Here is a 57671-nt window from a genome sequence, read left to right as displayed (position 1 = left end):
CCGCCAGCGTGGCATCAGGCTCCCGATACCACATCAACCACTGCTGCAGCAGCACCTCCAGGGACGTGGCATCGACAATCCACTCGTCAATGCTCAAGTGCACCCGGCTGTGTTGTCGATCCAGCAGCGACACGGCGACTTCAAAGAGCCTGTCGTCGCCGGCCAGATACACCTTGTGCGACATCGATCCGCGCAGCGCCGCCAGGGAACGTTCGCGATCCTGGGGATCGCAGCGGCGCAGGTCACGGATGTTGAAGCCATAAGGCTTGGCTTCGCCGACCTGTTGCCGGCCGTCATCCAGCACCCGGAGCCGCAGCGCATCGTGCTGCAGCAACAGTCGATTCCACGCCTGATTGAGCCGGTAGACATCCAGTTCCGGCCAGTCGAATTCCAGGTAGATATGGCAACCGACCCGTTCAGCCTCAGCCAGCAGTGTGCGTCCCGAGAGGAACGATTGCTGGATGTCGTTGAGTGCAAAAGGTTGATGGGCAGCGTCGGGGGCCGGCTGCAATACCGGTCCGGCTTGAGCCTCCGCATGAGGTGCGCGGGCCGCCAGAGTGGCTTCGACCTCGGCGAGACTCAAGTACGGGCTCAGTTGTGCCAGGCAGAGCGACACCTGCAGTTGCTGTTCCAGCCTGGCCTTGAGGCCCACCGCGCCCAGGGAGTTGAGGCCCAGGCTGGCCAGGCTCCGTGACTCGCAACCTGCCAGGCTCTGCGGATCACACCCCAGCACTTGGGCAAGGACCTGGCGCAAGCTGTTCGCTGGCGGCGCGGTGCCGGGGGCAGCCGGCTGATGGGGGGCAATCCGTCGCGGCGCCAACCAATGGCGCTGTCGGGCAAAGGGGTAGCCCGGAAGGCCAATGCGCCGGGGCTGCCCCTGGCGCGCCAGACTGTGCCAATCCAGCGTCCCCCCCTGTCGCCAGTATTCGGCCAATGCCGGCCAGTCTGGTTGCGCCAGTGCCTGGGCCAGCGCGCCGTCAACAGCGCTCGCCGGCTCGTCAACCTGCACCAGGTCGTCGCGCAAACCTTGGGCCAGCTCAGAGAGCTGCTGTTGCAGAGCAGCGACGCTGTCCACCAGGCAGGTCCAGCGGCAAGCCATTGCTGTGCGCCCCACTTGCAAGGTGTAGGCGATGTCGGCCAGACACACCGCTGCCAGCTGGTCGATAGCCTGACTCAAGCGCCCCGCCTGCTCCCGCAGCCGTTGTGCATCTTGTGCCGACAACAGGATCAGTTGCAGCCCGGTCGCCGCAGGCGTCTGTCGGGGCTGGGCGATAAACTCTTCCACCACCAGATGGGCGCTGACGCCGCCAAAGCCATAGCTGTTGATGCTGGCCCGGCGTGGCAATGCCTGCCCCTGCCCATCCTTGAGGGCCGGCCATGGCCGATTCTCGGGAGCAAGGGACAGTTGCTGCGGGTCGAGCCTGATGGCCGGGCCCAGTTGCTGCAACCCCGGGATTCCCGGCAGATAGCGCTGTTGCACGGCATCGATCACCTTGAACAAGGCCGCCATGCCAGAGGCCAGCTCGCAATGCCCGATCAGCGGTTTCAAGGTACTGATGTTCCAGGGCGTGCCGGCTTGCCTGCCAGCACTTAGTTGACGGCGTGCCGCCTGGATCGCGTCGACCTCGATGGCATCACCCATCGCCGAGCCGGTGCCATGGGCCTCCACATAGCTGACGCTGTCGGGCGTCACCCCGGCGCTGCGGTAAGCGGCAACCATTGCCGCTTGCAGGCCGTCGTGATTGGGGGCGGTCAGCGAAAGTCCGCGCCCACCATGGCCGACTCCGCTGCCCTTGATCTTCAGATGAATCCGGTCACCGTCACGCAAGGCATCGGCCAGTGGCTTGAGCAACAACACGCCCACGCCTTCGGACCGCACATAACCATCGGCCCCGGCCTGGAATGAGCGGGTTTGCGCCTGTTCGCTGAGAAATCCCATCTGCCGGTAGCCGGCCGTTTCATCAGGCGACAGCAACAGGTTGACCGCGCCCACCAGCGCCTGTCGGCACTCGCCGGCCCGGATCGCCTGCATGGCCCGATGCAGCGCCACCAGCACCGACGAGCAGGCCGTGTTGCAGTATTCGCTGGGCCCGCGCAGGTCGAGAAACCAGGAAATCCGGTTGGCATACATGCACGGCGAAGACGACGTCAGCAGAAACGGGCTGGTGCGGGGCAGCTCGACGACCTCGCGGTACTCGCTCGGCGCTGCTGCGACAAATACCCCCGTGGGGTGGCGGGCAAAGTCAGGCGCCGCGATGGCGGCATCCTCCAGCGCCAGCCAGGCATGCTGCAACAGCAAGCGCTGCTGCGGGTCCATCAGCGCCGCTTCTGCCGCCGAGACGGCGAAAAAACCATGATCGAAACACTCGATCCCATCGATGTAGCCCGCCACCGGCCCGGCCATGGCGCGCTCGCCGGGCACCGGGCGGATCTGCCCGAGGCTATTGCGAATCGCCCCCCAGAACCCCTGCAACTCTCCACCGGGGAATACCCCGCTGATGCCGATCACCGCAAAGTCAGGGTCCAGGCCGGCGGGCGTTGGCGGCGCGGTTTCGTCTGGGGCTGCCTGAGTGTCGATGGGCGACGGCCCCTGGGGTGCGCGGCGTTCTTGCAGCGCGGCGATGATTGTTTCCACGTTGTTGTGGCGAAAGAAGAAGCTGGGCTCCAGGGGCAGTCCCAAGGTCATGCCCAACTGTTCACTGAGTCCTAGCAGGTCGGCTGAGTCCAGCCCCAGTTCCATCAGGCTGTGGCGCGGCGACACCCGGCTGTCCCGGGCGTGCCCCAGGCAATGATTGATGCTCTGGCGCACGGCGTCGTCGATGGCGATGGTTGGCTGAGCGGCCATGGCGGTGAGCGCTGCAGCCTTCTGGGGCTGACGGCGAGCCAGGTCGTAGCGCACCAGAACCCCATGCCCGCCATTGTCGGCATCGGCGGGACGATACCCGGCCACCAGGCGCTCGATACCGGCGCCGTGCAACTCGTGGAAACGCAGCACCGGGTCCAGCAGCTCGCCGCGCGCGTCACGGCTGTGGATGTAGTCCGCCAGGGCCAGATGGCGGTACTTGGGATAGTCCTTGCAGCGAGTCACGCCGACCACGGTGTCGACGCCATGGCGCAGGGTGCAATATTGCAGCATGAACTCCAGCAATTGATCGCCATAACCGCTGTACTGATGCGCCGGCAGAATGTTCAGGCTCTGGATCTGGACGGTGCTGCCCTTGCCGTGAAACAGCTGGTCGACGCTGGCGAAATCCACCCTGAACAAGCCGTCGCTATGGGCGATGCGCTGGGAATAGATCACCCCCACCAACTCGCCCCTGAACTCCAATGCCAGTTGCCCGGCGGGGTCCTGGCTCAAGCGGCGCCGGAGGATGGCTTCATCGACCCGGCCGCCTTCGGGCCAGCAGGCGTGTTCGAGGGTCAGCAGCGCGGGCATGTCGGCGAGCGTCACGTGGCGCACCTGATAATCACGCGCCCTGTAGCAGCCACTGCTGGCCACGCAATCGACGCCCTCCTGTAGCTGCGTGTGCAGCATTCCCGGATCGGCAAACAACCCGGCCCCTGCCAGGGCCATCAGGTACTGCGCCGCCTCAACCGGGTAATAACAGGCAAAGTGATCCGCCACAGGCCCGTCCGGGCGCCAGTGACGTTCGCTGAGCACCAGCGGTTGATCGCCGATCAACGCGGCCAGTGCTTTGGCCGAATGCTGCAGGCTGCCCAGCACCGTGGCGCCCGGCACCGCCGAACCGTCGAAACCCAGGTAGAAGCGCTGCGCAGGCAATGGCAGCTGTGGCGTCGAGAACGCTTCCAGTGGTTGCAGATTCTGCTGGCCGATAGCCAGCCACATCACCCGATCAGTGGCCGCGACACCCGCGTCGCGCAGACGCTGGCGCAGGGACTGCGGGTCGCCCGCCAGCCCGTCCTCCAGCACCAGCCAGCGCAGCGGCTGGCTGTCCAGCACCTGGCCCCGGGCGCTGTGTTGTCGCAACCATTGCCACAGCTCACTCAAGCAAACCCCGGGATGGCGGCCGAAGCCGACTATCCAGTCCGGCTGCGAGGACAAAGGCTGCGCATTGAAGATCTCGCCCAGCAGCCGCTCAAGCGCCGGCCGATCCCCCGGCCAGAGCTGCAGCTCCCCTGCCCCCTTGAGCCATTGCAACACCTCCGCCCATGGTTGGCCCTGACTGAACAGCAAGTCTTCGAGGATGGCCGGCAGGCTGGCGTAGTAAGCCAGGAAAGGCTCGCTCAGCCGTTCTGCCAGGCAGGCTCGATGCTGCGGGTTCAGCACCAGGTGTCGCTCCTGGCGGCGAATCCACTGTTGGCGGCGCAGAAAGTCACTCAACAGGCGAATACCATCGGGGTCGACCGGCTCATGGTCGATGCGCCGCAGATCAACCCGTCCGCTGTCGAGGTCAAGCGCCCCGTGCAGTTGCAAGCGGCGTAACAGCACCAGCGACAGCAACTGGTTCAGCCCATGAATAAACCCGGGACAGTGCAGATTCCAGTCCAGCGCCGACAGCGCCAGCCAACGCCGCAGGCACGGCAGGTCATCCCCATGTGGCAATCGCTGCGGCGCCAACCAGGAAAACAGTTCGATCACCTGCGCGGGCAGCGCGCCGATAGCCGAGGCACGGCCATTGAAGAAATACTGCTCGGCACTGGGCTGGCTCAACCAGCCAAACGCTTTCAGGCCATCAAAGGTCACCCGCAGCGGCCCGGGATTGACCGCAGCCGCGGCGACAAAAGGCGCAAAGTCGAACGGCTGGTTGATGGCCTGGCGCGAGATCAACTGCCGGCTTTCCAGGCTCAGCACACTGGCGATGACAAACAACTGATCGGTGAAACTGGCGTTCATAGTCCTTTCCATGACAAGGCGTCCATTGGCGAGTGCGGTCACGAAAAGGCGGCGGTGTTTTGCACGCTCTTGACCAGCTTGGTCAACACCTCGCCCGGCCCGAGCTCCTCGCATTCGAAGGTCCCTTGGCGCATCAGGTACTGCACGGTGTCGAGCCAGCGCACCGAGCCGCAGATTTGCCGGGTCAGGTTGGCCACCAGGTCCTGGTCCCGATACGGCGCGGCGTTGATGTTGGCGATCACCGGGGTGTGCAGCGGCGAATAGTCGAACGTCGCGAGGTAGTCGCCAAAGGCGCCCATGGCGCTATGCATGTAGCGGGAGTGGAACGGCGCGCTGACCGGCAGCACCACAAAGGTAATATCCAGCGCCTGGAAGATTTCCCGCGCATGGCTGAGTGCCTCGACGGGCCCGGCCAGTACCACCTGGGACGCCGAGTTGTAGTTGGCGACGTCCAGAGCGCCGAGGCCGTGCTGCACCAGCAGCGAATTGACCTCCTCAGGGCTGCGGCCAATCACCGCCGCCATGCCGCCGCCGCTGGCAAGTGCCATCAGTTCGCCGCGTTTTTTCACCAGCTTCAACCCGGTTTCGAAAGAGAAAGCCCCCGCGGCAAACAGCGCGCAGTATTCCCCCAGGCTGTGACCGGCGAGAAAGTCGGCTTTGCGCGGGTCGGCCTGCTGTTTGGCCAGGAACGCCAGGGCACTGACGGTGTAGAGCGCCGGTTGCGTGAAGCGGGTGTTGGACAATTGTTGCTCGGGGTCTTCCAGGCACAGGGTTTTCAGCGAATAGCCCAGAATGCGGTCCGCTTGCGCCACCTGTTCGGGGAACTGCTCGAACAGCTCGGCGCCCATGCCCAGCCGCTGGGAGCCCTGCCCAGGAAACACATAGACCCGCTTCGGCCCGGACGCCAATGGCGCCGAGGGACGCTGTACCAGGCGGCTCGGCTGCTGCACCTCAAAGGCCGCATGCGCGGCTGCCTGTAGCGGCGCCGCAACCGGACTCGGCTCGGGGGCCACCACTGGCGGCACTGGCACGGCTATCGCCTCGGCCTTGGCAGGCAGCGGCTGCAAGGCCCGGCCCAGGGTCAGCACCTCGTCGAATTTTTCCAGGTCGCGCCCGAACGGGCTCAGCACCGCGTGGATCGTCGGCAAGGCGCGGTCACGAATATTCTGCTTGATCAGGTTGGCCAGTGTGCCGCTGGGGCCGAGGTCAAGGTAGATCATCGATTGGCCACGCTCGGCGGCCTCAGCCTCGATCCGTTGCAGTGTCTGGGAAAAGCGGATCGGCTGGCGGATGCTCTGCCAGTAGTGGTCGCGATCCAACACCTGCAAGGTCTGGGTGTTCAGGCAGGAAATCACCGGGATCTGTGCCGGCTGCAGACGAATCTGGCTGAACAGCGCCTCGACTGGCGGCTTGAGCACATCGATATGACGCGAATGAAAGGCCTGATTCACCGGCAGACGCTGGAACACGATGTCCTGCGCATTGAGCTGGCGCTCGGCTTCGGCGACGCGGCTGGACGGGCCGGCCACGACGATCAGCGACGGCGCATTGTAAGCCGCGATGTCACAGTGTTCGTGCAGCACCGGCATTTGTTGGTACAGCGCCTGCGGGGCCAGGATCGCCAGCATCGCGCCCTCTCCGCTCGGCGCCTGGTGTTGATGAAACAGTTGCCCCTGGCGCACCACCAGGCGAATCGCCTCAGGCAGCGTCATCACCCCGGCCAGCGCCGCGGCGGCCAGTTCGCCAAGGCTGGCGCCCAGCAGGTAATCGGGGGTGATCCCGTGTTCGATCAGGGTCTTGCCCAGGGCGTACTCGATCATGAAGATCGCCGGGTGACTCAGGCGAATGTCATTGAACACCTGCGAGCGCGGGTTGTTGTCGTGGTAAATCCCGGCGATCACCGACTGGCCCAGTTCGGCGCGAATCAGCGTATCGAGCTCGTTCATCCAGCGTTGGAACACGGCATTGTTCTGATAGAGCTCGCGGCCCATCTGATAGAACTGGCAACCCTGGCCAGGAAACATGAACACCACGCAAGACGTCTGTCCCTGAAAAAGATACGGCATAAATTTCGTCCTGAAATGGATGGCTGAGGTGACGGCTCGCAGTATAGGAGCCGATCTGAAACGGCCTGCGACATCAACAAAAAAATCTTCCGGGGCCTGGCCTTGCGCCCGCTATGCTCCTCGAGCGACCCCATTTGGGTTTTCTTACACGGAGGTAGACATGACGACACCAGCACCCGAAACCGTATCGCCGATCAGTCAGTGGTACGACATGATGACCCGGATGTTCCCCGACCAACGCCTGACCTTTCTCAACTACGGCTACCTGGCCCAAGACAGCGACTTCGACTGGATCAACGACGCAGACCTTGAGCAAAAATGTTCGGTAAACCTGATTCGCACCCTGTTGGGCGATAGCGACCTGCGCGGCAAGAAAGTCCTTGAAATCGGTTCGGGCCGGGGCGGCAATTGCTCCTACCTTGCCCGCTACACCGGCGCGGCGTCGGTAACCGGCCTGGACTTCTGCCCGGCCCATATCGAGCTGTGCAACCGGGTGCACGCTTTGCCCGGGCTGAGCTTCGTCGGCGGCGACGCGATGGCCCTGCCGTTTGCCGATAACGAATTCGACGTCGTGATCAACATCGAGTCGTCCCATTGCTACCCCGACCTCAACACCTTTGGTGCAGAGGTGCAGCGGGTGTTGAAGCAGGACGGGCGCTTTTTTTATGCCGACACCATGAAAGGCAACAACACCAGCGCCCTGTCCGAGCCTGACAGCATAGGCGTCGACTTCTTCAGCAACGTGCTGGCCCAGCACCAAGCCATGATTGAGCACGCCCGTTTCAAGGTGGAAGAACACCGTGACATTTCCGACGGCGTGATCAGGGCCTTCGAAAGCCAGGACGGCCACCTCAAGCACCTGCTCAGAAGCCTGGTAGAGGAGAAAAAGCAGCAGCGTGAGCCGCTGCCGCCCGAGGTCTGGCATGCGTTCGATACCCTGTTCCACTTCTTCGACGACAGCGGCATCAAGGCTTATAAAAACGGCCATCTGGCGTACAAGTTCTGGCGTTTGCAAAAGGCCGCCTGAACCATTGCGCCAGCCCGTGGAGAAGCCGTCCGGAAGACTAGCCAACGGCATTCTCCACACTCCTTTGGCCATACAGGGTCGCGCAAAATTGCGCGATCACCCTGAACACCTCCGGTTGGGTCAATAACGTCATGTGGTTGGCCGAAGCCACCTCGATCATCTCGAAGTTTGGCAATTGCCGCTGCCACTCCTGCCAGTAGTCGGCATGGTTGAAGGCGGCAAACTCCTGACTGTCGGTGGAGAAAAACGGCTCCAGGTCCCCCATCCACAAACCGCTGGCGTTGCGAAAGTAATAACAGGCCACCTCTGCCGCCCTGGGCAGGGGCTGAATCCGATAATGCTCGACCTGATACGCCTGCTGGATCTGCGTCACTTGCGCCATCAACTGCTGCAAGCGCTGGTCACTGGTCTTCAGGCCGCGCTGTCGGGCCAGGTCGGTCAACTGCTGCAGATAGTCCGCTGGCGACAGTGCCAGATCGATCTCGTCGCGGTGGATCAACACCTCGGCGAAGCGCTCCGGCGTCTGCCCGAGGGTCATCTGCAAGGACATGTTGACGGTCTGCAACAGGCGGGTCTTGTCGGCCAGGCGTGCGCTACGTTCACCGGTCACGTCCGGTGAGTCGAGCATCACCAGGCTGATGACGGTCTCCCCCAGTTCCTGCAACTGTCGGGTCACTTCATAGGCCAGCATGCCGCCCAGGGAATAGCCGCCCAGGTCATAGGGCCCCTGTGGCTGCACCGACTGGATGACCTGGACGTAGTAGGCCGCCATGGCCTGAATCCCCTGCAACGGTGCCCGATCGGTCATCCAGCCTCTGGCCTGCAGCCCGAAAAATGGCCGCTGAATATGCTGGGCCAGGCCCTGATAGATCTCACTGCCCCCCAGGGCGCCATGGAACCAGAACACCGGCCGCCCCTGTTGCACCGGGTTGAGCCGTTGCAACTCCGGGAAGCGCGTCGTCGAGCCGCTGAGCAAACCGAGGATATGCGCGGGCAGTACCGACTCCGCCACGCTGGCCGGCGTGGCGTCCCGGCTCAGCCGTTGCAGGACATCCCCCAGGGTCTGGCACTGCTGGATGTCAGCCAGGGCCAACCCGGGATCAATCTGCGCCTGCACCTGCATGGCCCACTGCAACATCACGATGGAATCAGCGCCGTAAGCGCTCAGGGGTTTGCTCGGCGACAAGTCCTGGGGCTGCATTCCCAGCAAGTCGGCCAGCAGCTGCCGCCCCTGCTCGGCAGCCGTCGGCGGTTTTTGGCCAACCACATGGCGCGTGCTGGCGGCCGCCGTGAGCGGCTCGTGCAGCGCCTTGACCGCCGAGGGCTGTTCCAGCCAGTAACGCTGCTTGTCGAAGGCATAGGTGGGCAGCGGGATCAGCGCCGCGCCGGTGTTGCGCCCCAGTGCGTGCCAGGGGATCTCGCCGCCCTGGGTCCAGAGCAGCGCCAGTTGCTGCAGGTCAGCGGCGGCAATCAGGCCTGCACTGAGGGCCGCGGCACCTGGGCCGGACAGCAGGCTGGCCAGGGCCGCCGGCACCTCGTCGACATTACCCAGGGCCAGCGGCAAATCCGCGCTGTCCAGGCTGGCCAGGGCCTGGCCCTGCTGCAGACGCTGCAGGATCTCGGCCAACAGCCCGCGCAATTGCGCCGTGCTGCTCACCCGCAACGCCAGCCGCAGCGGCATCGCTTCACGACCGTTCTGCAGGGTATGGGCCAGGTCCTGGAGTCGAACCTGCGGATGCCGATCCAGGTGCCGCGCCAACCGCTCCAGCCCCTGCTGCAAGGCAGCGCTGCTGTGGGCCGACAGCGGCACGATCTGCATCAGGCCCGGCTCTGACGCTGCCAGGTCCGGAGTCGGTGCGCTCGGGTACTCCTCGATGATCAGGTGGGCGTTGGAGCCCCCGGCACCAAAGGCACTGAGGCATGCCCGACGCGGCACCGGCTGCTCCACGCCGTCGATTTCCAGCACCGGCTGCGGCCACTCGGCCAGTGTGCGTTGCAGCACGAACGGCGAGTGAGCAAAGTCCAGCTTCGGATTCAGCTCACCCAGTAGCAGCGACGGCGCTAACTGCCGGTGTTGCAACTGCAGCACCAGCTTGCTCAACGCCGACATGCCCGAAGCTGCCTCGGCATGCCCGATGTTGGATTTCACCGAGCCGATGGCGCAGGACTGAGGGGCGACTCCCGCTGCGCTGAACACACGGCTCAAGGCACTCAGCTCGATGGCATCGCCCATCGCCGAACCATTGGCCGCCGACTCGACGTAGCTCAGGGTGCGCGGGTCGATCCCGGCGCGCTTGAAGTTGCTGTCGATCAGCGCCGCCTGCAGTTTTGCACTCGGCACCGAGAAGCCATGGGTGTGGCCGCCATGGTTGACCGCGGTGGACTTGATCACCGCCAGAATCGGATCGCCGTCGCGTTCGGCGTCGGCCAGGGTCTTGAGCAATACCGCGCCGACGCCTTCAGCCGGCAGATAACCATCGCCATCGGCAAAGCTGCGGCTGCCGGCATGGCTGCCCAACACCTGACCGACGCTCAGGCCGATGTACTTTTTCGGGTGCAGGGTCAGGTTGACGCCGCCGGCAATCGCCAGCCGACAGTCGCCATTGCGCAGCGCCTCACCCGCGGCATGAATCGCCGAAATCGACGACGAGCACATGGTGTCGATCGCCAGGCTCGGCCCCTGAAAATCGAAGAAATACGACACCCGGTTGGCAATGGCACTGTAGGACGTCACTGACACCAGCGATTCCCGGACCAGATCCGACTCGAACGCCTGGTATTGCTGGTACATCACCCCGACAAACACACCCACTTGCTGCTGATAGCGTTGCTGGATCTGTTGCCGGGTGAGCCCGGCACTTTCCAGCAGGTTCCAGCAGGTTTCCAGGAACAGCCGGTCATTGGGGTTGATGATGTGGGCCTCCCGGGGCGAGAGGTTGAAAAACAACGGATCGAAGTCCTCGACCCCGTCAAGAAAGCCCCCCCATTTGCAGTAGGTCTTGTCGAAGCGGTCACGGGCCGGGTCAAAGTACGCCTGGTGATCCCAGCGTGCGCTCGGCACTTCGCTGATCAGGTCTTCCCCACCCGCCAGCTTGTGCCAGAACGTTTCCAGGTCTGCGGCGCCGGGGTAGCGACCACTGATGCCGATGATCGCCAGATCGCGACTGTTACCGGCCACGGCGGGCGTCTCGCATTGTTGCCGGTTACGCGCACGCTGGCGGACCGGGGCCTCGGCAATCAGGCTGGTTTCTTCGCGGGGTGCGCTGGCCTTGGCCCCTTCGGGCCTCAGCCACTGGTCCAGCCTCTGGGCATGCTGGCCGATGAAGTAGGCGCTCAGCTCGCGCACCGTCTGGTACTCGTACAACAAGGTGTTGGGCAGCGAGCCAAACAGGCGCTCCAGTTGCCGGGTCAGCTCGGTGAGCATGATCGAGTCGGCCCCGTAGCGCTCGAACGACGCATCGCTGTCGATCTTCTCCAGCGGCCGCTTGAGGGTGGTCGACAGCAGTTGCTTGAAGTAGCGGATCGCCAGCGCCTGCAGATCGCCCTCCGCGCTCGCTGCCAAAGGTGTCGATGGCGCCAGGGCTGTCGCTGCAGGCATCTCCTGCGGCGCGGGTGGCTCCTCGAACCTGTCTTGCTGCCACTGCCCGGCGATAAACCGCTTGATCTTCGCAATGTCGCCTTCCAGCACCATCCAGCGTTCGGCGCCGCTGGCCTGGGCCAGCGCCTGCTGCAGAAACCCCAGGCCGCCGCTGTCACTCAAGGGCTCAATCCCGGTCAGCTCGATCATCTGCTGCTCGCGTTGCCCATCGATCTGCAGACCACCGTTGCGCCACAGCGGCCAGTTGATCGCCAGCGTGCGGCCCTGACGGCGGCCGGCCCGCACCTGGGCCCCACGCCAGCCGGCCCACTCGTCCAGGTACGCATTGGCCAGGGCGTAGTCGCCCTGGCCCGGATTGCCGATCACCGCACTCACCGACGAATACAGCACAAAGCAGTCCAGGGGCAGGTGGGCGCTGGCCCGATCCAGGTTCAGCACCCCCGCCACCTTGGGCGCCAGGACGGCCGCCAGATCGCTCGCGCTCTTGTGCTGCAGCAGGCTGTCGCGGGTGATTCCGGCGCAGTGGAAAATCCCGTTGAGGGTGCCCCATTCTTGCTCGCACTGGGCAATCAAGGCCTCGACCGCGCCGCGGTCGGCGATGTCCAGCGCGTGCAGTTGCACTTGGGCCCCCAAGGCCCTGATCGCGGCGACCCGCTGACTGGCCTCGGGTGAGAGTTGCCCGGCCGAACGGCTGGCCAGGATCAACCTGACGCCCTGCCCTTGTCGGGCCAGCTGTTCGGCCAGCAACAAGCCCAGGCCGCCGCTGCCACCGCTCAGCAGGTAAACCCCGCCTTCGCGCCACGGTAGCGCGGTGCCCTGGGCCAGCTGGGTTTCCTGCCAGGACGCCACCTGACGCTGACCGTCGCGGTACCGAACCCGCTCGTCGTCCTGCAAGGCATTGTCCACCAGCCACTGCGGCTGCAGGCTGCCCTGCAGCTCGATGCACTGCGCGGCGTCGATCAGGCCTTCGTTTTTTGCCGTCTTCAACAGGGCCAGCAACGAGGCGAAGACCGGGCCGGCGTGCTCGAGGTCGGCCAGCACCAGTTGCACCAGGCTGTTTGCCGGGCTTTTCTGCACCAGCTCGATCACAAACCCGGCCAAGGCCGGCAGCGCAATGGCCGGGTCCTGCGTCACCACCGGCAAAGGCACAATGTGGATCTGCCGGCGGTTCCCCACCAGGGCCTGACAGCGCTGGGTCAACAGGTCCAGGTCCTGGGATTGAGCGCCGGCCAGCACAATCAGTTGCCGGGCAAGGCTGCGCTGGGGTGGGTCGATCAGGGCTTTGTCGCGCCAGACCGGGGTCATCGCCAGCATGGACGGGGGCGCCGCCGCTAGTTTTCGCGACGAGAAACCTTGCAGGCGCAGCGCGATGCGGCCCTGCTCGTCGCAGATGTCCAGGTCCAGCTTGTTGATGCGTCCCGGCTGATGATCGGCGCTGTAGCGCACCCAGGCCTGGCAGGGCTGCTTGAGCAGATCCAGCTCGCCCAACACCACCCGGTCCAGGGCGAAGGGCACCAAAGGCTGGTGCTCCCGCTGCGCCTGGAGCGGCTCCAGCAACGCCAGCCCCAGCGCCGCCTGCAAGGCAGAATCAAGCAGGCCCGGCGGCAGTTCGCAGCCCGGGGCTTGCTCGCCACGCAGCAAGCTGGCCAGCACCTGGCCGTTGCCCGCCTGCAGGGTGTTGATCCGGCGAAAGGACTCGCCATAGGCCAGTCCCATCTCGCCGAAAACCTGATAGCACTGCTCTGGGGTCAGTCGCTGCTGGTTGGTCACGCCAGCGATGGTGCCCAGGTCCAGCGGCACCAGGCGTTCGGCGCTGCCAACCAGGGCGACGCCGGTGCAATAGCTCGGGCCATCGGCCGCGCTGCCACGAATCTCGAAGCGGATCTGGCCCTCGCCCTGCTCCACCAGCTCGATATCGATGTCCAGGTCGCCGCCGTCGTGGACCATGGGTTGGCGCCAGGCGACATGCTTCAGGGCCACCACAGCGTCGGCATCGACCATTGAGCGCTCCACGGCCGCCCTGGCCATTTCCAGGTAAGCCACGCCGGGCAGGACCTTGCGGCCGTTGACCCGGTGCCCGCTGAAAAACCATTCATTGCCGTCAAACCGGCTGCTGAAACGCTGTCCTGCCAGGTCCGAAGTGTTGCGCTGCACCAGAGGATGCAACGAGGCGGCGCCCATGAGTGAGGCGGCAGGAGCTTCGCTGATCCAGTAGCGCTCGCGGCTGAAGGGATAGGTCGGCAGCGAGATTCGCCGTGGCCGTGGTTGTTCATAGAGCTGCCGCCAGTCCAGGGTCGCGCCCTGCTGCCACAGGCTGAGCAAGGTGCCCAGATCCCGCTGTTGCAGGGCCCGATGCAATGCCTCCGGCGCGATCTTGCCGGCAGGCGGGCCACCCTCCCCGGCGCCGCTGTCGCGCAGCTGGCTCAAGAGGCTGTCGCGGCTGTGCGCGACGAACCCGCACCGGTACTCCATCGCCTCTCGGCCCAGTTGCAGGCTGACGGCCAGCTCCGCCAACTGCAATTGCGGCTGGCGCTGCACAAAGTCGATCAACTGTTCGATCCGCGACTGCAGCGCTTCAGGGGTCTTGGCCGACAGCACAAAGACCGACGCCGCCCCCTGCGCCTCGCTCCCCGGAATCACCGGCTCAACCGCTTCGAGCACCACATGGGCATTGGCTCCGCCAAACCCGAAGGAGCTGACCCCGGCCCGGCGTGGCAGCGCTTGCCCCTGGCGGTCGGACACTTGCGGCCATTCCCGCCCGGCCTGCAACACCGCGAACGGACTGCCGGCCAGGTCGATGTAGGGATTGAGCTGTTCGCTGTGCAGGCTCTTGGGCAGATAGCCCTGCTTGAGGACCAGCAAGGTCTTGATCACTCCGGCAATCCCGGCGGCGGATTCAAGGTGGCCGATGTTGGTTTTCACCGAGCCCAGGTAACAGCGCTGTTCAGGGTTGGCCCCCAGCTCGGCAAAGGCCTGTTTGAGCCCGCTGATTTCGATCGGGTCCCCCAGGCGTGTGCCGGTGCCGTGAACCTCGATGTAACCGATGCTGTTGATATCGATGCCGCGGCAGGCCTGTTTGATCAGGTCGGCCTGGGCTCTGGGGTTGGGGGCCGTCAGCGAGTTGGCATGGCCGCCGTGGTTTTCCGCCGAGCCGATAATCGCCGCGACAATGTTGTCGCCGTCGGCCAGGGCCTGCTGATAGTCCTTGAGGATCAGCACACCGACGCCTTCGCCGCGAACATAGCCGTCGGCATCGGCGGCAAAGGCCTTGCAGCGCCCCGTGGGGCTGAGCATGCCGGCCTTGAGCGCGCCGATGAACACCATGGGCTCGAAGCACAGATTGACCCCGCCGGCGACCGCCACCGTGCAATCGCCATTGAGGATCGACTGCGCCGCCCTGTGTACCGCCACCAGCGAACTGGAGCAGGCGGTATCGATGGGGCCGCTGGGGCCGTGAAAATCGAACACAAAAGAGATGCGGTTGGCGATGATCGAGTGGGCATTGCCCGTGGCGTCGTGGGCCCCGGCCTCGGAACGGGCCAACAGGCCGTTGTAGTCGGCGGACGAGATTCCGATGAATACCCCGGTGTTGCTGCCGCGCAGCTCGTGCGGACAGATGGCGGCGTCCTCGAACGCCGCCCAGGTCTGCTCCAGCACCAGCCGATGCTGCGGGTCCATGGCCTCGGCCTCACGGGCGGAAATCTTGAAGAAGTCGGCGTCGAAGGCGCTGGGGTCGTTGATGAAGCCGCCCGGGCAGGTGAATGTTTCGCGCAGTTGCACACGCTCGGCAATGCCCGGCAGATGCCAGTACGGCAACTCGCTGATGGACGAACGCTCCTCCAGCAGCAACTGCCAGAACTGCTCGGCGGTGTCGGCGCCGGGAAAACGCCCGGAGAAGCCGACAATCGCCACCCTGGGAAGCTGCAAGGGCGCTGCTAAGGCGCCTTGAGGCCCCGCGCCGATCTGCCGCCGCGGCCTGGGTGCCTGGGTGTGCGGCGGTTGCTGAGTGGGCCGCTGATTAGGCAGGCGGATGTCCTGTGTATCGTTCAACGTAGTGTTATCCATTGTTCTGAATGCCCTTACCGTCCTGGTTTACCCGGCGGCCTGGCCAGCCGGGTCAATTCTTCAGATCAATGCAATGGTTCCTGGACCGCTTGCAGTTTTGCCGCCAGCTCGCCCAACTGCTGCTTTTCATAGAACAGGTCCGGCATCAGCCGGGTGCCGAAGTGTTTGTTCAGGCTGTCCGTCAGCTGCATCACCATGATCGAATCCAGCCCCAGGTCATGGACCTGCGCCGACTCGCCGATCTCCTGCGGCGCAAACCCCAGCTTGTGCTGCAACTGGTGCTGGATAAACGCCAGAATCCGCGTGCCGAAGGCGGCTTCAGCCTGGCCATCCTGCGCCGGGGGCATAGTGGCCACGGGCTGCGGCCTGGGGGCAACCGGCACGCCGGCGTCGTCGGCAAGCGCCCCCGCCAACCAGGGGTGATCCCGATGGACATGCGCCCGCTCCTGCTCGCCAAGGTGCAGGCTGACCCGCTCGGCCTTGAGGCAGATCCGCGCCTGCTGATCGAGCACCAGCACGCTGAACCCCAGGGCGTCGCCGCTGAGGTCGATCTGCGTCAGCACCACCGAAAACGGCCCGGCGGGCGGCTCGTAGCAACACAGCTGCTCGATGTTGCGCACGATGACCCGAGCCTGTGGCAGTCCCAGTTCTTCGAGCAGCAGATAAAGCGCTTTGTCGAGGGTGGTCGCCAGGTAGGGCGACAGCTGCAGGTTGTCGGCATGGTGATTGTGCCGATTGAGCGGTGGCCGGCCCTCCAGCAGCAAGCCGCTGCGGCTGATGGCCCCCCTGCCCTGGTGATCGAGGTAAGGCGCAAAGTCGTAACCGGCCTGGGCCAGTCGCCGGCTGATATCGGCGTCGCTCAAGCTGCCGTCAGCCTGCGTCTGGTTCAGCAACTCACTGGCAGCGTCCAGCAGCGACTGGGCCAGCGCCGGTTCGTTGCCGGTCAGCGGGTTGATCAGGGCAAACCCCAGGTTGAGTGACGGTTGCCCCGGACGTTGCACATCGAACTCGAGCTCCAACTGCCCTTCATCGATTTCCAGCAAGCGATACGCGAGCCCGCTGACGCTTGCCCAGTCGGCGATGAAGTGCTCGAACGCACAGGACACCGACAGGGTGCAGCCGGCAAACCGTGACACCAGCGCCGGCATCGCCAGGGCCACATCGGCAAAGTTGAAGGCGCTGATGCGTTGCCCACCGGGTGCCTGGTACAGGTAATCGAGCAATTGCGCCGGGATGAAGTCGGTGCGAAACAGCGCGCCGGGCTGGGTTGTCGAGCAGTTCTCGGCCACCAGGGGGTGCAGTTTTCCGGTGAACATCAGCGGATTGATGATGGCCGACTCGTAGTCCGGTTCGGTGTACCAGCAGCGGTTTTTTTCGAACGCGTAGGCCGGCAGGCTGATGCGCTGAGGCTGGCGCTGATACAGGCTGGCCCAATCGACCTGATTGTCTCCCCCCAGCCACTGCTTCAAGCGTGAAGTCAAAGGCCCGTCGCCCTCGGGTAGCTGCGCCGCATCGGTTTCCTGGAAGCGGTAGAAGGTGTCGCCGCCGTACTGCCCGTCGATGCAGGCGGTCAGCGCCTCCAGCAGCGCCTGGCGGCTGTCGCAGCGGATCACCAGGCGGTTGCGCAGGTTGTTCTTGCCAACCTGCAGCGTGTAGGCGATCTGTGCCAGCGGGGCCTCGCTGCTGGCCAGCCAGTCACGCAAACGGCTGAGGTTCTCCACCAGTAGCGACAGCTTGTGCACCGAGAACACAAACGCCAGGTGCTCCTCGGCGATCTGCCCGGCGGCGTCTGCCGGCTGCGGATATTCCTCGACGATCAGGTGAGCGTTCATGCCCCCGGCGGCAATCGAGGTCAATCCGGCCCGCCGTGGAAAGCGCTGCAGTTCACCCTGGATCATCCGCTCCGGGCGATGCCATTGGGTCAACTGCTGCGGCACCATGAAGGGCGTATCGGCAAAGTCGATGTCCTGGTTGAGCAAACCGGAATGGATCGATGGCGCAATATGCCCATGCTTGAGTTGCAGCAGGGTCTTGGTCAGCCCGGCCACGCCCGAGGCGGCCAACAGGTGGCCGATGTTCGACTTGATCGAACCCAGGTAACAGAACTGCTTCTCGTCGGTGTCGACGGCAAAGGCATTCTTGAGCCCCAGCACCTCGATCGGGTCCCCCAGGCGAGTGCCGGAACCGTGGCCCTCGACATAGGAAATCGACGCCGGGTGCACCTTGGCCTGCTCCATTGCCTGACGAATCGCCAGGGTCTGCAGGTCCGGGTTGGGCACATTGAAGCCGTTGCGTTCACCGGCGTTGGTGATCGCCGAGCCCTTGATCACCCCGTAGATCTGATCGCGGTCGGCGATCGCCCGGTCCAGGCGCTTGAGCAGCACCGCTCCCACCCCTTCGCCAATCACCGTGCCGTCGGCGCCCACCCCATAACTGTTGACCGATTGCGAGGTGATCGAGGTGAAGTTGCCCTGTGAGGTGTTGACCACCGTGTAGGGGTGGTACATCAGGTTCAGGCCACCGGCCAGCACCATCATGGTCTCGTCGTGGCGCAGCATCTGGAAGGCGCTATGAATGCAGGTCGAGGACGACGAGCACATGGTGTCGATAAACAGGCTGGGGCCGGTCAGGCCGTAGAAATACGACACCGTCATCGGGATGGTGGCCATGCCCGAGCCGGACGCGATCGAACCGCCGGACAGATTGTGTTCGAAACCGTAGTAGTGGTAGTCGTTGCTCATGGCACCGAGCAACACGCCGACATTGCCGCCATAGCGGCTTTGCAGGGTTTCCCGCGAATAACCGGCGTCTTCGAAGGTGTGCACCGCCGTCTGCAGGAACAGCCGCACTTCCGGCGACATGTGATCGGCATACACCTTGGGCATCTTGAAGTAGCTGTAGTCGAACTTGTCCACGTCCTTGATAAAGGAACCGTTGAGGCAGGTACTCTTGCCCAGCACATCACGGTTCTTGTAGTAGAGCTTGCGGTGATCCCAGCGCTCGGCGGGGAACTCGCTCATGCAATCGACGCCGTTGGCCAGGTTCTGCCACAGCTGGTCGATGCTGTCCGCACCGGGGTAATAGCCGCCCAGGCCGATCACCGCGACGTACTGCGCCAGGTCACTGTCCTCCACCGGCTCTGGGGCGGGCGAGGTGGCCGTGCTGCTGGCAACGGCGAAACGCTTGCCAGCCGGTGGCTGCGCTGAAGGCGCCGCAGGGCCGGCGGCCGGCAGTGGCTGCTCCTCTTCTGCCCGCAGCGCGGCAAAGCGCTGGCGATACTTGACCGCGAAGTGCTCCACCATGCCGGCAATGTTGACGTGTTCGAACAACAGGGTCTTGGGCAGTGAGCCCAGGTGTTTTTCCAGTTCATTGGTCACCCCCACGGCCATGATCGAATCAAAGCCGTAGACCTCGAACTTTTCCGCCGGATGGATTTTCGCCTCATCGATCTGAGTCACCTTGGCGATGATCCGGGTGACAAAAGCCGCGATGTAGGTGCGCAGCTCGCTGTCGCTCAACTGCGACGCGCCGCTGGCCGGCTGCGGTGCAGGCTCGTGCGCAGCCTGCGCCGGGACAGCGGGCGTCAGGCCAATGCCCGCCAGCCGCGACAACTGGCCATACACCACCCAGGCCTGAGGGTGGACCGACTGGGTCAACAGCTGGCGCAAACTGTCGAGGCCCTCGGCCTGTGGCATCGGCACGATACCCAACTGTTCGCGCAGCTGTTGTTCGATCACCGGCGCAAGGCCCATGCCGCCGTCGCGCCACAGCGGCCAGTTGATGCTCAGCGAGCGTCCTTTGCGCTTGCCATCGGCGGCCAGGTTCTGCCGGTAATGCATGTAGGCGTCCATCCAGGCATTGGCGCTGGCATAGTCCGCCTGCCCCAGGTTGCCCATTGCCGCCTGGGACGAACAGCAGAGCATAAAGTCCAGCGGTCGCTCGCCGATGGCCTGATCCAGGTTCTCGATACCGGCGACTTTCGCCGCCAGCACCTGGGCAAAGTCGCTGGCGGACTTGTGCATGATCAGGCTGTCGCGGATGACCCCAGCGCTGTGGATCAGCCCGTGCAACTGGCCCTGTTCAGCGTAAATGCCATCCATCCACTGGCTGACCGCCGCGGCGTCGCTGACGTCCAGCGACCGGTACACAACCCGGGCACCGAGAGCCTGCAGTTGCTCGAACATCCCTTGAGCCGCCGCACTGGGTTGGGAACGCCCCGCCAGGTACAGCACCGGGTTGCGGCAACTGCTGGCGATCTGCCTAGCGAACACCAGGCCCAGGCCGCCGGCCCCTCCGGTGATGGCATAGACCCCGCCATCGCGAAATGCCCCGGGCTCATCGGAGTGCGCCGGCTGCACGGCCAGTTCGCGCCATTGATGGGCGTAGAGGCTGCCGCTGGCGAAGACCCGCACCCGTTGCTCGCAATGAAAGCGACTCTGCCGGGCGATGACCTGGCTCATGGCCGCGTCGCCCATGTCAGGGTCCACCGCCACCAGCCGGGCCTTGAGTTCGCAGTTTTCAATCATTGCCGTACTCAGCAACGCGTCCAGGGCCGTCAGGCGCAGGTCGTCCTGGCCCTGGCCGACATAAAGTTGCAGGTAATCCCCAGTCCCGGCGCGGCGTTGCTGCAAGCACTCAAGCAGGGCCAGTGCCGCAGTCTGGTAGTGCGCCGCGCCGCTCGCCCCCGGTGCACCGGGCAATACGCTGACTTGCGAGCCGAACTGACGCCGCACATCCGCGACGACCGCGTCCGGCAGCCCCAACAGCAGCAGTTGGGGCCGGGCATCGCTGGGCAGCGCTTGACCTGGATTGTCGAGGGGTTGCCAGTACGGGGTGCGGATCAAACGGCCGAGTGCTTCGCCGCTCGCCCGCGGCGCCAATGTGGACACCGCCGGGGCTTCAACGCCGGTGCGCCGCGAGCTGAAGCCCTCCAGGTGCAGCAGGCATGCGCCGGCATGGTTGCAAATCTGCAGATCCACCTTGTCCACCGCCGCGCCATCCGGCAGGGCGCGGCGGCTGGCGATCACCGTCAACGGCGCCAGGCGCAGGGATTGTTCGAGCGAGCCGTACAGACGCAGGCTTTCCAGGGCAAATGGCAGTGCCGCAGCGGCCGCCTGTTGCCCGGCACCCAGGGTCGCGGCGATATGCAGCGCACTGTCGAGTATCCCCGGGGGCAAGGGCACGCCATCCATCTGCGGATCAAGGGCTGCGCCGGACAACTGGCCGAGCACCCGGTTCTGGCCAATGAGGATCTGCCCGGCCGCCCGGAAGCTGCTGCCGTAATGCACGCCCATGGACTCGAAGTCGCGATACAGCGCGTCATGGCTACGCTCGCCGAGGTTGCACTCAGCGGCCAGTTGCGACAGATCCAGCGCCGCCGGCATGGGGGGTGCAACATCGGCCAGCAGCGCGTCGCCCTGGGCATGCAACTGCTGCACCGTGCCGTCGAGGCTGTAGATCCTGAATGACAGGCTGTCCCCCGAGCTGAGCGTCAACTCACAGAACAGCTCGACTTCGCCAGCGCCTGCGCCCTGGGCAAAGGCCAGCGGCCGCAACCACACCAGGTTGCGCAGCGTGACCTGCTGCATGGGCCGCTCGCTGGCCCGGACAATCGCTTCGCGAGCCATTTCCAGGTACGCGGCGCCGGGGAAAATCAGCTGATCGCCCATTCGGTGATCCGCCAGAAAGCGCTCCCGACCGCTGAAACGGCTGACAAAACACTGGCGCGCCAGGGTTGAGACATTGCGCTGCAGCAGTGGGTGCAGGTGCTCTTTGGCCTGCCCGGCAGCGGCGGCCGAACGCGGGCGCGCCTGGGGCCAGTAGCGCTCGCGGGCAAACGGATAACCGGGCAGCGAAACCCGAGTGGGCGGCGCCGCAAACAGGCGCCGGCCGTCAATCTCATAACCTTGGCGGTAGCAGTCCGCCAGCCCCGACAACAGTTCGCGCAGCTCGGCGTCATGGCAGGTCAGGCTGTCGTCCAGCAACTGCTCGATATAACGCACCACGGTTTTGCGCGGGGCAAAGTCGCGTTCCACTTCACCGGCAAACAGGTTGGGCCGTTTCTCGCCGGCCAGGTAGCACTGCAGGCCGTAGCGGGTTTCTTCCAGATCCGCGGCCACCAGTGCCAGGCGATAGCGAAAGTGATGCCGCCCTTCGAGCAAGGTATGGCTGATCGCAGGCATCTGCGCATCCTGGTAACCGCCCTGCTCCAGCGCAACATTCAGTTGTGCGGCTTTTTCCTCCAGGGCCTCGGCGGTCTTGGCCGACAGCACCAGCACGTAGCAGGGACGCCGCAGTGCCGCGTCGTCGGCGCGCTGACTGTAGCTTTGCACAACCACGTGGGCGTTAGTGCCGCTCATGCCGAAGGCACTGACCGCGCCAAGGCGTTCGCGGTCGCGTCCGGCCTGGGGCCAGGGTTTGTTGGCCTTGTTGACGTAGAACGGGCTCTGTTGCCACTGGATGTAGTGGTTTTCCTGCTCGCAATGCAGGCTGGCCGGAATGGTTTCGTGGCGCAGCGCCTGCAACAGGCTGATGACGCTGACCAGCCCCGATGCGGCGAAGGTATGGCCCAGGTTGGTCTTGGTCGAGGTCAGGGCGCAATGGCCGGGGCTGTTGCCGCCAAAGGCATCGTTGAGGGCGTTGATCTCCACCGGATCGCCCAACTGGGTGCCGGTGCCGTGGGTGACGATGTAGTCCACCGCCTGGGTATCGATCCCGGCGCGGCGATAAACCTCTTCCAGCAAGCGTTGCTGGGACACCCCGCTGGGGGCGGTAATGCCGTTGGTCTTGCCGTCGTAATTGAGGCCGCTGGCGCGCAATGTGCCGTAGATCCGGTCGCCATCGGCCTCGGCGCGGGCCAGGGGCTTGAGCAGCACGCAGCACACCGCTTCCCCTGGCACCATGCCGTTGGCCCGATGATCGAAGGCAAAGCACTTGCCATCCGGCGAGAGCATCCCGGCCTGGGTCATGCCGATAAAGGCATCTGCGGAAAAGATCAGGTTGACGCCGGCCGCGATGGCCATCTCGCATTCCTGGTTGCGCAGGCTGGAGGCCGCCTGATGCAAGGCCACCAAAGCCGACGAGCAGGCGGTGTTGATGGCCATGGTGGGCCCGGTGAGGTTGAGAAAGTACGCCAGCCTGGAGGCCAGAATGCCGTTATGGCTGGAGGTCAGGCTCTCTTCGCCCGCCAGGCGCTGGAAGTCGCCCTCCTCGACCCCGACGAACATGCCGACGCGCTGGGTTGCCAGCTGACGCGGGCCGATGCCGGCGTCCTCCAGGACATTCCAGGACTCCTGCAACAGCAGGCGCTGCCTGGGGTCGAGGTGGGTGGCCTCGCGGGGTGAAATCTCGAAAAACAGCGGATCGAACTCGTCGATCCCCGGTACGCTGCCCATCCAGATGCAGCGGGTCTTGGTCGGGTTTTCCCGGGGGTCGCCATAATGCTCGCGCCAGTCATAACGCTCGGGCGGAATCTCGCTGACCATGTCGCGGCCCTCGGCCAGCAACTGCCACAACTCATCGGTTGTGCGGGCACCGGGAAAGCGGCCGCTGATGCCAATGATGGCCATGGCCTCGGTGGCCGGGGCCGAGGCGCTGGCAGAGCTCGTCAGTGGCGCCGGTTGTGCTTCGGGTTGTGTTTCTGGCTGTGCTTCTGGCTCGGCTTGCGGGCCGCGGGTCACGGGGTGCAGGTAGCAGGCTTCAACCGCCTGGCGGTGCTGCGCCAGCAAGTGCGCGGCGAGTTTGGCCAGGGTCGAATGGCTGAAAAACACTTCCGGGGTCAACGTCAGGCCGAAGTGACGGTTCAACAGCCCGGCATATTCGGCCAGGCTGATGGAGTCGAAACCGAAGTCGGCGAGGTTGCACTCCTCCCCCAGGCTCTGCCGTTCGGCCTGCAGCGGCCGGCTTGCCAGTTCCCGCAGGTCCCAGGCCAGGGATTGTTCCAGGCTCAAGCCCTTGAGTTCGGGGCGACTGTGGGCTGGGGCGCGTGGCAGAACGGCTGCCGGGTGGCCAGCCGCGGCTTTGGCCGTCGGTTGATTGATCCCCTCCAGCAGCTGTTGCAAGCGCGCCGGTTGGCCTGCCAGCACCAGGACCTGCGGGATATCGCTGCCGACAATCTGGCGCAGCAATGCCAGGCCCTCGGCGCTTTCCAGCATGCGCTGGCCGCTGGACTTGAGGTAGAACTCGGTGGACTCGCGCTCGCCCAGCGCCATGCCGCCCTCGCGCCACAGCGGCCAGTTGATCGCCACCACCCGCCGGGCACGCCCACGCTGTACGTAACGGGCATAGGCCTGCTGGAAACGGTTGGCCATTGCGTAGCTGCATGCACCCATATCCCCCAGCAACGCCGAGCTGGAGGAGAAATGACAGATCAACGCCAGGGGTTGCTCCGCCAGCACCTGGTCCAGCACCTGAGTGGCCCCGATCTTGGCATTGAGTACTGCGGCGAATGCCTCTGGCGAACTGGCCAGAACACTGCCACTGGCCTGCAGACCGGCCGCATGAATCAGGCCATCGATCGGCCCGCTCTGCGCCAGTACCGGGGCCAATGCCGCCGTCAGCGCCGGGCGATCCGCGCAATCGGCCTGGACATGGAAAACCCGGCAGTGCTCATGGCTCAGTGCGTCGATCCGTGCCCGGGTGGTGGCCGACAGTGGCGAGCGACCGTTAAGCAACAACTGCAATTGACCGTCAGTGCGCAGTCGTGCGCGGTTCGACAGCTCGCCCGCCAGCAACAAGCCCAGTTCGCCGAGGCCGCCGGTGATCAGCAGGGTATTGAGTTGGTCCAGGGCCAGCGGCTCGGCGGCAGCTTCCACGGGGGCCGCTATCAGGATCGGGCGCTGGGACCGCGTGTCGCGGTACAGCCGGCTGCCCGTCGGCTGGCCGCTCAGTTGCCGCCACAGGCGCTGCAACCAGCGACGCTCGTCGGCACCCGCGCCGGGCACGTCGATGGCCTCGTCGATGGCCACCTCGACGGCGCACGCCATCAGGCTGCCCAGGGAGCGTTCAATGCCGATCCAGGACTCCAGGTGACAACGCTCAAGGCCATTGCTGGCCCGGCCTGCCAGCAACAGCCGCGCCACCGGCGCCGCGGTCACAGCCATGGCCTTGAGCAAGGCGACAATCGGGCTGCTGTCGCTGATCCAGCGGCGATCATCCATGCCCCACAGATACAGGACCCGGGTCGCAACGGCGCTGCCCAGCACCTGCTGCAGCCCTTGCTGCAGCAGGTGCGGGTGATGCACCGCCACCCGGTAATGGCCCTCCTGATCACGTTCATTGAGCGGGCCGGGCGCGACGAACAGCAGCTCGGTGTCCGGGCTCAGGGCCTGGACCTCATCGGCCAATTGCCGACGCAGCCCTGGCTCGGCCAACAGGCAGATCAGCCGCTTGATCCCGGCGCCGCCGCTGGGCTCCTCGACGTCCTGCCACTGTTCGCTACAGGTGAGCAGCGAGGGCTCAGGCGTCGCAGTTGCGCCGCCGGGTGTCGGCGCTTCCAGCCAGTAGCGGTCTTTGGCAAAGGCATAGCCCGGCAGGCCGATGCGCGCGGGACGGTGTCCGCTGCCATAGAGCTGCGCCCAGTCGATGCCGTTCTCAGTGTCTGCCCCCGCGAGCCACAGCGCCGCCAGTTGCCCCAAGTCAGCCGCAGCCAGGGCCTGTTCGCAGGTCATCAGCGGCCCGGCTGGCGGGTCGGCGCGCTGGCCATCGATCCAGGCTTGCAGTTGCTGTTGCAGTTGCTCATGGCTATCCACGCTGAAAATCGCCCGGGCCGCCATGGCTTCGCGCCCGGTTTGCAGGGTGTAGGCCAGCGCGGCGAGGTCAGGGCTGTGTTGCTTGAGGTAGTCGAGCAGGCGCGCCACCTGCTGCTGCAGACGCTGTTCATTGCGCGCGGACAAGGGCACCAGCACCGTCTGCCCCTGGTGCGTGGCGAACGTGCGTTGCTCGCGATACTCCTCCAGCACCGCATGGGCGTTGGTCCCGGAAAAACCGAATGAACTGACGCCCGCGCGCCGCGGCGTGGCTTGTTCCGGCCAGTCGCAGCCCTGTGTGTCGATCAGCAGCGGCGAGTCTTCGAGCTTGATATGGGGGTTGTGCTGCTGGAAATGCCCCAGTGCCGGCAGCTTCTTGTGTTTCATCTGCAGCAGCACCTTGAGCACCCCGGCAATGCCGGCAGCGCCCTCGGTATGGCCGATGTTGGCCTTCACTGAACCGATATGGCAGAACCCCCGGTCGTTGGTGTAGCGGGCAAAGGCGCGCTTGAGCGCGTTGATCTCGATCGGGTCGCCGAGCCGGGTGCCGGTGCCGTGGGCCTCGATGTAACTCAGGGTGCGCGGATCGATCGCGGCGTTCTGCCAGGCCTGGACGATGACGTTTTCCTCCCCGGCCACGCTCGGCGCGGTGAGCGAGGGGGTGTAGCCGCCATGCAGCGCCGCCGAGCCCTTGATCACGCCATGGATCGGATCGCCATCGGCCAGTGCCTGTGCCAGTGGCTTGAGCAACAGCGTGGCGACGCACTCACCGGGCACATAGCCATCGGCGCGCGCGTCGAAGGTGTGGCAGCGGCCGGTTGGCGACAGCGCCCGGATCGCTGAAAAGTAACGATAGTGCCAGGACGACAGCAGCAAGTTGCTGCCGCCGACCAAGGCCATCCCGCACTCACCGTTGCGCAATGCCATGCAGGCGGCATGCAACGCCACCAGCGACGAGGAGCAGGCGGTGTTGAACATCAGGCTCGGCCCCTTGAAGTCGAACCAGAACGAGATCCGGTTGGCGGCGATGGTGCCGCTGCCGGTGGCGATGTACGGGTCCATCGGCAGACCCAGTTCGCTGATCTTGTCGATGTATTCGTTGAAGCAAGAGCCGATGAACACCCCGGTGTTGCTGCCGCGCAGCCCCGCAATCACCCCGGCATGCTCGGCGCAGGTGTAGGCGCTCTGCAGCAGCAGCCGCACTTGCGGGTCCATCCACTGGGCTTCGCGGCGCGACAGGTTGAAAAAGCCGGCGTCGAACTTGTCGACGTCGGCGATGAAGCTGCCCCAGCGCGAATAGGTCCGGTCCTGGGCCTCGGGATCGGCGTCGAACCAGGGCTCGATGTCCCAGTGATCCGCCGGCACCGGCTTGATCAGCTCCAGGTCCTGCCAGAGGTTGCGCCAGAACTGATCCAGATCCCCGGCTTCGGCGAACTGCCCGTGCAGGCCGATGATGGCGATATCGCTCTGGGGCAGCTTGCCCGCCTGGGGTGTGGCCTGGGTTTGGCTGATCACCTCGGGCCCCGTCACAGGCTGGGCTGGCCAGTCGACCTGCACTGGCACCGCCGCCCCGCTCTGCTCCCCCAGCAGCCTGATGAACGCCGCGGGGTGTTGCTGCCAGAGAAACGTCGCCAGCTCGGCGAGGCTCGGGTACTCAAAGAACACCGTGGCTTCCAGTTCGATCTGCGCCGCACTGGCGATGCACTGCGCCAACTGCACCAGTTGCACGGATTCGAGGCCCAGGTCCATCAGGTTACGCAGGCGTTGCTGCTTGCTCACCTGGCTCGCGCCAATGCCGTGCAACTGAGCCAGCAGATAGTCTTCCATCGCGGCGGCGCTGCCGGTCCGGTGCGGCGCTTCAGGGGCAACCAGGCCGGCACTGCGCAGGCGCTTGAGCGAGCAGCCCTTGAACTGGGCAATCAATGCGCCGTCGTCGCTGTACAAGTCAGCGTCGAACAACAGCAGTTCGCCGGAGTTCTTCAGCAAACGGGCATGAATCCAACCGCTGGCCGGGGCCTGGCGCCGATGAAACGTCAGGGACTTGATCCCCAGGGGAATGTAATGACTGGCCAGTTGCTCCGCGGCCAACAGGGGAATGAGGGTCATGAAGGCGCTGTTGATCAGCAATGGATGCAAGGCGTAGTGGCGTTCATCCTTGAGCAGCACCCGCGACACCGCCTCACGGCCGTTGGCTTGCAGGTAGAGCGCTTGCAGGGTGCGATAGCTCTGGCCAATGTGCAGTTGCTCGCTGATCCGGTAGATCGACTCCAGTTCCACCGCGGTCATGCCGGCGCGCAGCTCGGCTGGCGGCACTGACGGGGAGCTCATTGGCAGGGATGAAGCCGCGACCGCCAACAATTCGCCACTGGCCACCACCTGCCAGGGCTCCAGCGGCGTGCGCCGGCACACGGCCTCGAACCCGGGCTGCCCGGCACGGATCGCCACTTCAAGCTGTTCGCCTGCGGCCAGGGCCATGGGCGCGGCAAACGTCAGCCTCTGCAACTGCAGCGCCTGACCCTCGCTGAGCTGGCCCAGCCCGTGCTCCAGCGCCAGGCTGGCGTAGGTCAGCCCCAGGAGTATCTGCTGGTGATTGAACTGGTGATCGCGCAGGCACGGTTCATCGTAGTGATACACGGCGGCGGCGCTGAGCTCGGCATTGGCCGGTGGCGCTTCGATACGTCGTGGCGCCGGCTCTTGCAGCGCCTGGGCCCTTAGCCTTTCGAACTCCAGCGCCGCTTGTTCGACGCTGATTTCCTGTCGTTGGATCTTGCCATGCAGAACCCTGATTTTACTGTCCACTGCTCTCTCCAATCCTTGGTTCTGATAGTGCTCGCAATACGAAATCGACTCTGCGCCTTGCCGCCTCAGGCGCCGCTGAAGTCGAGGAAGGCTTTGTTCGAAGGCCGCAGGAACGGCAGGTAGGCCGGCGGCGGCATCTTGCCCACCAGGCGCGGCACGTTGCCCTTGGGGCCCAGCTCCCGGGCCAGCATGGCGATAAACAGGGTGATCTCCAGCGCCGCCACATGGCGCCCGAGGCAGGCATGAGGGCCGCCGCCGAACTGGCAGGTTTCCACCTGATTCAGCGCACGGTCCAGGCCCAGCCAGCGCTCCGGTCGCCAGCTGTCGGGGTCCGGGTAGCGTTCGGGATTGCGGGAAACGTGCAGCAGGCTGACCCCGGCCATGACCCCGGCGGGAATCCTCTGCCCGAGCAACTCGAACTCGGTGTGCACCTTGCGCATTTCAAAGGGCGCCGGTGGGTACAGGCGCATGGTTTCACGGAATATCCCTTCAGCCAGCGGCACTTGCCTGACCAGTTCCTCGTGGGTCACCGGCAGGCTTTCCAGCCCGGCGACCTGCTCGCACAGCTGCTGCCAGACATCTGGATGCTGCGACAGCATCAGCGCCGACCAGGCCATCACCGCCGCGGTGGTTTCCGAGCCGGCAAACCCCAGCCCGAGAATGTTGTGCACCAGTTCGACTTCGGACAGGCCGTTGCCCTGCTCATCGCGGCCCAGGATCATCGCCCCCACCAGGCTGTCGTGGTCATTGTTGGCCCGTGTGGTGGCGACAATCTGCGCCACTCGCTGCTCCAGCCAGCCCCGCGCCTTGCGACAGCGCCACGCCGGAAAACCGGGCAGATTGATCTTCAACGGAATCATGCCGAGGAAAAACTCCTCGTACTGGTGACGCCACAACTCCAGCTCGTGGGTTGCAATCCCCAGAATCCGGAATACCACTTCCAGGGCGATGTCCTTGGTCTGGGGAAAAATCGCCAGCTGGTTTTCCCGGCTCCAGTGCTTGAGCCGCTGATCGATGGTTTCCACGATGAACTGGCCCACCTTGGCGCGGGTCAGGCCCTTGGGGGTGAAGGCATCGGTGCTGGCCTTGCGTGCATTGCGGTGGCGCGGGCCATCAAAGGCGTTCATCGCCTCGCCGGTAATCACCGGCATCTGTTCACGCAGGAATGAATTGTCGGTGTACTTGTTCTGCAGGATCGCCAGCCCCGCCTCGTCGACGATTTGCAGCACCGGTAACTGGCTGCCGAAATAGGTCCAGAACATCGGCCCGCACGCGGCCTCGGCCTGACGCAACTCGCCGAGGGCGTCCTTGCCAATCTTGTGCACGTGCCCGAGCAAGGGGATCTTGCCGGGCATCACCGGGAATCCGTCCTTGATCTTGATGTTGGCCGCCAGTGGCCGGGCAGCCTTGAGCCGCGGCTGGGCAGCGTCGGCCGTGCTCTGCGCGGGTACGGTGGTGTCTTCAATCTGGCTCATAACCTTCCCTGTTCATTGGTGGTGCCGGTGAGCAACTGGGCAAACTGCGCGGCGTCCAGCTCACCGCCGCTGATGCGTCGGTACAGATCACTGGAGAACAACGCGCAGGGCGCCGTGGCCGACTGGGGCGGCGCCGGTGGATGCTCAAACTCATAACCGGGCAGTTGCATTCGATTGCCGCCCTGGGGAAACAGCGCCGAAGTATCCAGTTCGGCGCCGCGACACCAGGCCTCGCCCTTTTGCGCCAGTGATCCGCTGGCGATTTGCGGCTCAGCCTCTTCAATGCCATCCAGCGGTGACAGCCAGCAGCCATTATCCGGCGTGCCGGCCAACAACAATGTCAGGCGTGCCCGCAATTGCTGGCAGTCATCCACCACCAAGGCGGCGCGATGGGCCAGACGCTGTTCGCGCAGGGCTAAACTGTAGGCCAGATCTGACAGATCGATAGGCCGATTCCCATCGATTAATCCCTGAAGTTTGTTCAGATAGGCCAAGAGGCTGCCCCGGCTGGCTGCGGCGACGATCAGCAGTTGCTCGCCGGGCATGGGGCTCAGTGCTGGTCGCGCTGGCTGATACTCCTCCAGCACCAGGCTGGCGTAGGTGCCGCCTGCGCCAAAGGAGTTGATCAGGCAGCGGCGCGGCTGGCCGCTGTCATCCGTGGTCCAGGACGACGCCTGCTGTTGCAGGTAAAAGGCGCTGCCGTCCAGACGGATATGCGGGTTCAGCGGCTCGGCATTGATCGAGGGCGCCAACATTTGATGCTGCAGTTGCAGCAGCACCTTGGTCAGCTGGGAGATCCCCGAGGCGGCCTCAAGGTGACCGATGTTCGACTTCAGCGTGCCCAGCGCACAGCTGCCCGGCGCCAGTTCGGCAAAGACTTTTTTCAACGCCGCCACTTCAATCGGGTCGCCGAGTTCCGAACCATTGGCCGCCGCTTCCACGTAGTTGATCTGCGCCGGCTGCAAGCCTGCGCGCTGGATGGTCTGGGCGATCAAGCGGGCTTGCTGGCGGGTATTGGGGGCCGAGTACTGCAGCTTGCCGCCACCATGATTGAGGCCAGTGCTCTTGATCACCCCATGGATTCGGTCGCCATCGGCCACGGCCGCTGCCAATGGTTTGAGCAGCACGGCGCCGGCGCCCTCCCCCGGCAGCATGCCGTCGCTCTGGCCAAAGCCGCGACTCGATTGCCCACTGCCCAGCAGCTTGGCCAGCTTGAGAGTCTGGTAGCGGGACGGGTCGAGGATCAGGTTGACGCCACCGGCCATGGCCATCGCGCATTCGCCCTGCAACAGACTCTGGCAAGCCAGATGAATCGCCGACATGGAACTGGCGCATGCGCTGTTGACCGCCAGGCTCGGGCCCTTGAGATCGAACGCGTGGGAAATCCGGTTGGGCAGCTGCCAGTCGGTGACATTGGCCTTGATCGCCGCCTGTGCAGCTGGGTCCTCGCGCAGCGAGGACGGGTTGTACATCGAGCCGATGAACACCCCGATGGCCTGCGTGTCGTCCTGCTGGAACCGGGCCAGGGCATCGCTGTTGTAACCGGCGCTCTCGAAGGTCAGCCAGGCCACTTCGAGCATCTGCCGCAGCGGCGGCGAGCAGTGCTGCGCCTCGGCGTCGGAAATCGCGAACAGCTGGTGATCAAAGGCCTCGACCTGGTCCAGGAAGCCGCCGTAGTAGCGTTGGTCGCCGTTCAAGGCCGCTGACCAACGCTGGCCGCCGGCCTCGCTGATACAGTCGCGACCGTTGCGCAGGTTGTCCCAGAACGCGTCCAGATCACCCGCCATCGGATAGCGCCCATTGACCCCGATAATCGCGATGTCGCGGCTCACAGCCCGAGGCTCGACCCTGCCTGAGGTATGCGGCGCGGGCCGCAGCTGGGTGTGACCACGGGCCGGCAGCGGCGCCTCGGCCGGTGCTAGCGGTGCCGGGCGTTCGGCCAGTTGCGGGGCAAAATGACGGGTCAGCGCTGGCCGGTGTTCGGCCACCAGGTAGCGGGTCAGCTGATTGATGGTGTTGTGTTCGAACAAGAGGGTGCGCGACAGCTCGCCGGCGCTTTTTTCCAGCGCCTGGATCAGGCTGATCTGCAGGATGGAATCGATGCCATAGCGATCAAACGCGGTGTCGCGCTGCAAACGCTCGGGCGCCATGTTCACCAGCTTGGCCAGCACCTCGGTGATCAGTTGCCGGCAGTGTCCGGCCAGTACCTCTTCTTCCATCTCGGCCTCGGGGCCGGGGTTTGGCGCCTGGGGCGCGACCGGCAACGGCGCGACGTCGACCCGGGCCGGCAGGCAGACCACGCCATCGCTGGCGGCAACGATGATCTGCTGGCCCAGGGAATGGCTGGCCGAGGCCGGAAAGGCAAGGTCCTCAAAACCTTGGCCCAGCAGCAGTTGCCGCCAACGCTCGGGGTACACACCAGGGCAGCCGGGAATGCGCAGCGCCGTGTCGTTGTGCAGCCACCAGCCTTCGAGCAGGCCGAACGTCAGGTGGGTGAACAGCGAACGGTCGCTGATTTCATTCAGCACCAGCAGCCCGCCCTGGCGCAGCGCGGTCTTGGCGTTTTGCAGGGTGCGCCGCAGGTCGGGGGTGGCGTGCAGCACATTGGTGGCGATCACCAGGTCATAGTGCTGCAGGCGGATGCCTTGCTCGGCGCAGGGTTTGCCCACATCGAAAATCGCCGTGCGCAGGTAAGGCGCCCGGGGCGCGAAATGCGTTTGGGCATGGTTCAGGAACGCCTGGGACAGGTCGGTGTAGCAGTATTCGGCAATGCCCTGTTGCCACGGGCCCAGGCTGTTTATCAGCCCCGCAGTGGTGCCGCCGGTGCCGGCGCCGATTTCCAGAATCCGCAGCGGCTGGCCGTTAGCGGCCTGACGGCGGGCGACGTCGACGACCACCTGGCCCAGCACGGCATTGAAGTAATCGCAGACCCGATTGTTTTTGTAGATGCCCTCCACCAGGTCCATCGAGCCATTGGGGAACATCACTGCGGTAGCCAACTGCTCACCGCGCAGAATGCCCGGCAATGCCCGGACAAAGGTCTGCAGCAGTTGCACTTGCGCCTGCAGGTCGGCGTCTTGGCACCATTGTTCACTTGCCAGCTGCCATTGCGCGGCCAACGCCGCCTGATCAGGCAGGGCCGACAACAACCGCCCCTGCTCATCGATATCAGCGTTTTGCACCAACCAATCCAGACTTTCGCGCAGCCAGCGGCGATAGAACGGCTGGGCCCGCAGATTGGCCGCCACCGCCGGATCGGCGGCGATCCGTTGCTCGGTCAGCGGCCCGCCGGCGGCCAGGGCGCCGAGGCAGGCGAAGATATGAGCCAGCAACAGCCGGTTCATCTCGTTGGCCGCCGGATGATGTTGCGGCGCCGGGCCTGCGCCCTGGGCAACCTGCACCCAGTCGACGCCCGCCAGTACGGCTTGCGCCGGGTAGCAATCGAGCTGCCAGTGGCCGTTGATGCCGGCAATCGCCCGGGGCTCTAGCAACTTGACCAGCCCCAATTGCGGCAAGGGGCTGGCCAGCAACCGCTGCAGCGCCGCCATGCCTTCCTGGGGTTCGATGGAACCCAGGCCCTGGGCGGTCATGAGCGCCCGGTAGCCCGGATCGGCCACCACCCCCACGGAACCCCAATAACCCCAGTTGATGACCTTGACCGGGCAGCCGCCGCGCTGCCTGAGCTGGGCTGCCAAGGCATCGGTAAAGGCGCAGCCGGCGGCGTAGTTGCTCTGACCGGCAGCGCGGCTGAAGGCGATCATGGATGAGAAAAACAGCACGAAATCCAGCGCCGGGTTGTCCGCTGGGGCACAGACCTGCGCCAGGGCGCTGCTGCTCAGGCGCTTGGCATCGAACACCGCGCTGAACTGCGCTTCGTCCATCTGCGCCAGACGTCCATCGTCCAGTACCAGGGCCGAATGCACCCAGCCATTGATCGGCCCGCAGGCCTCGAGCACATGCTGCCGGGCCTGGGTCAATTGCCCGATGTCCGTGGCGTCGGCCTGGATGTACAGCGGCGGCGCGGCGTTGTGTTGCCGGGCCAACCGTGCCAGTTGCTCCAATGAGTGCTTGATCCTGTCGTCAGCGGTGCGGCGGCCGAGCCAGACCACCCGGGCCCGCCAATGGCTGATCAGATGCCGGGTCCACACTTGGCCAATGCCTCCGGCGCCGCCGATCACCACATACACGCCGCCTTCGCGGTACTGCACGGCGCCCGCTTCGGCCGGCTCGCGCTCGGCCAGTGGCAGCAAGCGTTGGCAGAACCATTCGCCGTCACGCCAGGCCAGGCATTCCCCGGCCACTTCGGGCTCGGGCAGCGTCTGTGGCAGTGCCTGGCCGTGGGCCGGCAGGTCCATCAGTTCCACCCGCCACAGCGTTTGCTCTTTGGCCAGGGACCCGGCCAGCCCGTGGCAGGCGGCCTGTTCCGGCGCCAGGGGTTCATCAGGGTGCACGGCAACACTGGTGTTGAAGATCAGTTGCAGCTGCAAGGCCTGTTGCGCAAACCCCAACTGCAACAGGGCCTTGATCAAGCGGAACAGCATCAGCGTGCTCTGCTGCGCCGGAGCCAGCCAGATCAGGCGCTGGAACGGTGCACAAGCGGCCAGTTGAGCACTGAGCGCCTCAAGGGTGGACGCCTGGGTCGGCATGAACTGGATCTGTGGGTGCAACCCGGCCAGCCAGTCGCGCTGATCACTGGACGCACCAATGGCCAGCGTCGGCAAGGCTTGCATCACCTTGGCCGGGCTGTCGGCGATCAGCCATTGCGGGGCCAGCAGGCTCAAGCCCGCCGGCAGCACCGGCTCGCTGTCCTGCGCCAGCGGCTGGCCGCGGCCATCACGCATGGGCCGGGAACTGAAACCGCGCAGCGCCACGGCCACCTGGCCCTGGGCGTCGCACAGTTGGATGTCGATCCGCTGCACCGCGCTGCCCGGGTGGCGGCTGTCGAGGCTGATCAGTGCCCACATCTGCGCTTGGCACCGGGCAAACACCTGCACTTGCTCAAGGGCGAAAGGCAGCAGCGTCTGGCCTGTGCCCTGGTGGTCTTGCAACAGACCGATGGAGGCCTGGACCGCCGAATCGAGCATGCCCGGATGCAACACCCAATCCCCCGCAAAACCCTCTGCCGCCAGCTCCAGGCGGGCCAGCACCCTGCCCTCGCCCAACCACAGCTGGGACACACCGCGATGGCCAGGGCCGTAGTCAATGCCCATCGCCGCAAACAGCGGATACAGTTCGTGCGCCTCCAGGCTGCGCTGCCAGGGCGCCGCGCACAGTGTGGCCAGATCCAGCGCCGGCACCTCGGCGGCGGCAATCACCTGGGCACTGCCCTTGCAGTGTTCAAGCACCCCGCCCTCGGCGTCCGAGTAAATCCTGAAGTCGATCTTGTGCTGCTCCAGTGTCAGTGCGACATGCAGCTCGCTGCGCTCCGGTGTCGGCGTATAGGGCGTCAACCAGACGACGTTGTTCAATTGCAGCGTGCCGCTTTGCGCTGCCTGCCGATCCAGCGAGCGCACCACGGCGGCCCGGGCCATTTCCAGATAGCCGACGCCGGGCATGGTGTTGCACTGGTTGACCCGATGGTCGACGAACCAGCCTTCGTCGCCCTGCCAGCGGCTGCTGAAACGCTGCTGGTAGAAGTCCGAGGTGTTGCGCTCAAGCATCGGGTGCAGCCACGCCGCCGGCGCCCCACGGCCGGGCACTGCAGCGCCGGCCAGGTCTGTGACCCAGTGGCGCTCCTGGGCGAAGGGATAGCCCGGCAGGCTCAGGCGCCGCAGCGGGCGATCGCCAGGATAGAGCTGACGCCAGTCGATCTGCAGGCCCTGCACCCAGAGCTCCAGCAACTTGGGGTACTTGCGTTTGTCGATCCAGGCCGCCAGTGCACCAGCCATGTCCTCGTCCTGGCGAAACAGTGCCAGCGCCGGGTTGTCGCTCTCGGATACGCCGCGATACATGGCTTTGCCGGTCGCCGCAAAGTCATCGAGCTGGCGTTGCAGATCGCTCAGGGAATCGCTCAACAGCGCCACCCGCTCCTGCATCGCGTCGCGGCCCACTTGCAGCGTATAAGCCAGATCATCGAGGTAGGCCTGGCTTTCGAGCGGGTCCTGATGCGCTCGTGCGGCGATGAACGCCGCCAGGCGACGGGCAGCCTCACGCAGCCGCTCCGGGGTTCTGGCCGACAGCACAAACGCTCGCGCGCCGGTTGCCAGCAGCGGGCGCTCCACCTGCGGTGCGCGGTACTCCTCCAGCAGGACATGGGCATTGGCACCTCCAAAACCGAAGGAGCTGACCCCCGCCCGCCGCGGCAGTTGGTTGCCCTGGCGGTCCTGGATGGCCGCCCATGGACGATTGTGCTGCACCACGTAAAACGGGCTGTTGTCGAGTTCGATGTAAGGGTTGAGCTGTTCACAATGCAGGCTCTTGAACAGGGTCTTGTGCTTGAGTTGCAACAGCACCTTGATCACCCCGGCGATCCCGGCCGCCAGCTCCAGGTGCCCCATGTTCGACTTCACCGAGCCTACGCCGCAGTAGCCCTGCGCCAACGCCTCGTTGCCCAGCTCTTGGTTGAGTTCGCGGAAGGCCATTTTCAGGCCGTTGATTTCAATCGGGTCGCCCAACTCGGTGCCGGTGCCATGGGCCTCGATGTAGCCGACGCTGCGCGGATCGACGCCGGCCTTGCGGTAGGCCGACTTCAACAGCTCGGCCTGGGCCCGCGGGTTGGGCGCCGTCAGTGAGTTGGCCTTGCCGCCGTGGTTTTCCGCGGTGCTGCGGATCAGCGCGTAGATATTGTCGCCATCGGCCTCGGCCTGGGCCCGTTTTTTCAGCACGATCATCCCCACGCCTTCGCCACGGGCATAGCCGTTGGCCTGGGCCGAAAAGGTCTTGCTGCGCCCGTCCAAGGCCAACATCCCGGCCTTGCTGAAGCTGATTTGCGCCTCGGGGGCGATCAGGGTATTGACCCCACCGACCACCGCCATGGCGCAGTCGCCACTGTGGATCGCCTGAACCGCGCGGTGGATCGCCACCAGGGACGAGGAACAGGCGGTTTCCACGGGCTCGCTCGGGCCATGAAAATCCAGCAGGAAGCTCATGCGGTTGGGGCCGACCGACGGCACCATCGCCGTGGCGCTGTAGCCCTCCACCGGTATCCCGGCCTTGGCAATCAGGCTGCTGTAGCCGGTCACGCCGGTGCCGACGAAGATCCCGGTGTTACTGCCCGCCAGATCGGCGCTGGCGTAGCCCGCGTCTTCAATGGCCAGCCAGACATAGGTCATCAGCAGCCGCTGCTGCGGGTCCATCAGCTGCGCTTCCCGTGGCGAAATGGCGAAGAACAGCGGGTCGAAGTGATCGACGCCGTGGATGAAGCCGCCCCACTTGACGTTGGTCTTGTCGACTTCGCGATGGGGATCACCGTAGTACTCGCGCCAGTCCCAACGGTTGGCGGGAATCTCGCTGATGCAGTCGCGCCCGTCCTTGAGGTTATGGAAAAACTGCTCGACGTCCTCGGCCATGGGAAAGCGGCCACTGATACCGATCACCGCGATCTCGTCATCGATGCGGTTTGCTGGTGGCGGTTGCCTGACTCCGCTGACGCCGTCCCCTGGCCCCGGGACCGCCGCTGGCAGCGCTTGCTGCCGGGGCTGGGCCGCGGCGGCTGGCGCTGCGCTGGCCTGCGGCGCGAATCGTGGAGCCAGCGCCGCCTGGTGCTCGCGCTCCAGGTACGCGCAGAAACGACCGACTGTGGCGTGTTCGAAAAAGATCGTCGGCGCCAGGTTGAGTCGCCATTGCTGTTTCAGGGTATTGGCCAGGGTGGTCAGGCTGATCGAGTCGAAGCCGTATTGGCTGAACTCGACATCCAGACGGATATCGCCAGCGGGAATCTTCATCTGCGCCGACACCTGTTCGATCAGCGCCCGCTGCAAGGCTTCAGTCAGCGGCGCCGCCGGCTGCGTTGCTGCCGACAACGATGCCGGCTGCGCTGAGAGCGATTGTGGCTCCGGCATTGCCGCGGCGGTGGCCGCGTTGACCAGCGCGGTCATCGGCTCGCGCCGTCCGTGCATCACCAGCACCTGGGGCAAGGCCAGCGCCACGCACTGGCGCAAGGCATGAATCCCGGCGTTGCTCGGCATGGCCACCATGCCGGTGCTTTGGGCCATGTGCTGCGCGGTGGCGGCATCGACCTGCATGCCGCCGTCTTTCCACAGCGGCCAGTTGATCGCCAGGCTCTGGCCCTGGCGCAGCCCCTGGGCGGTGAGCTGTTGGCGGTACGCGGCGTAGTGATCGACAAAGGCGTTGGCGGCCGCGTAGTCCGCCTGGCCGACGTTGCCGACGACACCGGTCCCGGAAGAAAAGCAGATCCAGAAATCCAGCACCAGCCCAGCGGTGGCAAGGTCCAGGTTGCGGCTGCCGGCGACCTTGGCCGCCAGCACCTGGCGCAGTTCGTCATCCTGCTTGTTGATCAGCAGACTGTCGCGGATCACCCCGGCGCAGTGCAGCACGCCGTCGAGGCCGTGGTGCTCGGCGACAATCCCGTCGATCAACCGCTGTACCGCCTGGGCGTCGCTGACATCCAGCGACTGGTAGTGAACCCGGTTGCGGCCCGCATCAATCCCGGCCAAGCCGTTTGCGGCCAATGCCGAGCGGCCGGTGAGAATCAGCGTGGCGTCGCTGACACGGGCAGCGATGGCCTGAGCAAACAGCCGGCCGAGGCCGCCGAGGCCACCGGTAATCAGGTACACCCCGCGGTCCTTCCACGGCGCGTCGATCGCCAGGTCGACCGGCGGGCACGGCCGCCAGCACTGAACCTGGCGCCGGCCTTCCCGGTAGCGGATGGCGACATCGCCGGCGGCGATATTTTCCGCCAGCCGTTGTGCCAGTGACGATGGTTGATCCAGCTCGATCAGCTGGCCGCGCACCTGCGGCGCCTCCTGCTGCAAGCTGCGCAGCATTGCCGCCAGCCCGCCGCTCATCCGCTCGCCGCGCGGGTTATGCACCGCCAGCTGGAGCAGGCGGCGTCCGCCACCGCCGGCCAGCAGCCCGCGGATCTGCTGCAACAGCGCCAGGGCCAGCTGTTGATAGTCCACCGCGCAGTCCTGATCGGGAGCCTCCAGCACCATGCACTGGCAAGCGCCGTCCTGGGTGCTCAGTTGCTGCTGCACCTGGGCGGCCAACTGCGGATCAAAGCCACTGAGCAGGATCAGGCGCTGGCCAAGGCTCGGCGCGGGCAGCGTCGGTGCCGCCTGCTCCAGCCATTGGGGCTGGAACAACAGGGTTTCCAGCAACTCAGGCTCGGCGCCTGGTGCTTCGCTCGGGGCGCTCAGCACCCGTGAAGTAAAGCCCTGCATCAAGACGCAGAGCGTGCCTTGGGCATCGAACAGCTCAATGTTCAAACGCTGCAAACCGCTATCGGCCTGCTGATCGTCGCGGCGCTCGGCGTAGCTGACCCGAGCCCACATCCGTTCGCTGCAGGGTTGCAGAATCTGCAAGCCTTCCAGGGCAAACGGCAGGGTTGGTCGGGTCAACGGCGGCAAGTGCTGCCGCTGGTCCTCACTCAGCACCACGTCGGCCCCCAGACTCAGGGCGATGGCCGCTTGCAGCGCCGAGTCCATGAGCGACGGATGCAGCACATAGTCCTCAAAACCATCGCGCTGACAGGCGGGCAATCGCAGTTGTGCCAGCACTTCACCCTGCCCGAGGTGCACCGACTCCAGGCCCTGATAAGCCGGGCCGTGGGCAAAGCTCATGGCCCGGTAGGCGTCGTAACACTGCTCGGCGCTCAACTGGCCGCCGTTCATCCGCGCCTTGAGCGCCGCCAGATCCACCTGCCGGGCTGGCGGCGAGGTGAAAGCGGCCAGGCCCTGGCTGTGCAGCAACGCCTCTGCGGTGGCTTGTCCGGTGAGCGGATCGAGTTCGCGGCTGGAGATCTCGAAGCGGATCGCCCCGTCCTCATCCTGGATCAGTTCGATATCCACCTGGCGCGGCTGGGCGCCGACGATCAAGGGCCGCAGCCACACCACCTGAGTCAGGGTTGGCTGTGGCCCTGGCGTGGCCATTGCCACCGCCGCCCGGGCCATTTCCAGATGGGCGACGCCGGGAAAAATCCGTTGCCCGCCCACCACGTGCTGCTTGAGGAAAAACTCCTCGCCATCAAAGCGGCTGGTAAAGCGCTGACGCTGCAGGTCCGAGGTGTTGCGCGCCAGGAATGGATGCAACTGGCGCGGGCCGCAAGAGCCTTCGGCGCTGACCGTGCCCGCCGCCACGCCCCGTTGCGCCGGCGCTATCCAGAAATTCTGCCGGGCAAAGGGATAGACCGGCACGTGCACTCGGCGGGCGTCGCCCCGGTGTTGGCGATTGAAGCTGTCCCAGTCGAGCTTGCCTCCCGCGGCCCAGGCTTGAGCCAGGGCTTGCAGGCGCTGCGGCTCGGCGCTGCCCGGCAGCTCGATGTCGCCCCCCTCTACGGTGTCGATCTGCCCGCAATAGACGTCGCGGGAGGCGTGGCCGTCCAGCCAGTCATTGAGTTGCTGGCGCAGTTGCTCCTTGTCCGAGCAGAGGATGATCAAGCGATGGGCCTGGGCCTGCCGCCCGGTTTGCAAGGTGTACGCCAGATCCACCAGGCGCAGCGCCGGATCTCGCAGGGCCTGGCGCACACGCCGGGCATAGCGCTTGAGGCTGTCGGCGGTGCGTGCCGACAACGGCAGCAGGCACAGGCGCGGCTCGTGGCCGAGCGGCGCGGCCGCAGGCTCCGGGGCTTGTCGGATGACCATGTGCACGTTGGTGCCGCTGTGGCCAAAGGAGTTGAGCGCCGCCATTTTCGGCGCCTCGGCCAGCCATTCCCGGGGCTCGGGGTGGATGTGGAACGCCGAGCCCGCCAGTTCGATCCGCGGGTTGAGCTGCTGGAAATTCAGCAGCCCCGGCAACTGGCCATGCTTCATCGACAGCAGGATCTTGATCAGGCTGACCACCCCGGCCGCCGCCGACGCATGGCCGATGTGCGCCTTGGCGCTGCCCAGAGCGCAATAGCCGGTGTCGGCGGTGAACTGACGGAACGCCCGGACCAGGGCATTGACCTCCACCGGATCACCCAGGGGCGTGCCGGTGCCGTGGGCCTCGACGTAGCTGATCTGCCGGGGATCGATGGCAAAACGCCGATACAGCTCGCTGATCAAGCGCTCCTGGGCCTGGCCACTGGGGGCGGTTATGCCGTTGCTGGCACCGTCCTGGTTCATCCCCGAGGCGCAAATCACCCCGTAGATCGGGTCGCCATCGGCCAGGGCCTGGGAAAGACGCTTGAGGGTCACCATGCCCACCGCCTCGGACAGCACAATGCCGTCGCTGCGCTGATCGAAGGTATGGCAGCGCCCGGTGGGCGAAAGCATGTCCATTTGCGCCAGGCTGATCAGCCCGGGTTCGCCCAGGGTGGCGAAGACCCCTCCGGCCAGGGCCAGATCGGCTTGCTGGTTGCGCAGGCTTTCACAGGCCAGGTGGATGGCCGTGGCCGAGGATGAGCAACCGGTGTTGACCACCAGCGCCGGCCCCTTGAAATCCAGGAAGTAGGACAGCCGCGAGGCAATGATCGCGTCGGAGGCGCCGATGAAGGTTTCGTGGAAATAGCCGGTCGGCTCCGCCCCGACAAAGATGCCCACCGCCTGGTCGCGAAAGCTTTTCGGGTTGTAGCCGGCGTCTTCCAGGGCCTTCCAGCTCTCCTGCAGGATCAGCCGCTGATGGGGGTTCATCGACTCCGCATCCCGGGGCGAGATGTTGAAGAACAGCGGATCGAAGTCGTCGCGCTCGGCCAGCACACCGCCCCATTTGCAGTAGGTCTTGCCGGGCTGGCGCTCGGCCGAATAGCTGCGTTGCAGGTCCAGGTAACGCTCGCCCAACTCGACCACGCCATCGGCGCCGGTGCTCAGGTTGTGCCAGAAGCGTTCGACGTTCTCGGCGCCGGGAAACTGCCCCGACATGCCGATCACGGCAATGTCGTCGTGCAGCTGCGGCGGCACCGCCGGTGGTGTTTCGGCGCGGGCCTCGGTGCTGGTTTCGGCGCTGGCCTTGAGCTGTTGCAGCAGTTGCCGGGCCTGTTCAGCGCTGATCTGGCGCTGTTGCAGCCGGGCGATGATGGAGTGAAATGCTTGGCTGCTCATGATTGTCCTTTACCGGCCGTAGCCTGGGCTGCGTCGTGGTGTGCGCTAGTGCTGTGGTTGACGAGTTGCAGCAATTCATCGATGGCCAGTTCACCGCAGAGAAAGGCCGCTTCCAGTTGCCCCACCGATGGCGCCGGTTCGGTTGCCGCCGCTGGCGCGGCATCACCGCCCAAGGCCGCGCACTGCGCCGGGTATTGAGCGAGCAGGTAATCCACCAGGCTCTCCAGCGATGGGTAGTCGAACAGCAAGGCGGTGTTGAGCTCGATGCCCAGGGCCGCGCCGATGTGGCTGACAAAGCTCACGCCCAGGATCGAATCGATGCCGTAGTCGGCAAACGGCTGATCCACCTGAATCCGCCCCGGTTCCAGCTGCAGGGTCTTGGCCAGGCCGTCCAGCGCCAACGCGGTCAGCGCCCCGCGGCCGCCGCCATTGGCCGCAGGCGCCGATGGCAGGGGCTCGGAGGCCACAGTCGCTGCCAGTGGCCGTGTGGCAAGCGGCACAGGTTGGGGCTGGCGCTGGGGCTTTTCGTCGGGGACGAACAGCGCCGCAGGGGCCACGCCGTTGCGCTGCGCCACGACGATCTGCTGGCCAAGGCCGTGGGCGCATTGCGCCGGAAAGGCCACGCTGTGGAAACCGCTCTCGCCCAGCACCCGGGCCCAGCTCTGCGGGTACAGGGCCGGGGTGCCGGGGATGCGCAGTTCGGGGTCTTCGTACAGCCACCAGCCCTTGAGCAAGCCGAACGTCAGGTGAGCGAACAGCGACCGGTCACTGATTTCATTGAGCAGCACGATGCCGTCGCGCCGCAGCAATGCCGCGGCATGGGCCAGGGTGCGACGAATGCTGCCGGTGGCGTGCAGCACATTGGCGGCAATCACGATGTCATAGCCGCCCAGTTCCAGGCCTTGGGCCTGCGGCGGCTGTTCGACGTTCCACAGCTGATAAGTGAGGAACGGGTTGGCCGCACCGTAAGTGTTCCTGGCGTACATCAGGAACGCCTGGGAGATGTCGCTGTAGCAATATTCGGCCATCCGTTCGCGCCAGGGCTGCAGCGCCGGCAGCACGATGGAACTGGTGCCGCCGGTGCCCGCACCGATTTCCAGAATGCGGATCTGCCGTTGCGGTTCACGGATCGACAGCCCCTCCAGGTGCTGTTGCACCACTCCGGCGACCACTTGGTTGAAGTAGTCGGACAAGGCGTTGTGACGATAAACCCCTTCGACTTTGTGCATCGAACCCTGGGGGAACATCACGTCGGTGGCCTGGGTCCGTGCGCCGAGTATCGCCGGCAGCTGTTGCAGGCAAGCATCGACCAGCTCCACCTGGGCCTTGCGTTGTGGCTCGGCGAGCAACTGATCCCTGAGCTGGCACCAGTGCTGCTCCAGTGCCTGCAGATCCACCGGCGCGGTCAGTGCGACCTGCGTGCCACGGCGTTCCAGCAGTCCCTGCTGTTGCAGCATTTCCAGGCTGGTGGCCCACCAGCGAGCGTACTGCTCGCCGATACCGGCCTGGCGCCGCAGCCCGTCACTGTCGGCGAACTGCCCCGGCTGGCCGAACAGGCCCATGCGGCACAGTTGCACCAGGGTCATGGCCGCCATGGCACGGTCAAACGGCGCCGGGTCATGGGCCGCAAGCAACGGCGCCGCCGCCTGGCGATAACGCTCGCAGCCGTCGTCCGCCGCGTGCCCGGCGCTCTGGCCCAGGACGATGGGCTCAGGTTGCAACTGCATCAACTGCTGGACCGGCGCCGAGGCGGCCATGCACAGCAGCTGATCGAGCTGGCCCTGGCTCAGGGCATCGATAAAGCGGGCAAAGCACTCGAAACCCTCGCGGTCCTGCAGAGCCCCGGCGTGGCGGCTCATGGGTTGCGCCGTCGGGTCCGCTGCCTGTTGTTCGGTCAGCGATGACAGCCAAAACCCCCAATTGATCGCCCCCACCGGGAACGCCGCCTGCTGGCGCAGGCTGCGCACCAGGGTGTCGCCGAAGGTGATGCCCGCGGCATAGGCGCCCAGCCGCGCCGCACCCGAGAAGGCAAAGCTCTGCCCGGAGGAGAAGTAGCACATGAAATCCAGTGGTTCATCGGCCAGAGCCCGGTAGAACTCGATGCCGCCCCGGCTTTTCACCTGCAGGATGGCGTCGAACTGCGCCTCGGGGATGCGGGTGATCGGGTCTTCATGGTTGAACACCACGGCGGAGAAAATCGCGCCGTTGATCGCCCCATGGTGCTGTTTGATCCAGGCCACGGCCCGTTGCAGCGAGGCCGGATCATTGGCGTCGGCTTGCAGGTAGTGCAACTGCGACGGCTGCACGCTGCCCTGAACCCGTTGCACACAGCTGGCGAGCCGCTGCTGCACCTTGGGGTCGTCGGCGCTGCTGCGACCGAGCCAGATGACCCGGGCCTGATAATCGGCCAGCAGATAGCGACTGATAATGCTGCCCACCGTGCCGCTGCCGCCGAGAATCACATAGACGCCCCCCTGCTTGAGCGCCGGGGTGACAAAACCGCCGTCGACTGCCGAGGGTTGCGCTTGCCAGCTCAACGTGAAAAGGCGTTGGCGATAGGCCACGCCGTCCCGCAGGGCCAACGCCTCTCCCCGAGCCAACCCGGCCTCACTCTGCAACTGGCGCAACAAGCGCGGGCGGCGTCGGCTGTCGGCCAGCTCGCGGCTGGCGACATCCAGGTTGCGCACCCGGAACCGGTGTTCGCCCTGGGCAATCGCATAGGCCATGCCCGTCAGGCCGCCTCCCATGGCACTCACCGCCTCGCCACTGATGTCGAAGTTGTCCTGGCTGATGATGTAACTGTCGATGGCCTGGCAAGGGCTGTGCTGCTTGAGCCATTTGATCAAGCGCAGCAGCAGGATCTCGTGGTTCTGCGGGCTGTCGAGCTGCGCTTGCCAGTCGGCGGCCGCGGCGTGGCCAGCGAAGAAATACAGGCAATCGATGGCCGGCACCGCGCCCAGGCATTGCTCCAGCGCTTGCGGATCAGTGGCATCCAGCGCCCAGTGATCCGCTGCCAGACAGGCCGTGTGCCTGCCCGGTTCCAGGCGTATCACCCGGCCGGCGCCGGTGGCAAAACCGGCGCTGAGCAGGTAGTTCGCGGTGATCGCCTCCGCCACCGGCCGCAGCGCAGCCTCGGCGACAATCAGCACGCAGCGCTGTTGCACAGGCGCGGGCTCGATGCTCGACGCTTCAGCGCCCTGCCCCACGGCTTGCCAGCGCGCCAGGTAGCTCAGGCCATCACTGGCTGCGGCAGCCGGCGCTGGGGCCGCTGGCGTTTGCGTGACCGCGCCGGCCCCAGGCTGCACAGCCGGCAACCAGTACCTTTCCCGGGCAAAGGGGTAGACCGGCACACTGATCCGGTACGGCAGCGCTCCGCTGCGCCGGGCCTGCAGCAGCGACCAGTCGATGACCGCGCCCTTGACCCACGACTGCAGCAACTGGTGCAACTGGCCGCTCTCGACCCACTGGCTGACCTGCGTGGCCTGCTCGGCATCGGCCTGGGCCGCCGGGCGCTTGCCCTGCAGGTCGCCGCGATAAAAATCGGCATCCGCCGTGGTGTCGTGGTCGATAAAGCGACGCAACCGGGTCGCCAGCGTGGCGACACCATCAACGATCAGTCCAAGCCGCGCCGCCATCATTTCCCGACCCTGCTGCAGGGTGTACGCCAGGTTTGCCAGGTCGGCACCCGACAGCCCCGGACGTGCCTCTATATAGGCCAGCAGGGCCTGGGCGTAGTCCCGCAGGCGGTCCGCGTCGCGGGCGGAAAGCAGGATCACTTCGGCGTCACTGGCGTGCGGCATCGGCCGGTATTCGTCGTGTTCCTGGAGCAGCACATGGGCGTTGGCGCCGCCAGCACCAAAGGATGAGACCCCGGCGATCCGCGGTCCGGCGTTGGCCGGTTGCCAATCGTCCAGGGTCTGCTGCAGGTAAAACGGGGTGGCGTCCAGCCGCAGGTTGGGGTTGAGGGTGGCCGCGTGCAGGCTCGGCACCAGTTGCCGATGCTTGAGCTGAAGAATCACCTTGCTGACCCCGGCGATACCGGCAGCAGCTTCCAGATGGCCAATGTTGGCCTTGACCGAACCCAGCGCGCAGTGGCCCAGGGCGACACGGTCAAGGGCAAAGGCCTGGGTCAGGCCGCTGACTTCAATCGGGTCGCCCAGCTCGGTGCCGGTGCCATGGGCTTCGATGTAGCTGATCTGGCTGGCGTCGAGCCCAGCCTGATCGATGGCCAGGCGGATCACCTTGGCCTGGGCCTGGGGGTTGGGCACGGTGTAACCGTTGGTTTTACCGCCATGATTGACCGCCACGGCGCGGATCACCCCGTGGATGTTGTCGCGGTCCGCCAGGGCCTGGGACAAGGGCTTGAGCAATAAGGAACCGACGCCCTCGCCCGGCACGAAGCCATTGCCGCCTTCACCAAAGCTGCGGCAGCGACCATCCTTGGAAAGCATCTGCCCGGCGCTCAACTCAACGTAATTGGAGGGGTGCAGGTACAGATTGACGCCGCCGGCAAAGGCCATGCGGCACTCGCCGCGGCGCAGGCTTTCACAGGCCCGGTGCAGCGCGGTCAACGACGACGAACACATGGTGTCCACCGGCTCGCTCGGTCCGTTGAGGTCCAGAACGTAGGAAACCCGATTGGCGGTGGAGCCGAACGAGGTGCGCGGAAAGACCAGTTGCCCCTGCTCGCGCAGTGCCGGCCCGTACAGGCCGTAACCGGTCTTGGTGATCCCGGCAAAGACCCCGACATTGCCCTGATACTTCGTCGCCAGGTCCGCCTTGGTGATCCCGGCATCTTCCAGGGACTGCCAGCAGGACTGCAGGAACAGCCGCTCCTGGGGGTCCATGTTGACCGCCTCACGGGGCGAGATATTGAAGAACAGCGGATCGAAATCGGCAAAACCGTCGATCAGACCGCCCCACTTGCTGTAGCTGCGAGCCTGCTTCAGCGCCTCGGCGACCGAGTCCACGTAGAAGCCTTCAAGCGGCCAGCGCTGCGGCGCGATCTCGGTGATGCTGTCGCGCCCCGCCTTGAGGTTGCGCCAGTATTCGTCGAGGTTGGCGGCCTGGGGATAACGCCCGCTGATGCCGATGATGGCGATGGGTTCGGCGGCGGCCATGGCCATCGACGCGGGCACTGGGCTGGCCTGGCCAACGGCCGGCGCCGCAATTGGCGCCTCCTCGGCCAGGCCGCTCCATATCAGGCAGGCACGCTGATGTTCGGCCACCAGGTAGGCGCTCAGGGCGTCGAGGCTGGGGTACTCGAAAAACAGCGTTTTCGACAACAGGCGCTCGGCCGGATGCAGTTGCGTCATCGCCGAGAACCGCTCCTCCAGCGCCCGGTTGAGGCGAATGATCATGATCGAGTCGATGCCGTAATGCTCCAGCGGGGCGTCGCATTCGACCCGGGCCGGCGGCAGCTTGGTGACGGCACAGAACACCGCCTTGAGGCGCTCCAGAACCGCCGCCGACAGCTGCGCAGGGTCAACCGTCACCCGGGGCAAGCCAGGCGCCGGTTGTGCATCGACCGGCTCAGCAGCGCCAAACTGACCACGAATCTGCGCCAGATCCCCTTCGATCACCAACAGCCGCGCCAGGCCGGCGCTTAGCCCCAGCTGCAACGCCTGGATGCCATGCACCGACTGCATCGGCGCCATGCCGGTCTGTTGGCGGATGTGCGCCTGGTCGGCGGCACTGATCTGCATGCCGCCATCGCGCCAGAGGGGAAAGTTGAGCGATAGCGTGTGGCCGAAGCGCAGGCCCTGTTCGACGCGCAGGTTGCGCAGCTCGGCAAACTGATCGATGAACGCGTTGGCCGCGGCGTAATCGGCCTGCCCGACGCTGCCAAGCACCGCCGAACAGGATGAAAACAGCACGAAAAAGTCCAGGTACAGCCGGCGGCAGGCGCGGTCCAGCAGATCGGTGCCTAGCACTTTGGCGGCAAACACCTCCACCACGTCCTGCGGGGTTTTCTGGACCAGCAGCCGATCGCGGTTGATCCCGGCGCCGTGGAGCACGCCGTTGAGGCCTCCGTGGGCCGTGCAGATCTGTGCAATCAGCCGCTCCAGCCCTTGGCCGTCGGTCAGGTCCAGCGGCTGGTAAACCACCGCGGCGCCCAGGTCGCGAATAGCCTGCAACTGCGCCTGCTGGCGTGAATCAAGGTGCGAGCGGCCAACTAGAATCAGGGTGACATCCCGGCATTGCTCGGCAATCGTCCGGGCAAAGATCAGCCCCAGGCCACCCGCGCCGCCCGTAATCAGGTACACCCCGCGGTCTTTCCACAGGGGGCGATCACTTGTGCGACTGGCGGCGACATCGTCCGCCAGCTCTTGCCACTGCAGTTCCTGGTGCTGGCCTTGCAGGTCGAGGCGCTGCAACACCGAGCGGGCGCGCAGGCGGCGGGCACCCAGTAGCCCAGGCAACAGGGCCAGTTGCGCGGCCGCCAACGGCTGCTCGTCCTCGGTCTTGACCAGCAGGCACCTGGCACTGAGGGCCGGTTGTTCCAGGCAGGCGCTTTTGAGCAGGCCTTCGAGGCCGGCGTACAGCCGGTCCTCCGGTGTTTGTTCGGCGATCATCAGCTCCAGGTGAACCCGGCCCTTGAGGGCCTGCAAACGCTGCAGCAGCGCAATCGCCAGCGCCTGATAACAGGCCGCCGGGCCGCTGTTGGCGCACGCCAGCACCTCGCCGCTGACGCCTGCGGCGGCGCTCAGGGCTTGCAACTGTGCCACTTGGGCGTCGTTGAAGCCGACCCACAGCAGCAAAGACTGGCTCTGCTCAGCGCTTGCATCAGCGCCGCTACTGAGCGGCTCCTGCCACACCGGGCGCGCCAGAAACAGCCCGGTGGCAGGCGACTCCAGCCGCTGCGCCGCTGCGGGCTGGACCAGGGGGATCGACGTCTGCTCGGCCCAGTAGCGCTCCTTGGCAAACTGGTACCCCGGCAGATGAATACGCCGGGCCGAACCGGCCGGCCACAGGGCCGCCCAGTCAATAGAGCCTCCGGCAAGCCAGTCCCGAGCCAGTCGCCCGCTGTCGCCCTCGGCCATCGCCGGGGTGTCGCCGTTGGCCAGCCGGGTCAGTTGCATGCGCAACTGGTCCAGGTCGCTGACAACCAACGCGGCCCTCACCGCCATTGGTTCCCTGGCGGTCTGCAAGGTAAAGGCAATATCGCTCAGTGGCGCTTCGCTTCTGTCCAGCCAGCGCGCCAGGGCGCGGACGTTGTCGCCCAGGCTTTCGACGGTTTTGGCCGACAGCACTATGACCCGGCTGACAACGTCTGCTGCGGTACTGGGCACAGCGGGCGGCAGGTCCGGGTATTCGGCAATCACCAGGTGTGCATTGGTGCCGCTATGGCCAAAGGAATTGAGCGCCGCGACCCGTCGCTGGCCGCCACTGGCTTGCCAGGCCTGCGCTTGGCGGTTGATGTAGAACGGTGAATGTTCGAGCTCGATCAGCGGGTTGATCCGCTCAAAACCCGGCATGGCCGGCAAGGTGCGGTGGCGGATCGACAGCAGCACCTTGATCAGGCCGATCACACCGGCTGCGGCAGCGGCATGGCCGAGGTTGGCCTTGGCGCTGCCCAGCACGCAGTAGCCCTGGGCGTCGGTGAAGCCACGGAACGCCCGGATCAACGCATTGGCCTCGACCGGGTCCCCCAGGCGGGTGCCGGTGCCATGGGCTTCGACATAGCTGATGTGCCCGGGGTCGACACCAAACCTGCGCCAGGTGTCGCGCAGCAGTTGCTCTTGTGCATCTCCGTTGGGCGCGGTGATGCCGTTGCTAACCCCGTCCTGGTTGACTCCCGAGGCCTCGATGACCGCGTAGATCGGGTCGCCCTCGGCTTCGGCGTCTTCCAGGCGCTTGAGCACGACCATGGCGACCCCCTCGGAAATCACCGTGCCGTCGGCGGCGGCATCGAAGGCGTGGCACTGGCCGCTGGGGCTGAGCATGTCGATGGCCGACAGGCTGATCAGCCCCCGTTGGTCCAGCAATGCATAGACCCCGCCCGCCAGGGCCATGCGGCTTTCACCGTGGCGCAGGCTTTCACAGGCCTGGTGGATCGCCACCGCCGAGGACGAGCAACCGGTGTTGACCACCATGGCCGGGCCCTTGAGGTCGAGGAAGTAGGACAGTCGCGAGGCGATGATGGCCTCGGAGCTGCCGGTAAAGGAGTCATGGTGATAGCCACCGGGCTCGGCACCGACGTACAGGCTGACCGCCTGCCCCGCCAGTGTCATCGGGTTGTACCCGGCATCTTCCAGCGCCTTCCAGCTTTCCTGCAGCACCAGGCGCTGATGGGGCGTCATGGATTCGGCTTCGTGGGGCGTGAGGTTGAAGAACAGCGGATCGAAGCAGTCGCGGTCCTTGAGGATGCCGGCGCGATTGCAATAGCTCTTGCCCGGCTGCCGGTCGGCGCTGTAGGCCTCGGGTTGCAGGTAGTCCGGCCCCAGGGCCTGGACGCTGTGGTGTCCGGCCAGCAGGTTGTCCCACAGGGCATCGACGTCATCGGCGCCGGGAAACTGCCCGGCCATGCCGATCACGGCAATCGCACCGAGTCCGCTGCGCCCGGGCTGGCTCGCGGGTTGATTGCCCGCCAGTGCTGCGGCCAGTACCGGGTTGCTCGGTGCGGCTGGCGGGACGGCTGGCGCCTCCCCTGCCTGTTCGCTGCTCGCCTCGCTGTTCGGGATTGCCGCCAGCGCCTGCGCGATCTGCGGGCCGTGGGCCTGTTGCAGGTAATGCTGGAGCTTGCTCACGGTGGCGTGCTCGAACAGCAGCGCGCTGTTGAGCTTGATCCGCAGTTGCTGGCCCAGCTGCTTGATGAAGCCGACCCCGAGAATCGAGTCGACGCCGTAGTCGGAAAACGGCGTGCGCAGGCCGATGCTCTGCTCATCGGCCTTGAGGGTCCGGGCCAGGGCCTGGATGATCACCTGCTGCAATCTGTCGGCAACAGGTGCTGCGGTGGCTGTCGCGCTTACAGGATGCTCGTTCAATCCAGACTCCTTGTCGTCTGCGGCGGTACTCGGCAGCGGTGGCGCAACGCTGTGCAGGGTCAGGGCGTCGCCATGGGCGGTGATGATCTGTTGCCCCAGGGCGAGTGGCTCCGGCAGATGCAGGTCGACCTGTTCAAAGCCGCTGCTCCACAGCAGCTCAAGCCAGGTCTGCTCGGCGATCAGTGGCGAGCCGGGGATGCGCACCCCGGGGTCCTCGTACAGCCACCAGCCATCGAGCAGGCCGAAGGTCACGGTGGCGGCGCAGGTCTTGCGGTTCAGTTCGTTCAACGCCAGCAGGCCGCCGCTGCGCAACAACGAACGGACATGGGCCAGGGTGTGGCGCATGTTGGCGGTGGCGTGCAGCACATTGGTGGCCACGACAATGTCATACCCCTGGCGGTTGCCGGGGGGCTGGCTGATGTCGAGGATTTGCGTGGTGAAGTAAGGCCGGCCGGCGGCGAAGCTGGCGTGCCCGTGCTGCAGGAAGGCGTGGGAAAGATCGCTGTAACAGTATTCACCCAGGTGCTCGGCCCAAGGTTCCAGCGCGGCCAGCAAGGGGGCTGTGGTGCCACCGGTGCCCGCGCCGATTTCCAGGATGCGCAGCGGCCGCCCGGGTTCGGCTGCGACCAGCCGTTGCACCTGTGCGCTGACCCGCGAGGCCAGTTGGGCGTTGAAGAAGTCCGACAGGCTGTTGTGCTTGTAGATGCCCTCGACCTGGTCCATCGAGCCGTCCGGAAACAGCAGGTCCGTGGCCTGGATCTGCCCCGTCAGGATCTGCGGCAGGTGCATCAGGCACGCGTCGACCAGGGTCACTTGAGCCCGGCGCTCGGGGTCCGCCAGGTAGTGCTCGCACTGGGTTTTCCAGGCCGCGAGGATCGCCGCGTGACGTGAGCGGGCAATCGGCGTGGCCACCCCAAGGCCTTGGCCTTGCTGCTGCAGGTAGCCGTGCTCCAGCAGAATCGCCAGGCATTCCTGCCACCAGCGGCGGTAGCGCTCGCCGATACCCGCCTGCTGGCGCCAGAGCTCGGCGCTCTGCACCTCAGGGCTGGTGAAGATCCCCAGGGTCTGCAACTGGACCAACAGCAGCACGGCAATCGATTGATCGAGCATTTGCGGGTCAAACAGCTGCTGCAAGCGCTCATGCTCGGCAGGCTGCAGTTCAACCCCCGGCAACCTGGCACTGGCCAGCGCTCCGGGCTCCAGGCGCCCTTGCAGGCCCTCGGGCACGGCCATCAACTGACGCACGGCCGGCGAGGCCTTGATGCACAGCAAGCGGCGCAGCGAGCTGCCGGCCAAATGCGCGACAAAACGGCTGAAACAGGTAAAACCCTGGTCATCATCCAGGGCATCCAGGTGCTCGCTGACCGCCTGCGCCTGCAGCGAGGCCCGCCAGAACCCCCAGTTGATCACCCCCACCGGAAAGCGCGCGCTCGGGCCAATGGCCTCGGCAAAGGCGTCGGCAAAGGTGATGCCACAGGCATAGGCCGAGAGCTTGGCCGCGCCGGAAAAGGCAAAGCCCTGCCCGGAGGAGAAATAGCAGAGAAAATCCAGCGCCTGCCCGGCCAGCGCCTGATAGAAATTCAGGCTGCCACGGCTCTTGATCTCGAGAATGTGCTGAAACTGCGCCTCGCTGCTGTGTTGGATGCTGTTCTCGAAGTCGAAGACCATGGCGCAAAACACCGCACCATTGATGCGTCCGTACCTTTGATTGACCAGGGCCACGGCCTGCTGCAATTGCACCAGGTCGGTGCCATCGACCTGCAGGTAATCGACCCGACCGCGCCACTGCTCGTGCCCCAGGCTCTGCTGCAGTTGCGGACTGTCGGCGGCCTTGCGCCCGAGCCAGATCACCCGGGCCTGATAGTGCTCGATCAACTGACGGCTGATCACCTGACCGATCACACCGCTGCCGCCGAGAATCAGATAGACCCCGTTGTGTTGCAGCGCCGAGGCACTGCCGCGGTTCGCCGGCAACGCCAACGGAATCAACTGCTGGACAAAGCGCTCGCCCCGGCTGAGCTTGATCGGTTCGCCGCGCTGGGACGCCGGCTCGGCGAGGATCTGTGCCAGCAGGCGTTGGCGGCTGTCCGGGGTTTCCAGCTCGTCGCGGTTGAGGTCCAGGTTGCGCAGGTGAACCCGGTGCTCGCTCTGGGCCAGCGCATACCCCAGGCCGGCCATGCCCGCGCCCAGCGGATTGCCCCGTTGTGGTGCCCCGGCAAAGGCGTAGCGGCCAAACGACAACAGGAAACAGTCGATACCGTGACCCTCTGGCACTTGGCTCGGCAACGCCTTGAACAGCCGCAGCAGCGGCAACTCGTGGTGTTGCAGGCTGTCGGCGAGCGCCGCCGGCGACAGCTCGTCGGCGCTTTGCCCGCTGATCACCAGCAACTGCGCCACCGGGCCCAGTGCCGCCAGAATCGTTGCCCAGCCCGCCGGATCAGCAGCACTGCAGCGCCAATGATCCGCCGCCAGTTGCGCCGTAGTGCCCAGGGTGCAATCGATCCGCAGCACCTGGCGGCGGTCCTGATAGTGTTCGGTCAGCGCCGCCAACAGCCCCTTGCTGGCAGCGGCAGACTCACCCAGCGTGACCAGCAGCACTGCGCCGTTGCCTGGCGCCTGAGCCTGTTCGTCGGCACTTTGCGCCTGCCAGCGAGGCAGGTAGCAGCAGCCGCTCAGATCTTGGTCCGAGGGCTCTGCACTGCGGACCTCATGGGCGGGCGGATGTGCCAGCCCGGGCATCCAGTAGCTGTTTCGCGCAAAGGGATAACCCGGCAGGCTGATCCGCAGCGGGCGCTGGTAGGCGTCGTGTCGGTAGAGCTTGGGCCAATCGACGACTGCGCCTGCGACCCACGCCGCGGCCAGTTCGCGCAGTTGCTGGTGCTGCAACCACTGCTCGATCAACTGCGTGCCCGGCTCCTCCAGTGTCTCGTCATAGGGGTCGCTGTGCCCCTGCAACACCTGCTCTTGGGTTTCGCCTGCCAGCCACTGCGCCAGCCGACGCTGCAGCTCGGCGAGCGAATCGACCTGCAGCGCCAAGCGTTCGGCCATGGCTTCGCGGCCGACTTGCAGGGTCCACGCCAGATCGGCCAGGGCCACCTGTTGTGCGTCTTGCGTGGCGAGAAAGTCCTGCAAGCGCGTTGCCGCTTGCGTCAGGCGCTGCCGGTCGCGGGCCGACAGCAGGATCAGCCAGGGGCCGGGCATGGCCGGACGCGAGTCGGGGCTGGCGAGGTGTTCTTCGACGATCAGCGACGCATTGGCACCACCGGCGCCGAACGAGGAAATCGCCGCAATGCGGGGCCCGCCCTGGGTGCTCCAGGGCGCCAGTTGCTGTTGCAGGCGAAACGGGCTGTGGGCGAAATCGATCTTCGGGTTGGGCTGTGCCGCATGCAGCGACGGCACCAGCTGGCGGTGCTGCAATTGCAGCAGCACCTTGCTCAGGCCAGCGATGCCGGCGGCACTTTCGCAGTGACCGATATTGCTTTTGATCGAGCCAATGGCGCAGGAAGCGCCATCGCTGCTGGCAAAGACCCGGCTCAGGCCGCTGATCTCAATCGGATCGCCCAGCGCGGTGCCGGTGCCATGGGCCTCGATGTAGCTGATCTGCCGGGCATTGACCTCCGCCCGCGCCAGGGCTTTTTCCAGCACACGCTGTTGAGCCCCGGCGCTGGGGACGGTGTAGCCGTTGGTCTTGCCACCGGCATTGATCGCCCCGCCACGAATCACCGCGTAGATCCGGTCGCCATCGGCCAGGGCCCGCTCCAGCGGCTTGAGCAGCACCGCACCCACACCTTCGGCGTCGACAAAGCCGTCGGCATCATCGGCAAAGGCCCGGCATTGTTCGCCGCGCGACAGCATCATCATTTCGCACAGGCCGAGGTAGTGCTGCGGGTTGACGATCAGGTTGATGCCCCCGGCGATGGCCAGATCGCAACTGCCACTGATCAGGCTCTCGACAGCCAGGTGGATGGCGGTCAGCGATGACGAGCAGGCACTGTCGAGCGCCAGGCTCGGGCCCTGCAGATCCAGCTGATAAGACACCCGGTTGGCAATCGACCAGTAATTGCTGATGGGGTTGTAGCTGCCGTTCATGACGCCGACAAACACCCCGACCTCGCCCTGTTGATGCAAGGTTGCCGGGTTGTAGCCTGCGTCTTCGATGCTGTGGTAGGCGACTTGCAGGAACAACCGCTCCTGGGGGTCCATCCGTTCGGCTTCGGTGCGCGAAATGCGGAAAAACGCCGCATCAAACTGATCGATGCCCTCGATGAAGCCGCCCCAGCGCGTGTAAAGGTGCCCGGGCTGACCCTTCTCGGCCGAGAAATAGCGCTGCCAGTCCCAGCGTTCTTCGGGGATTTCACCAATGGCGCAATGACCGCCCGCCAGATTGCGCCACAAGTCGCTCATCGATTGCGCCCCCGGATAGCGGCCGTCGAGACCGATAATCGCGATAGGGCCGCCCGCGCCCTGCTCCCGGGCCTTGGCGCTGCTGTGCGGTGTGCTGGCGGGTGCCTGTGGCGCGGGCTGTTCGGCCTCGGGCTGGCCCAACAGCCGCTGAAGTTCTTCGCCACGCTGCTGGATAAAGTGCTCGGTCAGCGCCGCCAGGGTCGGGACTTCAAAAAACAGTGCGCTGTCCACGGCGGCAAAGTGCTCACTGAAGGCATGGGTCAGCCGCACCACCAGAATCGAGTCCAGGCCATAGTCTTCCAGTGGCCGCGACAGGCTCATCTTGTCGGCCGGGATCTTCAGCGTGGCGCTGACCAGATGGCGCAGGAAATCAGCGACCCGACACCGCCAAGCGTCCGCGCTGCTCTGATCCGGGCCTGGGCTGAAGGTCTCCTGGGGCGCGCGGGAGTCAGCCGCTGCTGGCACGGGCCGCTGCTGGCCGACGACGGGCTGACGGACGATGCCGTCGCTCTCGGCGAGGATGATTTGCTGGCCCTGGGCATGGGCCTGCCGGGCCGGGAACAGCACCGGGCTGAACCCCTCTTGCTCCAGCACCGCCTGCCACCCCGCCGGCGACAGTCCAGGGCAACCGGGCAGCCGCAGAGGGCCATCGCGATACAGCCACCAGCCTTCGAGCAGGCCGAAGCTCAGGTGGGTGAACAACGACGCCTCGCTGATTTCGTTGAGCATCAGCAAACCGCCCTTGCAAAGCAGGGCCTTGGCATTGCGCAAGGTCTGGCGGATGTCGGGGGTGGCGTGCAGCACATTGGTCGCCACCACCAGGTGGTAGTGATCGGTATCGATCCCCTGTTCGGCGCAAGGGCGCGAGACATCGAACAGACGGGTGTGCAGGAACGGATGCTGGGCAGCGAACTGGTCGCTGCCGTGTTGCAGGAACGCCCGTGACAGATCGGTGTAGCAGTATTCGCCCATCTGCGAACGCCAGGGTGCCAGCGCCGCCAGCAGGCCGGCACTGGTGCCACCGGTGCCGGCGCCGATTTCCAGGATGCGCAGCGGTTCGGCGTCCGCCGGACGGCTTTCGATATAGGCCAGCACCGCCTCGATCAGCACCTGATTGAAATAGTCGGCAACCCGGTTGTGCTTGTAGACCCCTTCCACCAGGGACATCGAGCCATCGGGAAACAGCAGGCCGGGGGCGCTCTGTTCGCCGCGCAGCAACCCCGGCAAGCCCTTGAGGCAGGCGTCGAGCAACAACGCCCTGGGCGCCAGGTCCGGGTCCTGGCGCCACCCGGACAAGCCTTCATCCCACTGTTGCCACAGGGCCCCGGCGTCGCCGGTTTCGACACCGGCTACATACTTGAGGCTCTCGGCCAGCCACCGCTGCAGGTAAGCCGGCGTGACATGGCCGTGGCGAGTGGCCAGGGGTTGCAAGTCCTCGGCATGGCCAAGTCCCAGCCCCTGGAGCTGGCTCGCCAGCAGGCGGCGCGCCAGTGCATCGAGTTCACCGGAGGCGCCGGCGCTGGTCTGATCTGCGGCTGTTTGCATGCTTCAACTTCCCTGTGACGCGTGTGCTGTAAGTGAATGAACGAGGGGCCGCGGCCCTAGGTGATCGCGGCCAACGCCGCCAGCCTGTGTTGCAACCTGTCCTGCATGGCCGCCATGGCCCCGGGGTTGTCGGCGCACAACACGATCTGTTCGTTGCCAAGCAGTCCGGCAAGGCTGTCGAATCCGTCGACCTGGGGGTTGTGCAACAGCTTGAGCAGCGCCAGTTGATCGAGCCCCCCCGCCAATAGCTGGTCGAGTGCGCGCAGGCCCTCCTCAGGCTCGATGGAACCCAGGCCCAGGGCAGTCATGCGCTCGCGGTAGCGCGGGTCGCTGACGGAACCGACGCCGCCCCAGTAGCCCCAATTGATCACCTTGACCGGGCACGCCCATTGGGCCCTGAGCTGGTCGGCAAAGGCGTCGGCGAAGGTGCAGCCCGCGGCGTAGTTGCTTTGCCCGGCGGCGCTGGTAAAGGACATCATCGAGGCGAAAAACAGCACGAAATCCAGCGTCGCGGCGCTGTCGGCGAAGACCTGGGCCAGGGTCACGCTGGTGGCGACCTTGGCGTTGAGCACCTGGCTGAAGGTCGCCTCGTCCATGTTGGCCAGGCTTTGATCCTTGAGCACGATGGCCGCGTGCACCACGCCATTGATCGGACCGAAACGCTCGGTAATCTGCTGTTTCGCCGTCGCCAGTTGCGTTGCGTCCGTGGCATCGACCTGCAGGTAAACCGGGGCCGGGGCCTCATGCATCAAGCTGACGGCGGTCAACTCGTCCAGCTTCGCTTCGATCTGCGCATCCCGCTCACGGCGACCGATCCACACCACCCGAGCACGATGCCGGCTGATCATCTGCTGGCTCCAGACGGCACCAATCCCGCCAGCGCCGCCGATGACCAGGTAAACGCCACCGTCCCGATAGACCGGCAAACGAGGCGGCGCAGCATCGGCCTGCACCCGCGCCAATTGGC

The 57671-nt window shown here is 65.6% G+C and carries 9 protein-coding genes (2 of these 9 only partly in view); 1 reads left to right on the top strand and 8 read right to left on the bottom strand.

Translation table 11 applies throughout. The annotated features are described in order from the left end of the window. Both PFZ56_RS20655 and fabD read right to left on the bottom strand, forming a co-directional pair. Window positions 1-4855: the 5' portion of a GNAT family N-acetyltransferase gene (locus PFZ56_RS20655; protein WP_262379733.1), read on the bottom strand. The gene continues 2099 nt to the left of window position 1, outside the view; the window shows 4855 of its 6954 coding nt (coding positions 1-4855); it begins with the start codon at window positions 4853-4855; the stop codon falls past the left edge of the window. A gap of 38 nt (window positions 4856-4893) precedes the next feature. Next, complete coding sequence (gene fabD / locus PFZ56_RS20650) at window positions 4894-6921, bottom strand: ACP S-malonyltransferase (protein WP_170003493.1); 2028 nt, start codon at window positions 6919-6921, stop codon at window positions 4894-4896. 160 nt (window positions 6922-7081) lie between these two features. On the opposite strand from fabD, the gene PFZ56_RS20645 reads away from it, so the two are divergent. Beyond that, a complete protein-coding gene (locus PFZ56_RS20645) occupies window positions 7082-7948 on the top strand; it encodes a class I SAM-dependent methyltransferase (RefSeq protein WP_170003495.1) in 867 nt (288 codons plus the stop codon). Window positions 7949-7985: 37 nt separating this feature from the next. Here the strand turns inward: PFZ56_RS20645 and PFZ56_RS20640 are convergent, their stop codons facing one another. From PFZ56_RS20640 to PFZ56_RS20615, 6 genes are all read right to left on the bottom strand, one after another. Continuing rightward, on the bottom strand, window positions 7986-15596 hold the full coding sequence (locus tag PFZ56_RS20640; RefSeq protein WP_394304429.1) for an SDR family NAD(P)-dependent oxidoreductase: 7611 nt from the start codon (window positions 15594-15596) through the stop codon (window positions 7986-7988). 80 nt (window positions 15597-15676) lie between these two features. After that, window positions 15677-28156, bottom strand: coding sequence for an SDR family NAD(P)-dependent oxidoreductase (locus tag PFZ56_RS20635; protein ID WP_394304428.1), 12480 nt, complete (start codon window positions 28154-28156; stop codon window positions 15677-15679). A gap of 65 nt (window positions 28157-28221) precedes the next feature. Then, window positions 28222-29631 carry a cytochrome P450 gene (locus tag PFZ56_RS20630; RefSeq protein ID WP_110595677.1) on the bottom strand — a complete coding sequence of 470 codons (1410 nt, stop codon included), beginning with the start codon at window positions 29629-29631 and terminating at the stop codon, window positions 28222-28224. Further along, window positions 29628-41768, bottom strand: coding sequence for an SDR family NAD(P)-dependent oxidoreductase (locus PFZ56_RS20625; RefSeq protein ID WP_394304427.1), 12141 nt, complete (start codon window positions 41766-41768; stop codon window positions 29628-29630). Before PFZ56_RS20625 ends, PFZ56_RS20630 begins: the two co-directional genes overlap by 4 nt. Then, window positions 41765-56704: an SDR family NAD(P)-dependent oxidoreductase gene (locus PFZ56_RS20620; RefSeq protein WP_394304426.1), complete on the bottom strand. Its 14940-nt coding sequence runs from the start codon at window positions 56702-56704 to the stop codon at window positions 41765-41767. Before PFZ56_RS20620 ends, PFZ56_RS20625 begins: the two co-directional genes overlap by 4 nt. A 56-nt stretch (window positions 56705-56760) precedes the next feature. Beyond that, window positions 56761-57671, bottom strand: the final stretch of a protein-coding gene (locus PFZ56_RS20615) for an amino acid adenylation domain-containing protein (RefSeq protein WP_394304425.1). It continues 19150 nt past the right edge of the window; only the last 911 of its 20061 coding nucleotides appear in the window; the start codon falls outside the window, past its right edge; its stop codon occupies window positions 56761-56763.

It is taken from the genome of Pseudomonas danubii (assembly GCF_042980055.1).
Lineage (GTDB): Bacteria > Pseudomonadota > Gammaproteobacteria > Pseudomonadales > Pseudomonadaceae > Aquipseudomonas > Aquipseudomonas danubii.
This window is presented reverse-complemented; position numbering and strand designations above follow the sequence as displayed.

Bases quoted from the DNA above. Each gene is read 5' to 3' on its own strand.
- PFZ56_RS20645 (WP_170003495.1), top strand. From the start codon at position 7,082: ATGACGACACCAGCACCCGAAACCGTATCGCCGATCAGTCAGTGGTAC.
- PFZ56_RS20620 (WP_394304426.1), bottom strand. From the start codon at position 56,704: ATGCAAACAGCCGCAGATCAGACCAGCGCCGGCGCCTCCGGTGAACTC.
- PFZ56_RS20630 (WP_110595677.1), bottom strand. From the start codon at position 29,631: ATGAGCCAGATTGAAGACACCACCGTACCCGCGCAGAGCACGGCCGAC.
- fabD (WP_170003493.1), bottom strand. From the start codon at position 6,921: ATGCCGTATCTTTTTCAGGGACAGACGTCTTGCGTGGTGTTCATGTTT.
- PFZ56_RS20625 (WP_394304427.1), bottom strand. From the start codon at position 41,768: ATGAGCAGCCAAGCATTTCACTCCATCATCGCCCGGCTGCAACAGCGC.